Consider the following 56702-nt stretch of genomic DNA (forward strand, 5'->3'; position numbering starts at 1 on the left):
CGGGACAACTGGTCAAGGACGTCGTGAACGGCAAATTGCCCGGGCTGATCCCCGGCAGCTTTGCCGTGGTCGATGCCCGCGACGTGGCCTGGGCACTGATTGCCGCAGCCAAGCTGGGACAGCGAGGCGAGCGCTACCTAGCAGCGGGCCGGCACATGACCATGGGGCAGTTGGTGCCGGTGCTGGGCCGTATCGCGGGCGTCAAGACCCCTTCGCGGCAACTGCCGCTGCCCTTGCTATACGCCCTCGCGACGGCGCAGGAGATTTATGCGCGGCTGACCGGCAAGCCGATCCTGTTGAGCTTGGCGACGTTGCGGCTGGTGATACGCGAGGAGCATCGCACCTGTTTCGACCCTCGCAAGAGCGAGCAGGTGCTGGGGCTGCGCTTCCGGGATCTGGAAGTGACCGTTGCGGATACAGTGGCGTGGTATCGGGAGCATGGTGGGTTTGGCAAGCACAATGCTGTAAACACTGAATAACGACCGGGCCGCTCTGTGGCGAGGGGATTCATCCCCGCTGGGCTGCACCGCAGCCCCAACGCCCCCTCAGCCTAATGCCAATCAGTTAAGCCACAAACCTGTGGGAGCAAAGCTTGCTCGCGATTGCGGTAAGTCAGTCAGCAGCAATGTTGACTGGTTTGCCGTCATCGCGAGCAAGCTTTGCTCCTACAGGTTTTCTGTTTCGACCCTCGCAAGAGCGAGCAGGCGCTGGGGCTGCGCTTCCGGGATCTGGAAGTGACCGTTGCGGATACAGTGGCGTGGTATCGGGAGCATGGTGGGTTTGGAAAGCACAATGCTGTAAACACTGAATAACGACCGGGCCGCTCTGTGGCGAGGGGATTCATCCCCGCTGGGCTGCACCGCAGCCCCAACGCCCCCTCAGCCTAATGCCAATCAGTTAAGCCACAAACCTGTGGGAGCAAAGCTTGCTCGCGATTGCGGTAAGTCAGTCAGCAGCAATGTTGACTGGTTTGCCGTCATCGCGAGCAAGCTTTGCTCCTACAGGTTTTGCGTCGTTTGATCCTTAGTCTCGCTGCGAGACCGCTTCAGCGCCGGTATCTGACGCGGAGAAGGCCACGGACGATCCGCCCTCTTCAAGTCTTCGCCGCACCTGCCGCTATCGGTATAACGATTTTTACCGACCCCTCCATTGTCTTTGCGATACCTTTGCCTTTCGGCATTGACGTTGGCAAAAGCACGATAAGAGAACGTAGCGAATGGACGACGGACGAGACGAAAGGCGGACGACTGTGTCCGGGGGCGCGACGGTGTCTTGCGACGCGCTGCCGCATATCCTGCTGATCGACGATGTCCCGGAGGACCTTCGTGCCACGCTCATTCTGCTGAAGGCCCAACCCTGGCGCATTTCCCTGGCCAGCGATGCCCACCAGGGCTATCAGCGGGCCCTGGCCTTGCGCCCGGACTTGATCGTGCTGGATGTACACATGCCGCACATGGACGGTTTCAGCTTGTGCCGGCTGCTGCGCGAGGCACCGTCGACCCGGCAGACGCCCATACTCTTCTTGTCTTCGGCCAACAGCACCTTGGAGCGCCTGGAAGGGCTGACCGTGGGCGCGGTCGATTACATCCCCAAATCCTGCGCCCCCGAAGAAGTGCTGGCGCGAATCAGGATCCACCTGCAATTGACTTGGCGCGCGCCGCCGACCCATCAAGCCAGCCCGGCGGACCCGGAACCGGAGGGCGACGAGATCGTGCTGCGCGCCGCGATGCGATGGATTGAACAGCACCTCGATGACATGCCCTCCCTGATGCAACTGGCGCAAAAAGTCGGCACCCATGAAAAACGCCTTTCCCGGATATTTCGCGAGCATCTGGGGCTGACCGTGTTCGCTTACATTCGCGATGCGCGGCTGCGTCGCGGCCAGGCCTTGTTGAGTGAAAGCGCCATGAGCGTGCAAGACGTTGCCGAATTGATCGGCTTTCGCAATGCCTGCAACTTCACCACGGCCTTCCGTCAACGCATCGGCATGACGCCCAGTCAGTTTCGCCAGCAAACCCTGGGCATCGTCGATACCGAGTCGGCCGGGCGCGCCTGATGCGGGGCCTGCAATTTTTGTTGCTGGCGATGACGTTGTTGTCCGCCGGCCTGCTGCGCGCGGCGCCTGTGGATATCTGCCAGGCTGAACAGCTGGACGTGATGCCCGCGATGCGGATTGTCGAAGACCCCCAGGCCAGGTTGAGCCTGGAGGACATTGCGCAACTGCCCGACGCCCGATTCAACACTGCGACCGCGAATTGGCCGGCGCAAGGCTATAGCCGCTCGGCATTCTGGTTGAAACTGCAACTCATCAATGCAAGCGCCAGGGCCTGCTCGCGCCTGCTGGTGATTGGGGCGCCGCGGCTGGAAGACATCCGCGTCTACCAATCTGAAGACGGACACTGGCGCGGTGCCCAGGCAGGCAGCGCCCATCCCCTCGCCGAATGGCCCCAACCAGCGGCGCGCCAGCCGGCGTTCCCGGTCACGCTGGCGGCTGGGCAGAGCACCACCCTGTTCATCCGGGTGACCAGCAACTTCCAGATGCTGCTGGAGCCACAACTGTGGTCTGAACCGGCGCTGCTGCGCAGCCAGCAACAGGTTTACCTGAGCGACGGTCTGACCCTGGGCATTGTCCTGCTGGTCGTCCCGTTCGGGCTGATCGTCGGCTGGATCCTGCGCTCCCGATTGCTGAGCGTGAATGCGGGCGCGGTACTGAGCTATATCCTGCTGACCTGCATCGTGAACGGCTACCTGATCTACTGGCCCACGGCGCTTGGCTGGACCCGCGAACTGCTGGCGTGCGTCAGCGTGACCTCGTTCGTCCTGTTCCTCGCCTACATGCGCGTGTTGCTACAGGTGGCCCGGCTACCGAGGATCATTGGCTGGAGCTATTGGGTGCCACTGCTGGGCTGTGCCCTTGGCCGGGTCTGGTGGTTGAAGGTCGATCCGGTCCAAGGCGCGCAGATGGTCCAGGTGTCGCTCTTGAGTTTCTACGGCTCGCTCCTGGCTACGTTATTCATGGCGTGGCGCAGGCGGCTCACTTACAACTGGATGGCGTGGCTGGTGCCGGGGCTGCTGCTTTCGCAGTTGTTGATGCGCTATTTCTTCCCACAGGAACAGTTGCCCTGGCAATCGCCGCAAAGCAAGCACAGCCTGTCGTCGACCCTGCCTGGCGTGGCGTTGCTGGTGTGCACGTTGATCATGGAAGTCAGCCGCAGCCGGTATCGGGAAAAGCACGCCTTGTCCACCCTCGAACAACAGCGCCAGGCCGAGCACGAGCGCCTGGAAAGTACCGTGGCACTGCGCACGGCACAGCTGCGCGAATCACTGGCGGCACGCAGTGCGTTGATGGCCCGCATCAGCCACGACCTGCGTTCGCCACTGGTGCGCATCATCGATTATTCGCGCCTGTTGCACGCGGGTCCGAACCGGGAGTACCCGGCCAATATCGAGCGCAACGCCCGCCAGCAACTGGAGCTGATCGACGAGATGCTCGAGTTCTCCCAGGGGGAATTGGAACAGATGCAACTGACCCTCGCGCCGGGTTATTTGTACGGGTTCCTGAAGGAGATCGAAGAGGAGGCGGGCTTCCTCGCCGCGCGACAGGGCAACACCTTCGAAGCCGTTCTGGCGCAGGACCTGCCGGCGCTGGTAGAGGCCGATTTCAAACGGCTGCGGCGGGTCCTCATGAACCTCTTGACCAACGCGGCGAAGTTCACCCGTAACGGCCAGGTCCGTTTTGAAGTGAGCGCTGTTCCAGGGGCGACCGTTGACGCAGTGGAACTGGTCTTCAGCGTCATCGACAGCGGCATTGGCATCGATCCACAAGAATTCGAACAACTGCTGCAACCCTTCCGTCGTGGCCGCAATGCGCAACGCTACGAAGGCAGCGGGCTTGGCTTGTCCATCGTCGCGCAACTGCTGGAGCGCATGGGCAGCCGGCTGGAACCCCAGGCCAGCGAGCAGGGCGGCAGCCGCTTCAGTTTTCGCCTGCAACTGAAGTTCGCCCAGGAACACGAGCTTGAAAATGGCATCGTCGATAGCCATGCCGAACCGTTTGATGGCCAAGGTCTGCATGTCCTGCTGGTGGACGATGTCGAGCAGAACGGCGAATGGCTGTATGACCTGCTGGCCGGCTACGGGTGTGACGTGAGCCTCGCGGCGAACGGCGAAGACGCCTTGGCCTGCCTGGCCCAGCAGCCGGTCGACCTGCTGATCAGCGACCAGATGATGCCCGGCATGGACGGCTGGGCACTGCTGCGACGGGTGCGCGAGCACGGACACGATTGCCCGGTGCTGCTTTATTCGGCGGTTCCGCCCCGCAGGCCGGGGGGCTATCCCCAGGACCTGACGTTCGATGCGGTCCTGCTCAAGCCGGCCGACAGCCGTGAATTGCTGGCATGGGTCAAGGCACTCACTGATGCGGACAGGGTGCGCCCGATGGCTCGGGAGCAATAGCATGCCCGGTCGGTGTTATCGGTTGCTCTTGCTCGGCAGCCTGTCGGCACTGCCCTGGGCGTGGGCTGATGCCGAGCAAGCGCAATCGCCGACCGCGCCTGCGGTGTCGCCCGGCCCCGTAGTCCTTGAGGCAACCACGGTGACTGCGCGCCGCCGAGAGGAAGACCCGCAGCACGTGCCGATCCCGATCAACGTCCTCTACGGCGAGCAACTGGACCAAGCCGGCCTGCACACGCTGCAAGATGTCCAGCAGCGCGTGCCCGGGCTGGTGGTGTCCGGGCATGACGCCCGCTATGCCGGCTTCGGCCTGCGCGGCTTCGGCGCCACGACCTATAACGATGGCCTGGAAGGCAGCGTCGGCCCTTACGTCGATGGCGTCTACCAGGCGCGCCAGGGCATGGCCTTCACCGAGTTGATGGACATCGAGCGCATCGAAGTGCTGCGCGGGCCCCAGGGCACCCTGTTCGGCAAGAACACCACCGCGGGCGCGCTGAACATCATCACTCGCCAACCGACGTTCCAACCCGAGGCCAACCTGGAGGCCAGCTACGGGGAACACGGTCTACGTGAATATCGCGGGACGGTTTCCGGAGCGCTGCGCGACGACGTACTGGCCGGGCGGCTGAACGTCTTCGAGCGCTCGATGGACGGGCAAGTGGAAAACCTGGAAGACGGCGCCCGCCTCGGTGATGCTGACAGCCAAGGCCTGCGCGGGCAATTGCTGTGGACGCCGAGCGCGGACTTCAGTGCGCGCCTGATCGCGGACCATGCCCGGCAGAACGAGGCCGGCAACGTGCTGCTGGTCAACCACTACAGCCAGCAGACCCGCCAGCGGGCCCGGTTTGTCGGCTACCCGCTGCCTGCGTCTGACCCAGACCAACGCGAAGTTCGTATCAACGCTCCGGGGCACCCGCAAACCCTGCAGGACGGCGTCTCCCTGGAACTGAACTGGGACCTGGACGAAGCGATGCGCTTGACCAGCATCACCGCCTACCGTGACTGGGACTACCGCGCCACCCGCGACGGCGACAGTACCGCGCTGTCGGTGGCTCAGTCCGAGACCGAGCTGGGGCACCGGCAGTTCAGCCAGGAATGGCGCCTGTCCGGCACGGCCGGCTCGTCCATCGACTATGTCGCCGGGCTCTATTACCTGCGCCAGCAGCTTGACCGTGATATCGACGTCGAATTCGGCAAGGACGCCGCGCCCTGGTTCGTCGGCGACCAACTGGAGCAATTGCAGAAGCTCTACGGCATCACCATCACCGATCCGCGGCAGGTGCCGCCCCAGTTGTTGGACGGCGCCCGGCAACATTACGACGGCCAGCAGAAGGGCGACAGCCGGGCCGTATTCGCTCAGGTTTCCTGGCGCCCCGTCGACCCCCTCGAACTCACCGGCGGCCTGCGCTACAGCCAGGAGCGCAAGGACGGCTGGGTTTCCCGCGACGTCAGTCACCTGGCCTCCCTGGCCGGCCTGCCACCGACATTCCAGGCGGGCGGCCAACTGCTGAGGGACATCGCCCTAGGGGGTGGTTATTACCGCCAGGACTCGATCAAGGAGGACAACGTCTCCGGCCTCCTCAGCGCCAGCTACCGCTTCAGCGATGCCGTGATGGGCTACGTCAGTTGGTCGCGTGGCTACAAGGCCGGCGGCATCAACTTCGACGTGGTCGGCCCGTTCGCCGCGCCCACCTTCGAGCCGGAGCGCGCCACGTCGCTGGAGTTGGGCATGAAGACGCGGTTCTGGGACGAGCGGGCGCTGCTCGACCTCGCCGTCTACCAGACCGACGTCGACAACTACCAGGCGCTCACCTACAGCCCGTCGACGTCGATGTTTGCGCCACCGCTGCGGGACAACTTGATCAACGTCGGCAAGGTGCGCATGCACGGGATCGAACTGGATTCTGTCTGGCACTTGTCCCCCCGACTCACCGGGCGCCTGGGCCTGGCCTGGAGCGACGCGCGCTATCGCAGCTTCCCCAACGCGCCGTGTCCGCCGGCCTCGGGCCAGTGGACCTGCGACCTCAGCGGCGACCGGCTCTACAATGCGCCCGAGTGGAGCCTCAGCAGCGGCCTGGACCATACCCATCCGCTGCCGTACGGGCTGCAAGCCTACAGCGGCGTCGACTACAGCTTCCGGACCGGTTACTACGGCACCCTTGAAGGCGGCGAGGGCAGCTATCAGCCCAGCTACGGCCTCACCAATTTGCGCCTGGGGTTGCGCCGCCAGGACCGTGGGTGGGAAGTGGAAGGCTGGGTGCGCAACGTCTTCGACCGCCACTACATCACCGCCGTCTACTCACTGCTGGGCGCCGGTGACTACGGCGTACAGCTCGGCAGCGAAAGAACCCTCGGTACCACCCTCAGGCTTCGTTATTGAGGGAGATGAAGCGGGTCGGACAAAACGCCAGACGGTTGCCGCCGGCCTTTTTCGACAGGTACATCGCCTGGTCCGCCTTGCTGATCAGCCCATCAACCTCCTGACCGTGCTCGGGGAAAAATGCCACGCCGATACTGGCGGAAATCTCCACCGTCTGGGCGCCGATCAGGATGGGCGCGTTGGCCGCTTGCAGCATGCGCCTGAGCAACGGCTCGCTGTCTTCCACCTTCTGTAGCCCCACCAAGCCGGCCACAAATTCATCGCCGCCGAGCCGCGCCAGCGTATCGCTCTCACGCAGGGTTGCGTTGATCCGCGCCGCGACGATCTGCAACACCCGATCGCCCCAGTCATGGCCATAACCGTCGTTCAAGGCCTTGAAGCCATCGAGGTCGATAAACGCAATCGCTACCTTCTGCTGAAGGAGACGTGCCTTGCCCAATGCCTGGCGCATCCGCTCGGCCAACAGCAACCGATTCGGCAGTTGCGTGAGCGCGTCATACCGGGCGTCACGCTCCAGCAACTGCAGGCGCTGCTTGATCTGCGTCATGTCGCTGAACAGCGCCACGTAATGCTGAACATTGCCGTGCCAGTCATGCACGGCACTGATGCTGATGCGCGAGGTCATCTCCCGACCGTCCTTGTGGCTGCTCTGGATTTCCCCGGACCAATGCCCGTGGAAATCCAGCGCATTCTTCATCGGCGCATAAAACGCCGCGAGCCGCCGCACCATGCGATGGGAGTTCAAGTCCCGGCCCCTGACCTCGTCTTGCCCATAACCGGTCAGGCGTGTGAACGCCTCGTTCACACCGATGACCCGCCCGAAGGGGTCGACCAGCATCGCCCCTTCCCGCGCATGGCTGAACACGGTTGCGGCCAGCTCCGGGCAAATGGTATTGGCCTGCCTGTTCGCGGCCCCCTCATCACGAGGTACCGGCCACCGCTCGGAATCGACGCCCAACCGCGCCAGATACCCGGCCATGAAAGAAAGCGCCCGGTGCAGCCGGATCAGCGCACTCATGGCGAGCCTGGACTTGAGGCAATAACTACGGATGAAGGTGCGTAGGTTCATGGGTTTACACGGTGTTGGCGGGTAAGGGGACTGCAAGCGAAGCGGGCATTATCGAGGGGGAGGGGACGCGGCGACTTTGCTGGAGCGGATGGGAGCTTTGCGGGAGGGGATAAAGCGAAAGATTTTTGCCGGGCGGCTAAAAGAAACAGCAGGATCAAACGCTGCAAAACCTGTGGGAGCCAAGCTTGCTCGCGCTAGCGGCAGGTCGTTATTGCTGATTGACTACCGCCATCGCGAGCAAGCTTTGCTCCCACGGTTATTGCGTTTTTTGCAGATCACTCACAACCAGCTCATTAAAAAGGTCTTACCAGCTGTTACTTCTGACAGTAGTCGATGGGTATATCTGATGCTTATATCCCTTTGCGCTGTCTTATCGGCGCCTTGAGTCACAGCACTGAGGGTTCAAACATGACAACCAACAAGAAAAAAACAGATGCCCGCATGGTCGGCACGATTATCGTCAATACGCCATCTTCGGTAACTTTTACAGAGGTCAATGCGACGTTGTTCAACAGTGATGGCAACAACGCCAGCGGCGGATTTCTGCAAGGAGGGCTGAGAGCGTGGAAGCGAGGAAAAAAAGACGATGCCGCGATTTTTATCGGCTTCCCGGCCGCACAAGCGGGTAGCGACATGAAAACGTTTCAATATCCCGGTGATTTTGATGGTCCCTCTATACGGTGGGTTTTCATCGACGAAGAGGGTAAGCGTCATTCGGTCAGTACAGGGACAATCACTATAGAGTTCGGCAGATTCTTCAGCTTTTTTAAAGGTGTCTATTCTTTCGCTGATACGGAAGGCCAAGTTGTCAGAGGGTCGTTTGATGTGAGGTATGTGGAGTAATGCTGTAAACAGTTGCATCAGGAGGAAGCACTTGGCAGCTTGCTACGACCCGTTATCCAAGAACTCCGTCAATTTGTGGCGAGGGGATTTAGCGAATCATCTCACCGCCTCGCTGGGGCTGCGCAGCGGCCCCAAATCGTTTAGCCAAAGCAGGGTGGTTTTTACTGGTTACTCTCTCTCTGCGGCTACCAACTATCTCGATAATCGAAGGAAATCTGGTAGACATAGGTGGACCAATCAATTGAATGCTGGAAATAAGGTTGGAGAATTTTTATCCATTCTTGGGAAACATTGAAGCCGCCATTATTTATATTGTTTTTGATTGGAATCCCTAGGGCCTCAATGACAGCGCCATCTTCGCCCAAATCTTTCGAGTACTCTTCTCCTTCGTAGCATTCAGTTTGCTTGTCGAACCATTCCAGTCGTAGTTTGAGTCCAATTTAATCCTCACAAATACTTTTTGATATTACGGTTTTTTTGGGCGGCCTTTGTCTGCTCGCCAGTAAGATGATCGAATGCCCCTAGGTGGCTTCCATCGCTTGAGCGATAGGCTTCCAATTCGCCGTGTGAGGAATCCCATTCATAGATTGTTCTGCCCTTAGCATCAAGCCAGCGATGTCGTAGGCCTCCACCTCCCTGTACGGGTGTCTTTTTGATTCCTCACTTCAAGTCAGGAAAACCAACTATTTCTTGTGTTTTCGGGGCCGGATGATAGTCGTGGCCGGCCTCGGCCAGGCCTTTTCTACGAACACTCAGAACCGCATAAACCGGCCGAACCCCCGAATCCCAGGTCGGCGACGTAGTGATCGGCGCGAGGAACCAGTTGAACGACGTCGACCATTTCCCAATCGCGGTTCTGGCCGGTATAGAACCCATACCCGGCGGCATGTGGCATTGGGGATTCAGCAGGTGATTGAGTTGAGTGAGTTGTTGGCGAATCGGGCGCTGGACATTGTTGAAGTGAGGTAAGGGAGAGTCGCTTGCCTGAGCAACATAAAAAAGGGTCTGGCTTGGCAGACCCTTTTTTTGTGGGCGTGTCGGAAGGGACTTGGTGTCGAAGCAGGAAAGCTTTGTATCACCGACACTGGCGGTCAGACGTGCGCCGCGCGCTCAAATACCTCATCAGCCCATTGGTTCAAGCTTTTTCCAGCGGTTTGAGCGGCAATGGTAGCGGCGGCATGAACTTCAGGACGAATGCGCAGCATCACCTTCCCTGAAGCAGGTTTCTCAGGGCTGACGCCTTGCTCGGCACAGTCCGCCAGATAATCCTCAACAGCACTGGCAAACTCGGCACGCAGATGCGTCACTGAGTCGGCATGAAAGCTGATGATGTCACGCACGCCCAGAACTCGACCGACGAAGATGTCGTCACGCTCGTCAAACTCAACTCGGGCGGTATAGCCCTTATAGGTCATGCTATTCATAGCTCAACTCCTGCTCGCTGGAGAAATTCGCGAGCTTCTTCTACCTGATATTTCTTGGCTTCTTTTCCAGGGTGCGGCCGATGGCAGCGCCACTGGGCCTCTCGTAACACGAGCTTGACCCGCGAGCCTTCGCGTTCCAACACTTGGCCGCCCAGATGAATGACCAATGCCTCGATGTCAGCAAACACTATCGCTGCGCTGGTTGGCGTTCGGTAGATCGCGTCAAGGGTCTTTCGGTGTCTGTTCTTCATGTTGGGCATGCTATCAAAAGAAGATAGCACTATCCAGCCAGTCCAGCGTCATTGAAGCCTGATGAGGGGCTATGCCCAGGTTCGGGGACGGCAGCATAGGCCGACCCCAGCGGGGCGATCAGATCCTATCTCCAAAGCTGACAGCCGACATCGCCTTCGCCTTTGCCTACAACTACGCCAGAATCCGCCGGCTTGTGCGCCTTGGACCTCGCCGGTAGTTTGAGTCCTGTCGCGGCTCATCAGTGAGCGGTCGTGAGCCATTGGCCGGAGGCTTGGGTTGCAATAGTAGCGGCGGTACGCACTTCAGGACGAACCCGCAGCAACATCTTCCGGAGGAGCTGACTGATGATCAGCAAAGCGAAAATAAAAAGCGTGAAACCTGCCCCTGGCAAACATGCCTTGCAGGTGGAGTTCGTCAACGGTAAGCGCTACGACGTGGACCTGCGCGAACACGTTCGCCAATTTCCGGCGCTCAAACCCTTGGAAGACCTGTCGCTGTTCGCCACCGCCCAATTGGGCGAATGGGGTTTCGATGTGAGCTGGGGTGATGAGATTGAACTCGCCGCTGTTACCTTGCACCGGTTGGCGTTGGAACAGGCCGGTGAGGTGATGCCTAGCTAAGCGTCCAAAGGCTGGTCACCTAGTGCCAGCACAACCCGTCCAAACCTGGCGTGCTCATCCCGCGGTGTAATCGCCAATAAGTGATCCAGACGTATCTCCCGACGACCCTCCGCGGTTTCAACCTCAAGAAACTCCTCCCGCGTGCGAGCGGTACGTGTGGTGATCGCACGGGCTGTCAGGCGTTGGCCGTCAGTCAGTTCGATGTCCAGCGTGTAGCCGTACAGGCAGGTGATCTCCAGGTAGTCATGCAAGTCGCAGTTCAAGGGGCGATAGGTGTTCATCTCATTACCTCGGTGGCCATGGCGGCGCTCACCCATTAGGACGACAGCGACCGAACAGGATGGCCCACCTGTCGGTTGCAATCGCCCAGCGCGATTCAGCGCAATTGATTCAACATCGTTTGCAGTTGGCTGACACGTGCCTCGTCGAGTGGGAACACCGGCAAGCGCGGATCGCCCACTTCCAGGCCCAGGCTGCATAGACCGGCCTTGATGGTGGCCGGCAAGCCGCCCTTGAGGATGAAGTCCAGCAGCGGCAGTTGACGATAGAACAGCGCCCGGGCCCGGCTCAGGTCGTTGGCTAGCACCGCGTCATACAGGTCGAGGTTGAGCTGCGGGATCAGGTTCGGCGCTGCGGTGCACCAGCCTTTGGCGCCGGCCGCGAAGGCTTCCAGGGCCAGTGGGTTGCAACCGTTGTAGAACGGCACCTGGCCCTCGCCCAACAGCTGCAGCTGGTGCATACGCTGGATGTCGCCGGTGCTCTCCTTGACCATGGTGACGTTCGCCACCGCGTTGAAAATCCGCAGGATCAGCTCCACGGACATGTCGATGCCGCTGGTGGCCGGGTTGTTGTACAGCATGATGGGCAGGTCGATGCTGGCGCCGATGGCCTGGTAGTGCGCGAGGATTTCCGCCTCGCTCAGTTTCCAGTAAGAGGCCGGCAACACCATCACCACATCGGCGCCCTTCGCCTGGGCAAAGCGTGCGCGGCGTACCGCCTTGGCGGTGGTCAGGTCCGACACGCTGACCACCGTCGGCACCCGGCCGGCGACGCGGGCAATGCTGAACTCGCTGACCTGATCCCACTCCGCATCGCTCAGGTAAGCGCCTTCGCCGGTGCTGCCCAAAGGCGCGATGGCGTGGACGCCGCTGTCGATCAGGCGATCGATGGACTGGCCCAGTGCGTCCAGGTCCAAGCCTTGGCCGTCGGCGGAGAAGGGCGTGATGGTGTAACCGATGATGCCGTGGATATTGGGGGTAGACATGGCGTGGTTCCTAATGGGTTCAGTTCAGGCAATCGGCGTGTTGGCGCAGGTTCTGCCGGGCGTAGTAGTTGAAGGCGGCCGCATGACGCTTGGGGCGGGCGATCCAGTCATGGGCTTCGCGACCCAGGTGAGGCAGGATCGGCTTCACCTCGCCGGCGGCCATGGCCAGCAGTTGCAGCTTCGCGGCGCGTTCGATCAGTTGGGCGATGTTGCAGGCTTCCTCCACCGTGGCGCCGGTGGACAACTGGCCGTGGTGGGAAAGCAGGATGGCGCGCTTGTCGCCCAGAGCGCCGGCGATCAGTTCGCCTTCCTCATTGCCCACCGGCACACCCGGCCAGCCCTCCAGAAACGCGCAATCTTCGTAGAGCGGGCAGAGGTCCATGTGGGAAATCTGCAAAGGCACTTCCAGCATCGACAGTGCGGCGATGTGGGTCGGGTGGGTGTGGATGATGCAATTCACATCCGGCCGGGCGCGGTAGACCCAGGTGTGAAAACGGTTGGCCGGGTTGGGCATGCCGTGGCCCTCCAGCACCTCCAGGTCTTCATTGATCAGCAGCAGATTGCCGGCGGTAATTTCGTCGAAGCCCAGGCCCAATTGCTGGGTGTAGTAGGTGCCCGGCTGCGGCCCGCGCGCGGTAATCTGCCCGGCCAGGCCCGAGTCGTGACCGTTCTCGAACAGGATACGGCAGGTCAATGCCAGCTTTTGTCGTACAGTCCACGTATTATCCGGCAGTGTTTTTTGCATCTGGTTGACAGCATGCAGGACCAACTGGTCCTTGGGCGTCGCCAGTGTCTTGCTCATATCCGTTCTCCTGATTCGTTCTTTGACCGTTCTTGATCCGCGTCATGGAAGCTTTGAAAGGAAGGTGCTAATGACACAAAAAATACTATATGACACAAAGTGTCATTTGCAATCTTTGATTGTCCGTTTCCCAGGAAATTTTGGTTACCTATGTCCATTCGCTTGAAATTGCTCAGGAAAAAACTCGGCATGACACTGGACGTCCTGGCCGAAAAAACCGGGATGACCAAGAGCTACCTGTCCAAGGTGGAACGCGGGCTGAGCACGCCCTCCATCGCCACCGCGCTCAAGCTCGCCAAGGCGCTGAACGTGAACGTCGAAGCATTGTTCTCAGAGGAGAACGTCTCACTCGACAGCTACAGCCTGGTGCGCAGTGAAGACCGGCGCTCGCTGGCGTCGAGCAGCGGCAGCTCCGAATACGCGGTCCTGGCCCATCAGGTCTCCGAGCGCAGCCTGCTGCCCTTCATCCTCTATCCCGCGACCGAATTCACTGCGCACCACGCGTTCAAGGAACACACGGGGGAGGAGTTTCTATTCGTGCATGAGGGACAGGTGGAAGTGGACTTCATGAACGAGCGCGTGCTGCTGAATCGCGGCGACGCCTTGCATTTCAATGCGCAGAAGCCCCATCGGCTGCGTTCGGTGGGGGATGTTCAGGCGCAGTTGTTGGTGGTGGTGCATAGCGATGAGTCGGGGGAGAAGGGCGAGAGCGCCTAGTACGTCGCTTCGCCAAAATGGGTCGGGCTTGGGACAACCAAATCACTGGTAGGCAACGAGTGAGGGTGAAACGAGATACCGAGCCTGTTCAGCATGGCCCAAGCACCGAACCACACGCCGCGAACCTTATGCAGGCGTTTGCAGGAGCAGGATTGCCTACGAAAAAATAGTCAGTCCCATCCGGCCTATTAAAAAAACAAGCAACACTAGGAAGAAAACTCTTATAAAGCCGCTTCCATAACGCAGTGCCAAAAAGACACCGGTGAGCGAGCCGGCGATATTGCACAGAGCAACCACGCCCCCTACCGCCCATAAGACATTCCCAGACGGAACAAAAAACATAAGTGCTGCGCTAAACGTGCCAAGATTAACCAACTTTGCCGATGCTGATGCGTTTAAAAAATCGAAGCCAAAAAACTTAACAAAGATGAAAAGCAGCAGACTACCGCTACCAGGGCCAAAGACACCATCATAGAAACCGATCAAGCCGCCAAGAAGAATACCTAACGCAATCTCCTTCGTTCCGCAGTGTTTGTTGGAGCCTACCAGCCCAAGTCTTTTTTCCTTGAAGGTATAAATAGCCATGACTATCAGGATGAAAAAGACAACAAACTCCATCAGCTTTTTGGGCGCAATGGATACTACGGCGGCCCCAAGGAAAGCAAAGACAAACGCTGAACACATGGTGGGAAGCATCAGCCTCCATACGATGGTAATTCGTTTCAGATAACTGAATATGGAAGAGGTATTTCCCGCCAGAACGGCAAATTTATTAGTCCCGAAAACTGTGGCCAGGCTTTGCTGGGGGAGGGCATGTAAAAGCGCTGGTACTTGTACAAGCCCGCCACCTCCTACCGCTGCATCTATCAAACCGCCGCAAAAGGCAAAAAAGCCCAGCGCGACCATAGCTTGATCAAAATCCATATAGGAGATCCTGTAGAAACTTGAATTTCCAAGTCATGGCATTCCCTTAAGTTGAAACTGGTTTCTCTTGGAGGTCGGTTAGCCTGCGACTTGTTGCAGGGGGTAATTGAAGTTTTTCTGCGGCATAGTAAGCCTACGCATATGAGCTCAGGGCGCGGTGCATTGCCGCAAAAGCTTTTCCTACTCGTTCGTTGTAACTAAGCATGATTCCTTTTAATCGGCTTGGCTTAAAATTTATATCTACCGTTCGGCCATAGGCTTGTGCTGCGGCCAAAGCATGCAAGCCATGCTTGTTTTCCACTTCACCGGCATGACCCATTACATAACTTTTGGCGTTGCGAAAGCGCAAAGTATCCGCTCTCATGTCCGGATTAACCTCGAGTAACTTATTCTCTATGTGTTGAGCGATGAAATTATACTCCCGACCATTCCACAGCTCTGAAGAAATCGAAACCATCATGGCATCCAATATCGAGCCCTTATGCGCCGCTGAGTTGAGGGGGGATTTATATTCCGCAACTCCAATGTCATATAGAAATTGTGAAAATTCGTTGCATTCGTTTAATTTATACTGATCTTCAACCCAAGCTGTCGCTCCAAAAGCTGATGTCATATATTCGTACATGCCATCGTGACCTTGGTGTCCAAGCCCGAAATCGTCTTTCACAACTTCATGCATGTGTGCCATAACGTTGTTATAGCCAGCTCGCTTTTCAGCCGGTAAAGATATCGCGTCTGCTGATAATCGCATGATGATTTTAGCTGAAACTAAACTAGTGGTTTTGTGAGTTTCATTCCATCCATTGAAAAACATCAGAACAGTAGGGTCCGCCGTTTGCTTTCTAAGGAAGGCTCTGAATGCGCTTTCAGTATGGAAATGGGCTTCTTGTGTAATTGGATGGCGAAGCACCTCAAGCATGGCATCTTGAAGTTCGGATATTTGCACTATGTGAGCTGGCGAGGGTTCCCTGCGGTGATTTTCAAATATGGTTCGTCCGGGAATTTTTAAGTTTCGTATGTGCTTGGGCAGTGACTCAACAAAAAACTCCCCAAACTCTTGCATAGACTTGCTTTCAAATATATCGAAGCGACGTTGCTGTGATGCTGAGTTCATAGGTATCTTTCCTTGAAAATGATCGAATTATTTAATGCTCTTGGATTGTTCTGATTTACCTTCCTTGAAAATCAGCTTCTAAATATTAAGCGACTTGAGGGTGCGCAACAAGTGACTTATACTCAGCGAATAATTCACTTTCAGTGAGTAGTGGGATGGAGCTCTCTCAGCTAACTATGTTCAAGACCGTGGCCGATCAAGGTAGTATTGTTCGTGCTGCTGCACTGTTGCACTGTGTTCCGTCAAATATTACAAATAGGATTAAACTTTTAGAAAGGGAGCTTGGCGTTTCCTTGTTCATAAGGCAAGGTAGAGGGCTCGTTATCAGTCCTGCCGGTAAATTGTTTCTTGGCTACACGAATAGAATATTGTCCTTGTGTCAGGAGTCACAAAGAGCTCTCGATCCTACGGCAGCGCCCTCGGGAAGTTTGAGAATTGGCGCTATTGAATCGTCAGCTACAGGTAGATTGCCCAAGTTGTTGTCAAGGTACCATCATCTCTATCCTCTGGTGCAAATGCAGTTTGGTACTGGCGATTGGTCGCAGTTATTAATCGATGTGGTTAACCATAAACTTGATGGGGCAATCATCGCCGTCAGACCTGAACATCCAGATATTGCTGCCACTGAGATTTACAAGGAAGAGCTGGTGTTGATCGCTTCTGCGACGGCGGCGCGGATAAGTGAACCACAGGATTTAAGTGGCATGGATATATTCATGTGGCCAGAAGGATGCCCGTATAGGGGATCGCTGGAAAACTGGCTGAGGATGCATGAGGTGTCGAGCCCCATAATTGATATAGCCAGTTATGGCACCATTCTTGGCTGCGTTAGCTCCGGTGCCGGAGCCTCCTTAGTTCCTAGGGGGATGTATGAACAGTTCAAAAACATCGGAAGTATCAGTGGGTATATGTTTGATGATCTGACGCCTATACAAAATTATTTCATGTGGAACAAGAATGTTGAGGTTCATCGTGCGAAGGACAAGTTTGTCGAACTGCTGATAGAAGAGTTTAAAGTAATATGATGATATTTTATACAAAGATAGATGGGGTGCCGATAGCGAGTACCTTTCGTTCACGTTGGAGCAAATGAAGACGTTGCCTAAATCGTATAAGGTGGACGGCAAAGATTTCGCCTTTGCCGGTGGCATAGTTTGCCGGCTCTAACATGCCCAACCTCAGTGATATCTACCCGGCAGGGGCATCGGACCAGGCGCGTATCAAAGAAGTGGAGAAGAACAGGATTGTTTTGGAGCAAAGTGCCCTGGGCGAGCAGCCCCTTCATCGTGACCACCCACCGTCAGGTCGTGCCCTAGAGCTCACATCGCCTTGCGCCTTTGCCTACAACTACGCCAGAATCCGCCGGCTTGTGCGCCTGGGGTGGTGTCGGTAGTTTGGACCTGTCACTGCTCATCAGTGATCGGGTTTAGTCGCCCGTCGTAGCTAAGTCGCTCAAGCGTCCGTCAGTCAGGTATCCCCATCCCTGCACTCGATGGTGGCTGTGCGCAGGGCGCCCTCGGGCGCGCCGATTTCTTAGCTCGTCGGTCGACTAACCTGCGTACAGCTGCCTCCCAATCGTTTAGTCGCGAGCGGGTCGTAGCCTCAACCAAGAGAGCTAAGGTCATGGTCAAAATTACACCGAACCCCCCAGTAACAGACGAGCACGTCTCCCGCGCCCAGTCAGCGCGCAACAAGAAAATCGACGACGCTGCTACGCGAGCCTTGGATTTCTATCTGAATCCCAAGCCCGAGAAAGAAACGTCCGACAACCCCAACACCATTTTTTGCATCGCTTCTGATGTTGATTCTGAATGCCTGCTTGCCAGCCTCAGTGAAAACCTGGCTTCGGCCAATGCCATGATCAGTGATTTGGCATTCGACTTGGATGGATCACGGCGGCATGTGGCGTTGGGGATTCAGCAGGTGATTGAGTTAAGCGAGTTGTTGGCGAATCGGGCGTTGGATATTGTTGAGGTGAGGTAGGGCAGCAGTGCTATGTGCCGCCCGGATTAAAAAAGGTCTTGTCCAGCAAGGCCTTTTTTGTACCGAGGGAGACTGTAGTGTTCCAGTAAACACAAGCCCTTCAGAGAGGTTTGCTATCTCGGGATGTGTAGGGACACATGATCGCGTTTGCTGGCCAGTATTCGGCATCATGCAACCCCTTCGTAGCTATGTATCGCTAGGCCAGAGATCGGAGGTCCGCCTCGAACACCTCATAACTATCCCATCCCAGTAAAGTCACGACTTCAAATGCAAGATTCTGAGTTTTGTAGGGGGCAAACTGTCCGCCAGCTTCTGCAGTGAGCAGATCGAAACATACTGTAACCGCTTTGTGAGGCTTACCTTCCTCCCAATGTGTGGATTGATTTCGACCCTGCCAGATCACTTGCTTCAATACCTGGGTGCCGATTGCGTAACCGTCAGGACAAGCATCGAAGCTCGATTGAGTTATCGAAATTCCCTGTTTTGCGTATTGTAAGAGGCTGGCAGCCATTGAGGATCGTGAAAATGCTCGCGCTGCGAGCTGGTCGTGCGCTTGGGTTAGACGATCCGTTACATCGTTACGCTGTTTATCTGGGCCAAAGTACGTTTCCCAGCGAATCCCTGCCTCCGCCATTACATCGTCAGGATCTTCAGAGTCCTTCCAAGCTGCAGCTCTTCGATAGCCATCATGAACTTCAACGTTGAGCTTCTCTACTTGAGCTTGAAGCTCTTCAACCTGTCGATGTTCCTCCCAGAGAAGGCCTATAACCGAGCGAGCGGCGTGCTCAATTTCTGAAAGGTAAGAATTGATGTTCATTGGTCTCGTTCCTTTCGAGGTTCGGCTTGTCAATATCCGAGCTGCTAGCTGCTCCATGTGAGGAGGGCACAGACTACAAATCGCCAGCTCTCAAAGCCTGATCGTAGTACTTTACGGAAAGCTACGGTTTTTTTGATCAAGTGTCTATCGACTGCTTCTGCGCACGGGGTCGCTCTTCACTCGTCAGTTTGTAACGGTTTGGGCATGGCGGATACCGCTGGGGCCCCAGAGGAATTTTAACCATATGGGACGGAAACCCGCGGGGCTTTAGTAGCGGATGAGCTCTAGCTTATTGAGCTTCAACATTGAAATCGAAAGGATCTTGAAGAAAAGGGGATATCGTTACCATAGCGGTAATGATGACCTCGGATTGATCGTTTCGTAGTGTAGATGCACAGGTGGACTGGCAGTTTGCGCATTCCACACCATCCGGCCACCCAGCCCACCAACATCCGGCCACCTATTCCACGGTCATCCGGCCAGGCAGTCGGAGCGCAGCGACGCAGGTTTGCATTGTTAGTCTGAAGTCTGTGTTGCCGTCAATTTCGTTGCGCGCCTGCGCATCGATTCGCCTTTCAGTTCGATCCGATAAGCGTTGTGCACCAGTCGGTCGAGGATCGCGTCGCCCAAGGTCGGATCGCCGATCAGCGCATGCCATTTGTCCACCGGCATCTGGCTGGTGACCAGCGTCGAGCGGTTGCCGTAGCGGTCGTCCAGCAGCTCAAGCATGTCGCGCCGCTGCGCAGCGGTAAACGGTGCCAAGCCCCAGTCATCCAGGATCAGCAGGTCAGTCTTGGCATACCCTGCCATCAGTTTCGCGAAGCGGCCGTCGCCGTGGGCCAGACCCAGTTCTTCCATCAAGCGCGGCAGGCGCAGGTAGCGCACGCTGTATCCGTCGCGACAGGCCTTGTGGGCCAGCGCGCAGGCGAGCCAGGTTTTTCCTACGCCAGCGCGCAGGCGAGCCAGGTTTTTCCTACGCCAGTCGGGCCGCCGATGATCAGGTTCAGGCCGTCGCGCAGCCACTGGCCGCTGCCAAGTTGCAGGATCAACGCCTTGTCCAGGCCGCGCGGGCTGCGGTAGTCGATGTCTTCCAGGCAGGCGTTGTGGCGCAGTCGAGCGGCTTTGAGGCGAGTGGTCAGGCGAGCATCTTCACGCTCCGTCAGCTCGCGGTCGACCATCAAGCCAAGACGTTCATCGAAGCTCAGGTCGTGGATGTCGGGCGTTGAGTGTTGCTCGCTCAGCGCCTTGATCATCCCGTGCAGTCGTAGGGTTTGCAGCTTGTCCAGGGTTGGGTTGGGTAGCATTTCGAAGCTCCTTTTTCAGGTCAGTGGTAGTAGCCGGGGCCGCGCAGATTGATGTGCTCGTCGGGCAACAGCGGCAGGTTTTGCTGGGCCAGCGGCAGGCGCTCCAGACCTTGGCGCAGGATCGATTCGAGGCTTTTGTAGCTGCATGCGCCCAGTGCCAGCGCACGCTGGCAAGCGGCTTCCAGCCGCTCTTCGCCGTGCTGTTTACTCAGGCGCAGGATGCCCAGGCAGGCACGGAAGCCGTGCTGCGGGTGGATTCGGCGTTCGAGGATGTAGGCGATGACGCCAGCGGTGTTCGGGCCGGTCTGCTCTGCCCAGCGGATCAGCCGTTGTGGTGTCCATTCGGCATGTTCGCGGTGGCTCTTGGGCATGTGCTCGGTTTGGGTAGTGTGGCGGCCTTTGTGCTGCGAGCGCAGGTGGCTGGCCACACGTTGGTTGGCGTGGAAGCATTCCACCGTCTGCGCGGTCAGGCGTACTTCGAGTTGGTGCTTCACCAGTTGGTACGGCACCGAGTAGTAGTGGCCGTCGACTTCGACGTGGTAGTCGATGTGCACTCGCACCTTTTTCCATTCGGCGTAGACGTAAGGATGCTCCGGCAGCGGTTGCAGTGCGGGCTGGTCGATGGTTTCGAAGGCTGAGCGGCGTGAGCCGGGCAGCTTTTTGAAGGGCCTTTGGTTAAGACGTTCGAGCAGCACGCTGATTGCCGTGTTGAGTTCGCCGAGCGAGAAGAACTGGCGGTTGCGCAGGGCCGCGAGGATCCAGCGCTCGACCACTTGCACGCCGACTTCGACCTTGGCTTTGTCCCGAGGCTTACGAGATCTGGCAGGCAACACGGCCACGCCGTAATGCTCGGCCAGGTCGCGGTAACTGGGGTTGATATCGGGCTCGTAACGGTGCGCTTTGGTGACGCCGCTGCGCAGATTGTCCGGTACCAGGATCTGCGATGTGCCGCCGAAAAAAGCAAAACAGCGAGCATGCGAGCCCAGCCAGTCAGGCAGTTTCTGCGACCAAGTGGCTTCTGCAAAGGTGTAGCTCGACGCTCCAAGCACGGCAACGAAGATCTGCGTTTGGCGGATTTCGCCGGTTCGCCGGTCAATGACCGGCACGGTCTGGCCTGCGTAGTCGACGAACAGCTTTTCTCCGGCTCGATGCTCCTGGCGCATGACCACATCGACCTTGGCGGCCCAAAGGCGATAGTGCTCGCAGAACCAGCTGTACTGGAAGCCTTGCGGATGGCTGAGTCGATACTCTTGCCAGAGCAAGGCCAACGTCACACCGGGGCGGCGTAACTCGGTTTGAACATGAGCCCAGTCGGGCATCGGACGTTGATCGCTGGGAACGGCAGGCGGCGGCGGAAAAAGATGCCGTTGCAACTCGGCGTCAGTCAGCGCAGAAGGCCAAGTCAGGCCGCTGGCAGCAAAGCGATTGAGGTACTCACCGACGCTGGCTCGACCCACTTGCAAGCTGACAGCGATCTGGCGGGCAGATAGGCCGACCTCGAATTTGAGACGTAGCACTTCTCGAATCTTACGCATGGATAACCGCTCCACGACGACCTCTCTGCTTCGATAAAAGAGGTCGATGGTAGTGAATTAATCCTGCGTTGCTGCCTGCCTTAAGGGTGGCCGGATGAGCGTGGAACGGGTGGCCGGATCACCGTGGAATTAGTGGCCGGATGTTCATGGAATAGGTGGCCGGATGGCCGTGGAATCCGCAGGCAGTTCACAGAGGACACCTGATCACTAAGCTAGGGGGGCTCCCGCTAGCGGGTCTGGCGGGTTTCCGGCACCGCATGTTTTTCTACGTTCACTAGGTCCCCGAGCAGGAAAGGAACGCACAACCTGAACGAGCCCCATGAAAGACAGGACACCGTTTCCCCCTTACGATAAGGGATAGGCAAACGGTTATGTTTATGACTAACAGCAACGATAAGAGTGGGGAGCTTTTGGGCCAGGAGCGGCGGCGTCGCTGGAGCCCAGAGCAAAAGCTGGCCATGGTTCGCGAGAGCCTTGAACCAGGACAAAGTGTGTCAGTCGTCGCTCGGCGCAACGGCATCAATGCCAATCAGCTGTTTCTGTGGCGCAAGCTTTATCAGGACGGCAGCCTGTCGGCGGTCAGTGCCGGCGAAGCCGTGGTGCCTGCCTCCGAGTTGAGCGATGCGCTCAAGCAGATCCGTGAACTGCAACGGATGCTGGGCAAGAAAACAATGGAAGCAGAAATCCTCAAAGAGGCCGTGGAGATCGCCCGGTCGCGAAAATGGATTGCGCACTCACCCTTGTTGCCGGGGGACGACCAGTGAAGCTGGTCAGCGAATGTCTCGGTGTGGCGCGCTCGCAATTAACGGTTCGAATCAAGCAATCGGTATCGCCCAGGACACGGCGAAGCAGGCCTGTGAACGACGCTGAGTTGGTGGCCGAAATCCAGCAACAGGTCAGTGAACTGCCCAGCTATGGCTACCGTCGTGTCTGGGGATTGTTGCGTCGCGCCCGTGAAACCCAGTTGCTGCCCGCGATCAATGTGAAGCGGGTGTACCGGGTCATGCGTGATCACAACTTGTTGCTTGAGCGCCGCATCAAACAGCCCGGCGTGCCGCGTCGGCACGAAGGCCGAATTGCCGTGGAAACCAGCGATACGCGTTGGTGCTCGGACGGCTTTGAATTCCGTTGTGAGGACGGCGCCAAACTGAGCGTGACCTTCGCCCTGGACTGCTGTGACCGCGAAGCCATCGGCTGGGTCGCCAGCCCAACCGGGTACAGCGGCGATGACATCCGCGACTTGATGTTGGAAAGCGTGGAGAAGCGCTTCGGTGATCAACTGCCTGCAACGCCGGTGCAGTGGCTCAGCGATAACGGTTCGGCCTACACCGCCGAACAGACGCGCCTGTTTGCTCGTCAGATCGGCTTGCAGCCGGTGACCACCCCAGTACGCAGCCCGCAGAGCAACGGCATGGCAGAGAGCTTCGTGAAGACGATCAAGCGTGATTACGTGGCGCACATGCCCAAGCCGGATCGAGAAACGGCGCTGCGCAACCTGGCAATTGCCTTCGAACATTACAACGAGCAGCATCCGCACAGCGCCTTGAACTATCGCTCACCGAGGGAGTTCAGGCGCTTAGCAGTGGCATCAATTTAACGGGGAGTTGGTGTCCGTTTTGGTAGGGGCAAGTCCACTCGACGGAGGGTTGGTCTGTCAGATAGCAATCGTTCATAGAGCGGTAGATTGGTTCAGCTTCACGTCTGCGAACCTAGGATTTTGGTGCTTGCCTCAGTTAGCAAGACTCCTTCAGAAATCTTCGTTAGCGGGCTTTGGGTGCGAGGCCACTTACAAGGTATAGTGGAATCAGGCGACCCATATCCTTAAGAAGCTACGGATGCCGGAGTGGGTACATGCTACGACCACTGCTGGCCAGGGCTGTAGGTGCGCAAGCGTCTAATAATTAGGAAATCAAGATAACTTGTTAGTAATTAATCCCAAAAGAGTAACTGAGGAAGTAGAGGAAAAACCTTACTGGTATAACTATTATGCTGGTTACTCTCATTCGTTCGCGAAAAATATTATCGACTCCAGTGGTCTGACTGAGTCATCCATAATTCTTGATCCATGGAATGGGGCGGGAACTACCACACTAATGTCCTCCATAGGGGGATATCGTTCTGTCGGAATTGATTTGAATCCGGTAATGAAAGTTATCGCGACTGCGAAACAGGCGACTAGAAACGATGTTGAGTTTGTAGAGGCAAAACTCCGTAAGCTCTCGGGTATTAGATCGAGAGTCACACAAGAAAATGACCCTCTAAGATACTGGTTTAAGGAGTCTGGCGTACTAGCTGTTCGCAGGATTGAAAATTGGATTTTAGAGGGGGGGCGCTTTGATGGTATGGTTTCAAAAATTGAGTCATTATCACCTCAGCAATGTGTTCTGTATACGGCTCTTTATAATTGTGTTCGAGAAAATCTGAAAGGCTTTATACCTTCTAACCCAACATGGATAAAAAGACCGAAGTCTGATGCCGAGAAGGTTGAAATAGAGTGGTTGGTGTTCAAAAGACGCTATGCATACTTGGTGTCAGAAATGCTGAAAGGCTTGAGCTTGGGAACTCATGTGTGGCCCCCAGATCGTGCATCCCTAATTATCGCCTCTTCTGCAAATCTTCCATTGCCTGAAAATTGTGTAGACTTAGTGTTAAGTTCGCCACCTTACTGTACTAGAATTGATTATGGCATTGCGACTCTTCCAGAGTTGGCGATAATGTCGGACTCAAGTGCTGATAGAATGGATGATGTTAGACGGTCCTTAATGGGTACGACGACCGTGTCAAAAAAATTAGAGTATAATGAGGTGGCCCTTGGAAGTGTATGTGCAAAATTTTTAAGTGAGGTTCAAGGGCATTCATCTAAAGCGTCAGCAACTTATTATTATAAAAACATACTAAAATATTTTCTGGATCTTAGTAAGTCGCTAGTTGAAGTTTCTAGGGTTATGAAGGTTGGGGCCACTTTTGTATGTGTTGTGCAGGATTCTTTTTATAAGGATGTACATTGTGACCTGCCTTCTATTTTAGTGGATATAGCATTAATCTCTGGATTGAATCTTGATCAGAAACATGACTTTGAGAGCAGGCAGAATATGGTTAATCTGAACGCCAAAAGTAAAAGTTACAGGGATCAAAGTACAGCTTATGAAAGCGTTTTGATTTTTTCTAAATGAGGGAAGTTGTATGAATCAGGATGGATTGATACTAGCGTTAGAGTCCAAGGTTGAAAAGGTCCACACGCAAAGCCTTGACTTGTCATTTAACGAGCTTTTAGACATGTTCAAGGATGGTGAGCTAGATATCAATCCGGACTATCAGCGTCTTTTTCGTTGGAGTCAAGGGGCTCAGTCGAGATTTATTGAATCGTTGCTTTTGGAAATGCCGGTCCCTCCAATTTATGTCGTCGAAGATGAAAACGGGAAATATCAGTTAATTGACGGACTGCAAAGATTCTCTTCTTATTTGCATCTGCGTGGAGAATTGGACGCTCCCCACTTGGCGGATCCAGTTGAAAAGGGAGATTATTTGCGATTGCAGGAGTGTGACATAGTCGGTGACTTGAATGGACTTCTGTTTGATGATTTTCCCACTGCGCTAAAAATTCGATTAAAACGTGCTTTCGTTCGTGTTGAAGTGGTTCGGAAGGGAAGTGATAATAAGTTTCGGTACCATATGTTTAAAAGATTGAATACCGGTGGCGAAGCGCTAACTAGTCAGCAGCTCCGTAATTGCACTATTCGCATGCTAGATTCTAAGTTTATAGATTTTGTTATCCATCTTAGCAAGAAGCCTGATTTTGTACTGTGCACCGGAAAAATCTCAGAGCAGCAAAAGCTCGGTGCGTTTGATCAAGAATTAGTTATTCGTTTCCTAGCGTTAAAGAATTACAAACATAAGTTTGTGCATGATGTGTCGGATTTCTTGACTGAGTACACGGAAAAGGTTACTGATCCGGATGATTTGGAAGTTGTATTCGATTATCCAGGCGAAGAGTTGGCATTTGATAAAACATTCGCAATTTTAAGTAAGTGTCTTGGTGATAAAAGCTTTGGCAGATGGGGGAAGCAGGGTATTCAATCAAATTTTTCTGTGTATCATTTTGAGGCCATATCCGTAGGGTTGCAGCCATATCTAGAGAGAATAGATGCTTTAGATGCAAGTCAAGTCTCTTTTATTAAGGAAAAACTTGTTGGAATAAAGGCTGATGCAGAATTTATAGTTCACACAACAGGCGGAGGCAAAAACTCGCCAGGACCGCTTAATAGTCGTATTAGAATTGTACTGGATAAACTCGCAGAGCTTAATTTATGAGCCTAGCCATTTTTCAAGAGCAACTGGAGTTGGAACGTGAATGGCGCGAGGCTGAAATTAGGTTTTTGAATAATTTACAAGAGGGTATGAGCGATACGGATAGACCTAAGGTGCGCAGATCGATCGTGTGTCTTTTATATGCGCATATCGAAGGGTTTGTTAGGTTTTCGTTTTCATTGTATGTAGATCAGGTTAATAGTAAAGGGTTGACTTGTAAGGATGTAAATCCGGCTATTGCTGCTGCTGCCTTTGCAAAAGAGCTAAAAGCGTTAAAGGATGTTAATAGTAAGAGTTCTTTTTTTGTAAATTCCTTACCTGATGACAAACATTTACATGGGTTTGCTCGTGAAGTGAATTTTATATCTTGCATAAGTGGTTTTTATGACCATCCAGTGGTAATTGCTGAGGGTTATGTCAATACTGAAAATAATGTGGGGCGAGAGGTTTTAGAGAAGATGCTATTTCAAGTAGGCTTGGAATATTCTGATTTGAAAGAGGCTTACTCTCCCCTAAATAGGTTGCTAAATGTGCGAAATGACATTGCTCATGGCAAGCGCAAGCAAGGAATTAATGATGAAGATTATAATGTTTTCCTAAATTGTTGTCGTGGTGTGATGAATATAGTCGCGCGCAGGCTAACCAATTCCTTTGGGGCTGAGAAGTATCTTAAATAAAAACTAATGTGCGTCGCTTGCTTCAATGTTTAGCGTTTAATTTTCAGTCGTTGTATGTGTTAATGTCGACTTAAGCCTTTTTAAAAATATCTCGGTGGGATTTTTAATTGAAAATTATCTTGTTTTTTGACATTAAGGTTGAGTAGTCTGAAGGTAAGGGCTAGGTGGAGGAGTCAGTATTATATTGTCTCATAAAAACATTAAGAGTGGTGTTCCCAGCGTTTGCCCGAAATGGCTAAATTCGAGCGCTTTTAACCTTGTAGGTGAAGGTTTTCTTCAGCGGACTTCGTGCTCAGATGAGCTAAGCTTAGGAAAAACACCAAGCCGGCGGGCGCAGCAGGGGCCGCTATATATTTACTAAGTGTTAATGAAAGGGTATTCAAATGAAGGCTAACGCATCTCCTGTATCAGTTGCAGATTATTGCAGCGCAATGCAGGAAAAAAAGATAGTTGTAAATTCCGATTATCAACGTAAAGATGGGTTGTGGAACGCGCCAGCTAGATCGTTTTTTATTGAGTCAATATTATTGGAATATCCAATTCCCAAAATGTTTGTATACGCGAAGCTCGATTTGCTGACCAAGGCTGTGATTAAAGAGATCGTAGACGGACAGCAGCGAAGCCAAGCTCTAATGCTGTTTTATGAGAATAAGTTGGCGCTGTCGAAAAATATTGAGACAGAAGAGTTGCGTGGTATGAAATATAATAAGCTTTCTGACGAATGGAAGACGAAATTTCTTTCTTATCAGTTGCCAATAGATCAGTTCTCAGGAGTTCCTGAGAATGAAGTGCGAGAAGCGTTTCGACGGATGAACGCAAACAATGTACCTCTGAACGCGGAAGAACAACGGAACGCGCGGTATCAAGGCGATTTCAAGTGGTTCATTAACAGAACCGCAGAGTTGTATAAGGAAAAGCTGCTTGCTCTGAAACTTCTTTCTCGGAGAGATCTCATTCGGATGACTGATTTGCGACTTTATGCGGAAATCGCATTGACTTTAGATGAGGGGTTTATCACGGTTAAGGGGGCTCAGCTCGATAAGCTTTACAAAAAATACAACGCTGATTTTGACTCTGCTCCTCAGTTTGAAGAAAAGATTCGCTATGGAATCGATTTTTTCATCGGTAATGATGTGCTTCACGAAGATGTCTTCCTGCGTATGCACGTATTTCAGTCCATTGTAATGGCTGTGATAGCTATACGCTATGATGAAGAGTTCGACCGTAAAGCTAGAGAGGCCTATCCAGAGGTTTTGGATGTTATTGAACAACATGCCTATACACTTGAGACATTAGTATCAGCATTGCAGGAGCCGGATGATTTTCCGGCTTTGGGGCAATTCATAAAGTCGAACTCTGAAGCTACGAATACGGCTGCTGCGCGAGCTATTCGGTTTCTATACTTCAAAAAAGCCCTTACCCTACTGGTGTAATCGCCATGCGCGCATCTATGAATCTAGGACGATTGTGTGACGCGACGCAGTACCGACTTGACCGCTTACACAAACTGTATGACAACATTGGGACGCTCACACGCCCTGAGCAAGGTCTTCAGTTGGCGTATATTTCGATTGAGCTAGATAATCTTAATATTTGTGCTTTAAGGGAATTTACAATAAGTACGGTCAGAGGAGCAAGGACAACTACAGGTAAGAAAATAAACGTAAATAATATGCTTGAGGTTGAGGAGGAAATTGGGGCTTATATTCTTTCTATAGTAAATAGCGTTAGATATAGCAAGTTGAAAAGCCCAAGCAGAATAAAACGTACTGATGAGCCTACAATGCGCGACCCAAAGGAGATAGAAAAGATATTGACGGCACTTGGGGCAAGTAATCTTGGGTCGCTTCAAAATGCACTAGCTTTGAATTCTAATATTTTTAGAGATCTCAAGTTTATAAGGCATTTTTATGCACATAGGTGTAAAGATACGTTTTTGAAGGTAACTAAAAATGCTATCGCGATGGGGGTGCAAAATCCCAATCATCCAGATGATATTTTGCGGCATGTTGTACCAGGAAGAGGGCATACAGTAATCGAACAATGGCTGATGGAGGCAAAACTGTTTTATCAACTATTGATGGAGTGATAAAGGAAATTCTCTGGGATGAAAGGAGCGGATGGATCTATTTTTTGGTCGAAAATAAATTTGCTCCAGCTTGCTCATCCCATTTATTATTTGTCATTTGGTTTCGATATTCGGTTTTTCATATCGTGCACGCTTTTTGATGTTGGACTTTCGGTCACTCGTGTGCGTGACTGCTTTGAATTGACTTCCCACGTCCAAAGCTTTTGCGATACCTGGGTTTAATAACAGGTCTGCGCCAAATTTTACTGCGAGAGCAGAAAAAGGGATGGATTTATTTTCTTTTGCTAGCAATATAAAGACATCTTCCCCCTTACTTTATCCCGAAACGATAGCCGTTACGGACCCTATAACCGCAGGTATCCAACCCCGTCCGCACTCCATCATGCTTACCATCCCACCACCTCGTATCGCCGCAGCTGCTAACCCGGTACTCACGAGGAAACAACCATGGGCAGAACCCGCAACTGGAGATGTGCGCAATCTCGCAAGCACAATCGGCGCGAAGCAATTAACCCGCAGGACTCCAAGCCAGAAAAGAACTGAAAGCTGATCTACACCCGTGCCGACAAGCTGCACCGGGCGCGTCAGCTCGGTATGAGCTATCCCATCCGCACCACCCGCCAACTGTTGGATCGAGAGTGACTAATCTCCTGTTCGTTTGCAGTCGTAATCAATGGCGCAGCCCTACCGGGGAGACGATCTGGCGTCGACGTCCTGGCTTCAGCGCTCGTTCGGCTGGCACCAGCCCGAACGCACGCAAACCTATCGGCCCAGCGGATATCCGTTGGGCCGATGTCATCTTTGTGATGGAGCGCAAGCACGAGCATCGGCTACGGGCAGAGTATGCTCGGCTGCTTGAGCACAAACGACTTCATGTTCTGGATATTCCCGATGACTATCGCTACATGGACCCTGAGCTAGTGGACGTGCTTGAGCGAGAGGTAACTTCGTACCTGGGCATTTGAGCATTTAGGGCAATCTTCACGAGCAGCTCCTTTCCTCAATGGCTAGGCGAAATGATCACCGGTAGAAGGTTGATCCCGTCGTGCTATCCCCGTTTAAGCAGCTTGGATACGCGGGTCGCAGCGAACCATGCAAATTGGCCGAAACCAACCAGCAGACGCTTCAGTAAACGGAGGCACTGACCCAGGCGATGCCGTGCTGCCCTAAGAACGCGACGCCTATCAGTCGCAGGCCGCGTATCCATCAAACACAGCTTGGTAGTCGCCAGGGCCACTTTCGCTCCGACCGCTACGGCGACAGCAAGGAAGTACAGCCATCGGTGATTCTTGGCTTTGTCATGTTGGCTGACTAGCGCTGACAACTGCTTCAAGGAAGGCTTGGCACCGGCGAGCCAGGGAATGATGCATTCGCTGGCCAAGGCTACGGTGTGGCTGCTGATGTTTTTGTCTACAAGTCCCGGCGGACCGTCAGGATTGACCGAGCAATAACCACGGGGGACGTATTCGCAGGTGCTGGAGAGGGGCGATGAGCGCGACATGCCATTGGAAAAGTATTTCACGGGGCACAACCGTTGGTTGTAGTCGTTGATTTCTTTGCGGATGGCGATCACGTCCTCGTCGCTTATGGTTCTTCTTGTCGCGGCGTAAAACCCTTTGGACTCGTTTGGTGCGAAATCTATGAAGTAGCTGGCTTCACCTTCCTTGATGTAGGTAAAGGTCCACTGTGAAACGCTGCTCCACCGGCATGACTTCAGGCTATCCAGGCCATTAGCTCTGCAGTAATCATCGTAGCGCTTGATCTGGCTCAGCAGGAACGCTCTGGCGTCCTGGATGCTCGCTGTCGCCTCCTTCAGCAACGCAGCGTCTTCATTGGCGCCGTTGTCCGCCACGAAAAACACTGCTGCGACCAATGCCAGCGGAAACCAGAAGTGATCATATATTTGGCGGAAGCGTTCGGTGAGGTTGAGGTTGTCATAAATAAGAACCATGACACCCCATCCGGCGAGGGCGCAAAGCATCAACAGGGGAATCAGCCCGACTTCGCTGCCCAGTTTCCCGACGCCATTAATGCTGTAACGGATGGGCAAGTAATTGATGTTTGGGAAAAGGCCCAGGCAGTTCAACGCACCCGGTAGGAGCAAGAGTGCGAAGAAGATGAGCACGCCTCGCTTCTTGCCCACTGTATAGGTCGCTGCTGCCAGCAAGGGAATCAGCAGCAGTGACCGCATCACCAGGTAGCCGAGCGTGAACATTAGTACTGCTTCATCGGGCGACCAGTAAGTTCCGGTGATTTGCCCGACGTCGTTACGCCCGGTGAAAGTCGACGATACGACGCCGAGGCCTTCCAGGATCTGGTGCAGATTGTAGGCCGCGCCGTGGAGAAATTTTACGTAAGGGTAGAGGAACCCCTCTATCGAAAACGACATCAATTTGAGTCCTTCAATTCTTCAGATCTTCCTTGGAAAGATCCGCTCGATTTCGATTTGTAGATCCACGTGTGTCCTTGGCAGCTCTTCAACCGTTTCCATGGTTTGGGTGATGCGATGTTACGACGCCTCGGATAGTGGATCGATAACCTTGAGGGTCGCACCGCTAGCCGTCGAAGCGTTCTTGCGTTCAGTCGAACTCCACATTTGGCGCGAGCGATGGATGCTCAAGGCTCAAGTCTTCAAGGCACCGTTGCATAAGCTCAGCATCTTTCGGCAAGCGCCTGCACAACGCATCCCACCCGGAAATTCTCAAGTGCACGGGCATTTCCACCAATCCTGTAATTGCGTCCCAGAAGGCATCCCAGTTGCAGCCGTACCAGCCGGGAAATCCGAGCGCATCGCTCAAAGTGGAATGCAGTTCCTTGGCATTCATCACTCCGTTTAGGTCTATCTGCACGAGCTGTGGGCGGGTCATCGTCCGAACCTAAATGGCGTTGTTAAATCTGCAACGCGGAGCGTCGCGGGATGCGTTACCACGCGGAGCGTGGGAACGATCGGTGTCGTTCAGCTTCGGCATCTCGTTCACTGAATGTCTTTCAGATAACCCGTAAGCGCCATCAGCGGAGCATCAAACTGTTCCATCGTCGGCGCAGCACTAAAATCCGCCGCCAGCCGATTCAGCTCCCGCCCCAGCACCGTATCACCACCGCCAAGCGCTTGCAGGGCCAGCTCCAGGCAATGTTCCACCTTTTCCCGAATCCCTTCGACATCTCCCTTGCGCACCATCAACCCAAATACCTCCCGCTCATAATCCGCCATCAACGGATCATCCCGCAGAATCGGGCTATGGTCCTCTGCTTCATAAACCAGCTTGAGGCAATAAAGGGCGACGGTTTCCAGCAGCAATTCCATGGGGTGAAATCCTTTGTAGCCGGGAGTGAGGGTGGAGTTAACGGTTTAGGTGCCGAGAGCTGCGACGGGGTCGATCTTTGGGCGCCGCAATGACATTTTTGTGAGCGCTTCGCGCTCAAGCGGGAGCAAGCTCCCTCGCCACAGGTTCCTACTAGCCACAGACTCTTCGTTGCCACAGGCTTGGTGGTTGGGGCCGCTTTGCGGCCCAGCGGGGATGAATCCCCTCGCCACAAGGGATTGGATGATGAGTTGGATCACGGCAAGCCACTTTCCTGCAGACGAAAAAAAAGACCTTGAATTTCAAGGTCTTTCTTTAAGATGGTGCCCCGAGGGAGACTCGAACTCCCACTCCTTTCGAAAACGGATTTTGAATCCGCCGCGTCTACCAATTCCGCCATCAGGGCTCAATGGCGGCGAAGTATAGAGAGGTGCCTACCGTTGGTCAATCACGTTTCATGGTCAATTTTCGATATTTCCGCTAGACTTTCCGGCCCTGCTAGACGAACCCCATCATGCGTGTTGCTGACTTTACCTTCGAACTCCCGGATTCGCTGATCGCTCGCCACCCTCTGGCTGAGCGTCGCGCCAGTCGACTGTTGACCCTGGACGGGGTCAGCGGCGCCATGGCTCACCGTCAATTCACTGATTTGCTTGAGCATTTGCGCCCGGGCGATTTGATGGTGTTCAACAATACTCGCGTCATTCCCGCGCGGTTGTTTGGCCAGAAGGCCTCCGGCGGCAAGCTGGAGATTCTGGTGGAGCGGGTGCTGGACAGTCATCGTGTGCTGGCCCATGTGCGCTCCAGCAAGTCGCCCAAGCCGGGCTCGTCGATCTTGATCGACGGTGGCGGCGAGGCGGTGATGGTGGCGCGGCATGATGCATTGTTCGAGCTGGCGTTTGCCGAAGAGGTGTTGCCGCTGCTCGACCGTGTCGGGCACATGCCGTTGCCTCCTTATATAGACCGCCCGGACGAAGGTTCGGATCGCGAGCGCTATCAGACCGTGTACGCCGAGCGCCTGGGGGCGGTGGCGGCGCCGACGGCGGGGCTGCATTTCGATCAGCCGTTGCTGGAGGCGATTGCCGCCAAGGGCGTCGAGACCACGTTCGTGACGCTGCACGTCGGCGCCGGTACGTTCCAGCCGGTGCGGGTGGAGCGTATCGAAGACCACCACATGCACAGCGAATGGCTGGAAGTGAGCCAGGACGTGGTCGATGCCGTGGCGGCCTGTCGCGCTCGCGGTGGGCGGGTGGTGGCGGTGGGGACCACCAGCGTGCGGTCCCTGGAAAGCGCTGCCCGCGATGGCGTGCTCAAGCCGTTCAGTGGCGACACCGATATCTTCATCTACCCGGGCCGGCCGTTTCATGTGGTCGATGCCCTGGTCACCAATTTCCATTTGCCCGAATCCACGCTGTTGATGCTGGTTTCGGCGTTCGCCGGTTATCCCGAAGCCATGGCCGCCTACAAGGCCGCCGTCGAGCATGGTTACCGCTTTTTCAGCTACGGTGATGCGATGTTCATCACCCGTAACCCCGCGCCACGCGGGCCCGAGGAAACAGTATGAGTCGCACCTGTCGCATGTCCTTCGAGTTGCTGGCCACCGATGGCAAGGCACGTCGCGGTCGCCTGACGTTCCCCCGCGGTACGGTGGAAACCCCGGCGTTCATGCCGGTGGGCACCTACGGCACGGTCAAGGGCATGCTGCCTCGGGACATCGAGGCCATCGGCGCGGAGATCATCCTGGGCAACACCTTCCACCTGTGGCTGCGCCCGGGCATGGAAGTGATCAAGGCCCACGGCGACCTGCACGATTTCATGCAGTGGAAAGGCCCGATCCTGACCGACTCCGGCGGTTTCCAGGTGTTCAGCCTGGGCGCCATGCGCAAGATCAAGGAGGAGGGCGTGACCTTCGCCTCGCCGGTGGATGGCGCCAAGGTGTTCATGGGCCCGGAAGAGTCGATGCAGGTCCAGCGCGACCTGGGCTCGGACATCGTGATGATTTTCGACGAATGCACCCCGTACCCGGCCGATGAGGACGTCGCACGGGTGTCCATGGAGCTGTCGTTGCGCTGGGCCCAGCGCTCCAAGAACGCCCATGGCGACAACACGGCGGCGCTGTTCGGTATCGTCCAGGGCGGCATGCACCAGGACCTGCGCATGCGCTCCCTCGAAGGCCTGGACAAGATCGGCTTCGACGGCCTGGCCATTGGCGGCCTGTCGGTGGGTGAGCCCAAGCACGAGATGATCAAGGTGCTGGATTATCTGCCGGGTCAGATGCCCGCTGACAAACCTCGTTACCTTATGGGCGTTGGCAAACCGGAAGATCTGGTTGAGGGTGTGCGCCGCGGGGTGGACATGTTCGATTGCGTGATGCCAACCCGTAATGCCCGCAATGGGCATCTGTTCATCGACACGGGCGTGCTGAAGATCCGTAACGCGTTCCATCGCCATGATAGTTCGCCGCTGGATCCGACCTGCGACTGCTACACGTGCAAGAACTTCTCCCGCGCTTATCTGCATCATTTGGACAAGTGCGGCGAAATGCTCGGTAGCATGCTGAATACGATCCACAATTTGCGCCATTACCAGGTGCTTATGGCTGGTTTGCGCGAGGCTATTCAACAGGGTACATTGGCCGCCTTCGTCGAGGCCTTCTATGCCAAGCGCGGGTTGCCTGTTCCGCCTTTGGACTGAGTTTTCCGATCCCTAGATTCAATACTTGCAACTGGAGTGCTAAATGAGCTTTTTTATCTCTAACGCCATGGCTGATGCCGCTGCTCCCGCAGCCGCGCCTATGGGTGGCGGTTTCGAGTGGATTTTCCTGGTCGGCTTCCTGGTCATCTTCTACCTGATGATCTGGCGTCCACAGGCCAAACGCGCCAAAGAGCAGAAGAACCTGCTCGGCAGCCTGCAGAAGGGCGACGAAGTGGTGACCACTGGCGGTATCGCCGGCAAGATCACCAAAGTGGCCGACGATTTCGTGGTGCTGGAAGTGTCCGACACCGTTGAAATGAAGTTCCAGAAGGGCGCTATCGCGGCCACGCTGCCAAAAGGCACGCTGAAAGCGATCTAAGGTTTCAAACATCTCTTCAATCGACGGGGCGCGCAAGGCGCCCCGCGTCATAAGCGGGCGGCGTGATGCTGAACAAATACCCTCTGTGGAAATATGTACTGATCCTGGCGGTGCTGGCGATCGGTCTGATTTATTCCGCTCCCAACCTCTACCCGGATGACCCGGCCATTCAGGTCAGTGGCGCAAGCACTGCCTTGCAGGTCACCCAGGCGGATCTGGACCGTGCGAGCGCAGCGCTCAAGACCTCCGGTATCGAAGTCAAGGCTGCGTCTGTTGCCGATAACGGCAAGGGCGGCCTGTTGCGCCTGGCCAAGGCTGAAGACCAGCTGCCGGCCAAGGACGTGGTGCGCAAGGCGTTGGGTGACGATTACGTCGTAGCCCTGAACCTGGCCCAGACCACCCCGCAATGGCTGCGCAAATTCGGCGCGCATCCGATGAAGCTGGGTCTGGACTTGTCCGGCGGTGTGCACTTCCTGCTGGAAGTGGACATGGACAAAGCCCTCGACGCGCGGATGAAAGTCTACGAAGGCGACGTCAAGAGCCTGTTGCGTAAAGAGCGCGTGCGCTATCGCAGCCTGCCGGCCTTCAACGGTGCCATTCAGCTGGGCTTCAGCGATGAAGATACCCGCGAACAGGCCCGTGCGCTGGTCCGCAAGACCTTCAACGATTTCGACATTGTGCCGGCCGACCTCAATGGCCAACCGGTGCTGCGTCTGGCGATGACCCCGGCCAAGCTGGCGGAAATCCGCGAATACTCCATCAAGCAGAACTTGACCACCGTGCGTAACCGGGTCAACGAGCTGGGTGTGGCCGAACCGATCGTGCAGCGCCAGGGCGCCAACCGCATCGTGGTCGAGCTGCCGGGTGTGCAGGACACCGCCGAAGCCAAGCGTATCCTCGGCAAGACCGCCAACCTGGAGTTCCGCCTCGCGGCCGAGCCGGGTGCGTCCAAGGCCACTTCCGAGAGCTTCGAGTTCCGTGAGGGCAACCGCCCGGCGGCGCAGATCGAGCGCGGCCTGATCATCACCGGTGACCAGGTCACCGACGCCAAGGCGAGCTTCGACGAGCACGGTCGTCCACAGGTGAACATCCACCTCGACGGCCACGGCGGCGAACTGATGAGCCGCGCCACGCGCAGCAACGTCGGTCGCAGCATGGCAGTGATCTTCATCGAGCAGAAGCCGGTCACCACCTACACCAGGCAGGTGGTCAACGGCGTCGAGAAAGACGTTGCGGTGCAGACGTTCAAGGAAGAGAAAAAGATCATCAGCCTGGCGACCATCCAGTCGCCACTGGGCAGCCAGTTCCGCATCACCGGTCTGAACGGCCAGGGTGAATCCTCCGAGCTGGCCCTTCTGCTGCGCGCCGGTGGCCTGGCCGCACCGATGTACTTCGCTGAAGAGCGCACCATCGGCCCGAGCCTGGGTGCGGACAACATCACCAAGGGTATCGATGCGTCGCTGTGGGGCATGCTGTTCGTGTCGCTGTTCATCATCGCCATCTATCGCTTCTTCGGCATCATCGCCACCGTCGCGCTGGCGGTGAACATGGTGATGCTGCTGGCCCTGATGTCGCTGCTGGGTGCCACGCTGACCCTGCCGGGTATCGCCGGTATCGTGTTGACCATGGGTATGGCGGTGGACGCCAACGTGCTGATCTTCTCGCGGATACGTGAAGAGATCGCCGCGGGCATGTCGATCCAGCGTGCAATCAACGAAGGCTTCGGCCGGGCATTCACCGCGATCCTCGACGCCAACCTGACCACGTTGCTGGTAGGCGGGATTCTCTTCGCCATGGGCACCGGCCCGGTCAAGGGCTTCGCAGTGACCATGTCCCTCGGGATCTTTACCTCGATGTTCACAGCCATCATGGTGACCCGCGCGATGGTCAACCTGATCTTTGGCGGTCGTGACTTCAAGAAGTTGTGGATTTAAGGGGCTGCCATGTTACGTACAATCAACTTCATGGGCGTTCGCAACGTTGCGTTCGGCGTCACATTGTTCCTCACTGTGCTGGCATTGTTCAGTTGGGCCACCAAGGGCCTGAACTACGGCCTGGACTTCACCGGCGGTACGCTCATCGAGCTGACCTACGAGCATCCGGCCGACGTGACCAAGGTGCGTGAGCAGTTGGCGAGCTCGGGCTACAGCGAGGCCATCGTGCAGAGCTTCGGTGCAACCACCGACCTGCTGGTGCGCATGCCGGGTGAAGACCCGCAACTGGGCCACCAGGTCGCCGAAGCCTTGCAGAAGGCCGGCGGCGACAACCCGGCGCAGGTCAAGCGCGTCGAGTTCGTGGGCCCGCAAGTGGGTGAAGAACTGCGCGACCAGGGCGGCCTCGGCATGCTGATGGCGCTGGGCGGGATCCTGATCTACCTGGCCTTCCGCTTTCAGTGGAAGTTTGCGGTGGGCGCCATTGTCTCGCTGATCCACGACGTGGTCGTGACCCTGGGTATCCTGTCGTTCTTCCAGGTCACCTTCGACCTGACGGTGCTGGCGGCGGTGCTGGCGATCATCGGTTACTCGCTCAACGACACCATCGTGGTGTTCGACCGGGTGCGTGAGAACTTCCGCGTACTGCGCAAGGCCTCGCTGATCGAGAACATCAACATCTCGACCACTCAGACCCTGCTGCGGACCATGGCGACGTCGATCTCCACCTTGCTGGCGATTGCCGCGTTGCTGTTCTTCGGTGGCGACAACTTGTTCGGTTTCTCCATTGCGCTGTTTATCGGTGTGCTGGCGGGTACCTACTCGTCGATCTACATCGCCAACGTGGTGCTGATCTGGCTGAACCTGAGCACTGAGGACCTGATTCCTCCGGCGGCCAGCGACACTGAAGTGGACGACCGTCCGTAAGGCTCGTCGCTCCGCCCGTCACCGCTGAAAAGGCGCGAGTTGAACTCGCGCCTTTTTTTATGCTCCAAGGCTGGGAGAAGAGCGGATTATTCCGCTGGTGATGGCCAGGAGGTTCAAGTGAACAAATCGATGCTGGTTGGTGCGGTATTGGGTGCTGTCGGTGTCACTGCCGGTGGTGCGGTCGCCACCTACAGCTTGGTGAAAAGTGGTCCTGAGTATGCGCAAGTGCTGGCGGTGGAGCCAGTCAAGACCCAGATCAAAACCCCGCGTGAAGTCTGCAAGGACGTCACCGTGACCCGGCAGCGGCCGGTCCAGGATCAACATCAGATCGCCGGTACTGTGTTGGGCGCCGTGGCGGGTGGCCTGTTGGGTAACCAGATCGGCGGCGGCACCGGCAAGAAAATCGCCACCGTGGCCGGTGCAGCCGGTGGTGGTTATGCCGGTAACAAGATTCAGGAAGGCATGCAGGAACGCGACACGTACACCACCACCCAAACTCGCTGCAACACTGTCAATGACATCAGCGATAAGGTGGTTGGCTACGACGTGCGCTACATGCTCGACGGCAAGGAAGGCAAGGTCCGCATGGACCGCGACCCGGGCAACCAGATCCCGGTGAACAAGGAAGGCCAACTGATCCTGGGCCAGAACCAACCGGCGCAGTGATCCAGCCGCTATGAAAAAAGCACCCTTCGAGGTGCTTTTTTTGCGCCTGAATTCTGGGCTGTAGATCGTTCCCACGCTCCGCGTGGGAATGCATCCCGTGACGCTCTGCGTCACCTTCGAGAAGCGGAACGCGGAGCGTCCCTGGCGACATTCCCACGCGGCGCGTGGGAACGATCAATTACCGAAAATCAGGCATAAAAAAACACCCCGAAGGGTGCTTTTTCTGTAGCCGAGTTGCTTAACGCTTCAACGAAGTCGGCAGATGCGGCTGGATTGCGGTAAGCACAGCCTTGAAGCACTTGGTGTTGCCGGCAACGATATGACCTTTTTCAAGGAAGTCGTGACCGCCGGTAAAGTCGCTCACCAGGCCGCCCGCTTCCTGGATCAGCAGGGCGCCCGCTGCCATGTCCCATTCGGACAGGCCCGATTCCCAGAATGCATCAAAACGGCCTGCCGCCACATAAGCCAGGTCCAGGCTTGCGGCGCCGGCGCGGCGGATGCCGGCGGTCTGGCCGACCAGGGCGCGGAACATGCCCAGGTAGTTGTCCAGATTGTCCATCTGGTCATCGCGGAACGGGAAGCCGGTACCCAGCAGGGCGCCGTCCAGGCTGGTGCGACCGCTCACCCGCAGGCGGCGACCGTTCAGTTGGGCGCCACGGCCACGGCTGGCAGTGAATTCTTCCTGGCGAACCGGATCCAGCACAACAGCGTGTTCCAGGCGGCCACGGTATTTGCAGGCGATGCTGACGGCGAAGTGAGGAATGCCGCGCAGGAAGTTGGTGGTGCCGTCCAGTGGATCGATGATCCACAGGTACTCTTCGCCCTCGATGCCGGTGCCGGCGTGCATGCCGGTCTCTTCACCCATGATCGAGTGGTTCGGGTAAGCCTTGCGCAGGGCATCGACGATTTTCTGTTCGGCGGCACGATCAACCTCGGACACGTAGTCCTTGGCGTCTTTTTCATCGACCTTGATGGTATCCAGGCGCTCGATGGAGCGGAAGATCAGTTCACTGGCGCTGCGGGCGGCGCGCAGCGCGATATTCAGCATGGGCTGCATGGATGTGTCACCTAAGGTTGTTAAAGAAAGCCGGGCATTCTATCAGAAAGTTTTCCGAGGAGAAGGTTGGCGTTCGCTTTCATAGCTTAACGGTAGGTGCTTAGGTAAGATTTGCTCCCTTTATCGTGTTCGAGAGCGCCTCCCTTGTTGCAGAACATTCGTGTCGTCCTGGTCAATACCAGCCATCCGGGCAATATCGGCGGAGCTGCGCGGGCCATGAAGAACATGGGCCTGTCGCGGCTGGTGCTGGTCGAGCCTCGCTTGTTTCCTCATCACGAAGCCGACGCCCGGGCTTCCGGTGCCGGTGACATCCTGGCCGGTGCCCAGGTCGTCGCCACCCTGGAAGACGCCCTGGTGGGTTGCAATCTGGTGCTCGGCACCAGTGCCCGCGACCGCCGCATCCCCTGGCCATTGCTCGATCCCCGCGAATGCGGGACGAAAGTGGTCGAGGAGGCCGCGCAGGGTATCGAAATCGCACTGGTGTTCGGCCGTGAAGACTCCGGCCTGACCAGCGACGAGCTGCATCGATGTCACTTTCACGTGCATATCCCTTCCGACCCCGGATTCAGTTCCCTGAACCTCGGGGCGGCGGTGCAGGTGTTGAGCTATGAGGTGCGTATGGCCTGGCTGGCAGCCGAAGGCAGGCCAAGCAAGGTCGAAAAATATGAGGCGACGTCGCCGCGCAGTGAGACACTGGCGACCATGGACGAACTGGAGCGATTCTATGAACACCTGGAACAGACCCTGGTGGACATCGAGTTCCTCGACCCGGACAAGCCTCGGCACTTGATGGCGCGCCTGCGTCGGTTGTACGGACGAAGCTCGGTCAGCCGGGCGGAGATGAATATATTGCGCGGCATCCTCACGGAAACCCAAAAAGCGGCCCGTGGCGAGCTGATTAAGCGGAAGGATTAAAATGTTCGATCGTTTGCGTGAAGATATCCAAAGCGTTTTCCATCGTGACCCGGCGGCGCGCAACGCCTTTGAAGTGCTGACCTGCTACCCGGGAATGCACGCGATCTGGCTCCATCGCCTGTCCGGCGCCTTGTGGAATATGGGCTGGAAGTGGCTGGCACGGCTGGTTTCCAACTTCGGCCGCTGGCTGACCGGGATCGAGATCCATCCGGGCGCCAAGGTCGGTCGCCGGTTCTTCATCGACCACGGCATGGGCATCGTCATCGGCGAAACTGCCGAGATCGGCGATGACGTGACCCTGTATCAGGGGGTGACCCTGGGCGGTACCAGTTGGAACAAGGGCAAGCGCCACCCGACCCTGGGTGACGGTGTGGTGGTCGGCGCGGGCGCCAAGGTACTCGGTCCGTTCACCGTGGGTGCGGGGGCGAAGGTCGGCTCCAACGCCGTGGTTACCAAGGCCGTGCCGCCTGGCGCGACCGTGGTGGGTATTCCGGGGCGGATCATCATCAAGTCCGATGACGAGCAGGACGCCCGGCGTAAGGCCATGGCTGAGAAAATCGGCTTCGATGCCTACGGTGTCGGCGAAGACATGCCCGACCCGGTTGCCCGCGCCATCAACCAACTGCTCGATCACCTGCAGGCCGTCGACGGCCGCCTGGAGGGGATGTGCGGCGCCCTGAAGGACCTGGGCAGTAATTACTGTGCCAAGGACCTGCCTGAACTGCGCGAGGAAGATTTCGCGTGTGTGAAGGACAAGGATCAGAGCCAGGTCGGCTGATCGAGGCGTCTGCATCGCGGGCAAGCCTTGCTCCCACAGAGGTCTCCACTGGGTCTGTGGGAGCAAGGCTTGCCCGCGATGAACGATAACGCGGTATCGCTGGTCCCCGGCAATCAGCCTTTGCTATCATGCGCGCGCTCTTTCGCGGGTAAACCCGAGTGCTACACTAGGTCTTATAGTTGACTTAATTACTCGGGAATTGCATACTCGCCCCATTCCGAACTCCGTGGTAATTGTCCATGCGACTGACTACAAAAGGCCGATACGCCGTGACCGCAATGCTGGATCTGGCATTGCATGCGCAGCACGGGCCGGTGTCCCTGGCCGATATCTCCGAGCGCCAGGGCATTTCCCTGTCTTACCTTGAACAACTGTTCGCCAAGCTGCGTCGCAGCAACTTGGTGTCCAGTGTGCGTGGTCCCGGTGGCGGCTATCAGCTGTCGCGGGACATGCAAGGCATCCAGGTCGCCCAGGTGATCGATGCGGTGAACGAATCGGTCGATGCGACCAAATGTCAGGGGTTGGGCGACTGCCATGGCGGCGATACTTGCCTGACCCATCATCTGTGGTGCGACTTGAGCCTGCAGATCCACGAGTTTCTGAGCGGTATCAGCTTGGCTGACCTTGTCACTCGCCGTGAGGTGCAAGAAGTAGCCCAGCGTCAGGACCAGCGCCGTTGCAATGGCAAGGCGCCGCACCTGGACAAGATTGAAGCGTCCGCCGTCGAATGACTGCCGCAGAGCAAGCGGAACGCCAGCCAGCCTGATTTAGGAGAGAGTCCATGAAATTGCCGATTTACCTTGATTACTCTGCGACCACCCCGGTTGACCCACGTGTCGCGCAGAAGATGAGTGAATGCCTGCTGGTCGACGGAAACTTCGGTAACCCGGCCTCCCGCTCCCACGTGTTCGGCTGGAAAGCCGAGGAGTCGGTCGAGAACGCCCGTCGCCAGGTCGCTGACCTGGTCAACGCGGACCCGCGTGAAATCGTCTGGACCTCCGGTGCCACCGAGTCCGACAACCTGGCAATCAAGGGTGTCGCGCACTTCTATCACACCAAGGGCAAGCACCTGATCACCTCCAAGATCGAGCACAAGGCTGTCCTGGACACCACGCGCCAACTGGAGCGTGAAGGTTTCGAAGTCACCTACATCGAGCCTGGCGAAGACGGCCTGATCACCCCGGCCATGGTTGAAGCCGCACTGCGCGACGACACCATCCTGGTTTCGATCATGCACGTGAACAACGAAATCGGCACCATCAACGACATCGAAGCCATCGGCGAGCTGACCCGTTCCCGGGGCGTCCTGTTCCACGTCGACGCGGCCCAGTCCACCGGCAAGGTCGACATCGATCTGTCGAAGCTCAAAGTCGACCTGATGTCGTTCTCCGCCCACAAGACCTACGGCCCTAAAGGCATCGGCGCGCTGTACGTGAGCCGCAAGCCGCGTGTTCGCCTCGAAGCGACCATGCACGGCGGCGGTCACGAGCGTGGCATGCGTTCCGGCACCCTGGCGACCCACCAGATCGTCGGCATGGGCGAAGCCTTCCGTGTGGCCAAGGAAGACATGGCCGCCGAGAACGTACGCATCAAGGCCCTGAGCGACCGTTTCTTCAAGCAGGTCGAGCACCTGGAAGAGCTCTACGTCAACGGCAGCATGACCGCCCGCGTACCGCACAATCTGAACCTGAGCTTCAACTACGTTGAAGGCGAGTCGCTGATCATGGCGCTCAAGGATCTGGCCGTGTCGTCCGGTTCGGCGTGCACCTCGGCGTCCCTCGAGCCTTCGTATGTACTGCGCGCCCTGGGCCGCAACGACGAACTGGCCCACAGTTCGATCCGCTTCACCTTCGGCCGCTTCACCACCGAAGAAGAAATCGATTACGCCGCGCAGAAAGTCTGCGAGGCGGTCACCAAGCTGCGCGCACTGTCGCCGCTGTGGGACATGTACAAAGACGGCGTCGACATTTCGAAAATCGAATGGGCGGCGCACTGAGAAGTCGCCACCAGAGCGGCTCCACTGATGAGGATTGAAGCAAATGGCATATAGCGAAAAGGTCATCGACCACTACGAGAACCCGCGCAACGTCGGCAAGATGGACGCGCAGGATCCTGATGTCGGCACTGGCATGGTCGGCGCCCCGGCGTGTGGCGACGTGATGCGTCTGCAGATCAAGGTCAACGAGCAAGGCATCATCGAAGATGCCAAGTTCAAGACCTACGGCTGTGGTTCGGCCATTGCGTCCAGCTCCCTGGCTACCGAGTGGATGAAGGGCAAGACTCTTGATGAAGCCGAAACCATCAAGAACACCCAGCTGGCCGAAGAACTGGCCCTGCCGCCAGTGAAAATCCACTGCTCGGTACTCGCTGAAGACGCCATCAAGGCCGCCGTTCGCGACTACAAGCAGAAGAAAGGCTTGATCTGAACCGCGACAGGTAAGGAGTTTTCATGGCTATCCAGATGACAGAAGCAGCCGCCAGGCACATACAGCGCTCCCTCGCGGGGCGCGGCAAGGGCGAGGGCATCCGCCTGGGTGTTCGCACCACGGGTTGTTCCGGCCTTGCCTATGTACTGGAGTTCGTCGATGAAGTCGGCGAAGACGATCAGGTGTTCGAAAGTCATGGTCAGAAAGTGATCATCGACCCGAAGAGCCTGACGTACCTGGACGGCACCGAGCTGGATTTCGTCAAGGAAGGGTTGAACGAAGGCTTCAAGTTCAACAACCCCAACGTGCGCGGTGAATGTGGCTGCGGCGAAAGCTTCAACATCTGAGGCGGCTCGTGGGTACTCCTTGTCATTTTGCCTTGTTCCAGATGCAGCCGGGTTTCAGCCTGGATCTCGATGAACTGTCGGCGCGTTATCTCGAGCTGGCCCGAGGTGTCCATCCGGACCGCTTCGCGGACGCCTCCGAGGCCGAGCAGCGGCGGGCGCTCGAGCAGTCCGCGAACCTCAACGAGGCCTACCAGACGCTCAAGAGCCCGGCCAAGCGTGCGCGATACCTGCTTGCCATCAGCGGTCATGAACTGCCCCTGGAAGTCACGGTGCACGATCCCGAGTTTCTTCTGCAGCAGATGCAGTGGCGCGAAGAGCTCGAAGACCTGCAGGACAGTGCCGACCTGGCGGGTGTCGCCACGTTCAAGCGCCGCTTGAGGGACGCCCAGCAAACCCTGAATGAAAGCTTCGCAGCCTGCTGGAACGATGCCGCGCAACGCGAACAGGCCGAACGCCTGATGCGGCGCATGCAGTTCCTCGACAAGCTCACCTACGAAGTGCGCCAACTAGAAGAGCGCCTCGACGATTAACCCAGTGCCGCTCCGGTCGCACGCCTGATTACAGATAAGTCCTGATTACGATGGCCCTACTGCAGATCGCCGAACCCGGCCAAAGTCCACAACCGCACCAGCGTCGCCTGGCTGTGGGGATCGACTTGGGTACCACCAATTCCCTGGTCGCTGCGTTGCGCAGCGGCCTTTCCGAGCCGCTGGCCGACGAGCAGGGACGGGTGATTCTGCCGTCCGCCGTCCGCTACCACGCCGATCGCGTCGAAGTGGGCGATTCGGCCAAGCTGGCCGCCGCGACCGATCCGCTGAACACCATCGTGTCGGTCAAGCGCCTGATGGGACGTGGCCTGTCCGACGTCAAGCAATTGGGCGATCAACTGCCGTACCGCTTCGTCGGCGGCGAGTCCCACATGCCGTTCATCGACACCGTGCAGGGCCCGAAAAGCCCGGTGGAAGTGTCGGCCGACATCCTCAAGGTCCTGCGTCAACGCGCCGAAGCCGCGTTGGGCGGTGAACTGGTAGGTGCGGTCATCACCGTCCCGGCCTACTTCGACGACGCCCAGCGCCAAGCCACCAAGGATGCGGCCAAACTGGCCGGCCTGAACGTGCTGCGCCTGCTCAACGAGCCGACCGCCGCTGCGGTGGCGTATGGTCTGGACCAGCATGCCGAAGGCCTGGTCGCCATCTACGACCTGGGCGGCGGTACCTTTGATATCTCGATTCTGCGCCTGACCGGCGGTGTTTTCGAAGTCCTGGCCACCGGCGGCGACAGCGCCCTGGGCGGCGATGACTTCGACCACGCCATCGCCGGCTGGATCATCGAGCAGGCGGGCCTGTCCGCCGACCTTGATCCGGGTGCGCAACGTCACCTGCTGCAAACCGCCTGCGCCGCCAAGGAAGCCCTGACCGACGCGATGAGTGTCGAGGTCGCCTATGGTGACTGGAAAGCCTCCTTGAGCCGCGAAGCCTTCAATGCGCTGATCGAACCGATGGTCGCCCGCAGTCTCAAGGCCTGCCGCCGCGCTGTGCGCGATTCCGGCGTCGAGGTCGAAGACGTCAAGGCTGTGGTCATGGTCGGCGGCTCGACTCGCGTGCCGCGGGTTCGCGAAGCCGTTGCCGAGGCCTTTGGCCGTCAACCACTGACTGAAATCGACCCGGACCAGGTGGTCGCCATCGGCGCCGCGATCCAGGCCGATACCCTGGCGGGCAACAAGCGCGACGGCGGCGAACTGCTGTTGCTCGACGTGATCCCGCTGTCCCTGGGCCTGGAAACCATGGGCGGCCTGATGGAGAAGGTGATTCCGCGCAACACCACCATCCCCGTCGCTCGCGCCCAGGATTTCACCACCTATAAAGACGGCCAGTCGGCCATGATGATCCACGTGCTGCAAGGCGAGCGTGAACTCATCAGCGACTGCCGTTCCCTGGCGCGCTTCGAATTGCGCGGCATCCCGGCCATGGTCGCCGGCGCGGCGAAGATCCGCGTGACCTTCCAGGTCGACGCCGATGGCTTGCTCAATGTCTCTGCCCGCGAGCTGGGTTCGGGCGTCGAAGCCAGCATTCAGGTCAAGCCCTCCTACGGCCTGACCGACGGCGAAATTGCCCGGATGCTCAAGGATTCCTTCCAGTACGCCGGTGACGACAAGGTGGCCCGCGTGCTGCGCGAGCAGCAGGTAGACGCTCAGCGCCTGATCGAAGCCGTGCAAGGTGCCCTTGAGGCCGACGGTGAGCGTCTGCTGGACGCCGAAGAACGCATGGTCATCGAATTGCAGATGCAGGAATTGTCCGAATTGATCAAAGGCACCGATGGCTATGCCATCGAGCAGCAGACCAAGCGTCTGTCGCACGTCACCGATGCCTTTGCCGCCCGCCGCCTGGATTCGACGGTCAAAGCCGCCCTGGCGGGGCGTAACCTGAATGAAATCGAGGAGTAATAGATGCCGCAGGTGATTTTTTTACCCCACGAGAAGTTCTGCCCCGAGGGCATGGTTGTGGAGGCTGAACCTGGGATTTCCATTCTCGAGCTCGCCCATGAACACCATATCGAGATGGAAAGTGCCTGCGGCGGTGTCTGTGCCTGCACCACTTGTCATTGCATCATCCGTGAAGGGTTCGATTCGCTGGAAGAAGCGGACGAACTGGAAGAAGATTTCCTCGACCGGGCCTGGGGCCTGGAAGCGCAATCGCGCCTGGGTTGCCAAGCCATCGTCGGTACGGAAGACCTGACCGTCGAGATCCCGAAATATTCGCTTAACCATGCGGCTGAAGCCCCGCACTGATGGTGAGACTGTCATGAGCTATGGTTGGAATGATGTACGACGCATCGCTGAAGAGTTGGCCGAAGCCAAGCCGGATGTAGACCCGATGACGGTCAACTTCGTCGATCTGCAGCACTGGATCATGGAGCTTGACGACTTCGACAGTACCTCTGGCCGTTGTGGCGAGAAGGTGTTGGAGGCGGTCCAGGCGCTCTGGATCGAAGAAATCGACTGATCGGCCTGGCAGGTTAGGCAATACCCATGAACCCGCGTATAATTCGCGGGTTTAATTTTTCGCACATTACCGTTTCTGGAGTTACACCCATGGCTGTTCAACGTACTTTCTCCATCATCAAGCCTGACGCCGTTGCTAAAAACGTAATCGGCAAGATCGTGACCCGCTTCGAAGACGCAGGCCTGCGCGTCATCGCTTCGAAAATGAAGCAACTGTCCAAGGCCGAAGCCGAAGGCTTCTACGCTGAGCACAGCGAGCGCGGTTTCTTCGGTGAACTGGTTGCGTTCATGACTTCCGGCCCGGTTGTCGTTCAGGTTCTGGAAGGCGAAAACGCCATTGCTCGCAACCGTGAGCTGATGGGCGCTACCAACCCTAAAGAAGCCGCCGCCGGTACCATCCGCGCAGACTTCGCCGAGTCCATCGACGCCAACGCCGTCCACGGTTCGGACTCCGAAGCCGCTGCTGCTCGCGAAATCGCCTACTTTTTCGCCGCTACTGAAGTAACCGCTCGCTAAGTAAAGCTTGTGAGTGAGGGTGAGACCATGACTGCATCGATCGGCAAGATTAACCTGTTGGGCTTGACCCAGCCGGAAATGGAGAAATTCTTCGACTCAATCGGGGAGAAGCGTTTCCGTGCCGGTCAGGTAATGAAATGGATTCACCACTTTGGCGTCGACGATTTCGACGCCATGACGAATGTCGGCAAGGCCTTGCGTGAAAAACTCAAGGCCGTTGCCGAGATTCGCGGCCCCGAAGTGGTCAGCCAGGACATTTCCAGCGACGGCACCCGCAAGTGGGTGGTGCGCGTGGCGTCCGGCAGCTGCGTCGAGACCGTCTACATTCCCCAGGGCAAGCGCGGCACCTTGTGCGTTTCGTCCCAGGCAGGCTGTGCCCTGGACTGCAGTTTCTGCTCCACCGGCAAGCAAGGCTTCAACAGCAACCTCACCGCCGCCGAAGTGATCGGCCAGGTGTGGATTGCCAACAAATCCTTTGGCAGCGTCCCGGCGACCGTCGACCGTGCCATCACCAACGTGGTGATGATGGGCATGGGTGAGCCGCTGCTGAACTTCGACAACGTCGTATCCGCCATGCACTTGATGATGGACGACCTGGGCTATGGCATTTCCAAGCGCCGCGTGACCCTGTCCACCTCCGGCGTGGTGCCGATGATCGATGAGCTGGCCAAGCACATCGACGTCTCCCTGGCGTTGTCATTGCACGCACCCAATGACGCATTGCGTAACCAATTGGTACCGATCAACAAGAAGTATCCGCTTAAGATGCTGCTGGACTCATGCCAGCGCTACATGTCGGCCCTGGGCGAAAAGCGCGTGCTGACCATCGAGTACACCCTGCTCAAGGATGTGAACGACAAGGTCGAACATGCGGTCGAGATGATCGAGCTGCTCAAGAACATCCCGTGCAAGATCAACCTGATCCCGTTCAACCCGTTCCCGCATTCCGGTTACGAGCGTCCGAGCAACAACGCGATCCGTCGCTTCCAGGATCAGCTTCATCACGCGGGCTTCAACGTCACCGTGCGCACCACCCGCGGCGAAGACATCGATGCGGCGTGTGGTCAACTGGTCGGGCAGGTGCTGGATCGTACCCGTCGCAGCGAACGCTACATTGCCGTGCGCGAGTTGAATGCCGCCGACGATGTACAGAACGCTGCGAACGGTCACTAAGAGAGGAACTCTATGTCACTGCGCTTCGCGCTGCTGTTGCTGTTCACCGGTCTGTGCGCCGGTTGTGTTCTGTCGGGTGACTACAATCCGATGAAAACCAGCAAGGGGCGTGACGAAGCGCGTGCGGCCTATGTGCAACTGGGCATCGGCTATCTGCAGCAGGGCATGACCGAACGGGCCAAAGTGCCGCTCAAGAAGGCCCTGGAGCTGGACAGCTCCGACGCCGATGCCAACGCGGCCCTGGCCCTGGTGTTCCAGGCCGAACTGGAACCGGAGCTGGCCGACGAGCATTTCCGCAAGGCACTGTCCAGCCGGCCGCAGGATGCGCGGATCCTGAACAACTACGGCAGCTTCCTCTACGAGCAACAACGTTACAAGGAGGCCTACGAACGCTTCGAACAGGCCGCCGCCGATACCCTTTATCCTGAGCGTTCGCGGGTTTTCGAAAACCTTGGCATGACCGCCGCGAAACTCGGCCAGCGAGATCTGACCCGCCAGCAGCTGGAAAAGGCGTTGCGGCTCAACCGCCAGCAACCGCGAGCCTTGCTGGAAATGGCTGAGTTGTCTTACGAAGACAGGCAATATGTGCCCGCGCGGGACTATTACGAACGTTTTAGTCTACTGAGCGAGCAAAATGCACGTAGTCTATTGCTCGGCGTTCGGCTGGCGCATGTATTCGAAGATCGTGACAAGGCCGCCAGTTATGGCCTGCAACTAAAAAGACTCTATCCCGGTACGCCGGAATATCAGCAATACCTGTCGGAGCAATGATGAAAGCGGCGCATCCTGAAGTGGTAGCAGCGACTCGCGTGAACCCCGGTGAGACCCTGCGTCAAGCCCGCGAAAGCAATGGCTGGTCGCTCGCCCAAGTGGCCCTCAAGCTCAATCTCACTGTGGCTTCCCTGAGCAACCTGGAAGCGGGCGCGTTCGATAAATTGCCAGGGCATACCTTTGCCCGGGGCTACATCCGCGCCTACGCCAAACTGCTCGACATGGATCAGACCGTGCTGGTCCAGCAATTCGATCAATACACCGGTTCCGACGCCCAGGGCAGCAATGTGCACAGTCTGGGTCGCATCGAGGAACCGGTGCGTGTTTCCCACACTATTTTGCGAATCGTCAGCCTGTTGCTGCTGATCGCGGTGATTGGGGGCGGTTTCGTCTGGTGGCAGGATCAAGCTTCTCTGCGCAGCAAGGAATCGGTCTCCATGGCGCCGGAGCACGTGGAAGTGGAGGGTGCCGACGGCACTACGCGTATCCACCCGCTGGACGAGCCGGAAGACCAGGCCGTGCTTGAAGGCCAGGCGCAAGGTGAAACCAGCCTGGCGCTGCCACAGAGCCAGGAGAGTGCTGACGCCGAAGCCGGTGCCGAACCGGGTACGCCTGTCGCCCCGGCTGTTGCGCCTGCCGTTCCAGGCACGCCTGCGCCAGCCACCAGCGCACCAGTTGCCCCGAGCACACCTGCACCGACCGTGGCGGCTCCAGCTCCAGCTCCAGCTCCAGCTCCCGCTCCGGCTTCTCCGGCTGCGGCGCCGGCCGCAGGTGAAGGCCAGCTGCAGATTCAATTCACCGCCGATTGCTGGACCCAGGTTACCGACGGCAACGGCAAGGTGCTGTTCAGTGGCCTCAAGCGCAAGGGCGATACCACGTCCATCAACGGCAAGCCGCCGTTTGCCGTACGCCTGGGCTATGCCCGGGGCGCGCAGGTCAGCTACAACGGCCAGCCGGTCGATGTGGCCCCGTTCACCAGTGGCGAGACTGCTCGCCTGAAGTTGGGTCAATAAGTCATGCACGGCGAATCTCCAATCAAACGTCGCGAATCCCGCAAGATATGGGTCGGTAACGTGCCCGTGGGCGGCGATGCGCCTATCGCTGTGCAGAGCATGACCAACAGCGACACCAACGACGTGGCTGCCACCGTTGCGCAGATCAACCGCCTGGAAGCCGCCGGTGTCGACATCGTTCGCGTATCCGTGCCGGACATGGACGCCGCCGAGGCGTTTGGCAAGATCAAGCAGCTGGTCAAGGTGCCGCTGGTGGCCGACATTCACTTCGACTACCGCATTGCCCTGCGCGTGGCCGAGCTGGGTGTCGACTGCCTGCGTATCAACCCGGGCAACATTGGGCGCGAAGACCGTGTGCGCGCTGTGGTGGACGCTGCCCGCGACCGTGGCATTCCGATCCGCATCGGTGTGAACGCCGGTTCCCTGGAAAAAGACCTGCAAAAGAAATACGGCGAACCTACGCCGGCGGCTCTCGTGGAGTCGGCGCTGCGTCATGTCGAGCACCTCGAGCGCCTGAATTTCCAGGATTTCAAGGTCAGCGTGAAGGCCTCCGACGTGTTCATGGCCGTCGAAGCCTATCGCCTGCTGGCCAAGGAAATCGTCCAGCCGCTGCACCTGGGCATCACTGAAGCCGGTGGGTTGCGTTCGGGCACGGTGAAATCCGCCGTCGGCCTCGGTATGCTGCTCGCCGAGGGGATTGGCGATACCATCCGCATCTCGTTGGCGGCTGATCCGGTCGAGGAAGTGAAAGTCGGCTACGACATTCTCAAATCCCTGCACCTTCGTTCCCGTGGCATCAACTTCATCGCCTGCCCGAGCTGCTCGCGGCAGAACTTCGATGTGGTCAAGACCATGAACGAGCTGGAAGGGCGACTCGAAGATCTGCTGGTGCCGCTGGATGTCGCGGTGATCGGCTGTGTGGTCAACGGGCCGGGCGAAGCCAAGGAGGCCCATATCGGCCTCACCGGCGGTACGCCGAACCTGATTTACATCGACGGCAAGCCGTCGCAGAAGTTGACGAATGACAATCTGGTGGATGAGCTGGAACGGCTGATCCGCGAGAAAGCGGCCGAAAAGGTCGAAGCCGACGCAGCGGTCATCGCACGCGGCTGAGCAACCGAATTTTTAAGGATTTATTGTGAGCAAGTCTCTGCAAGCCATCCGTGGCATGAACGACATCCTGCCCGAACAGACGCCCCTGTGGCGCTATTTCGAGGGCACCGTCGCACGTTTGCTGGATAACTATGGCTATCGGCAGATCCGCATGCCGATCGTCGAGTTCACCGAGCTGTTCAAGCGCTCCATCGGCGAAGTGACCGACATCGTCGAAAAAGAGATGTACACCTTCGAGGATCGCAACGGCGATTCCCTGACCCTGCGCCCGGAAGGCACGGCTGCCTGCGTGCGTGCGGTGCTCGAACATGGCATCACCGGCGGCGGGCAGGTGCAGAAACTCTGGTACATCGGCCCGATGTTCCGTCACGAGCGTCCGCAGAAAGGTCGCTATCGCCAGTTCCACCAGATCGGCCTGGAGGTGTTCAACCTCGACGGCCCGGACATCGACGCCGAGCTGATCGTCATGACCTGGCGTCTGTGGGGCGAGCTGGGCCTTCGTGACGCGGTCAAGCTCGAGCTCAACAGCCTGGGGACCAGCGAGTCCCGTGGCCGCTACCGTGAAGCGTTGGTGGAGTTTCTTTCCGCGCACCTGGACAAGCTCGACGAGGACAGCCAGCGCCGTCTGACCACCAATCCGCTGCGCGTGCTCGATACCAAGAACGCCGATACCCAGGCCATCCTGGCTGACGCGCCGAAGATGGCCGACTACCTCGATGGCGAATCCCGCGCGCACTTCGAAGGGTTGAGGGCGCGCCTGGACGCCGTGGGCATTCCTTACGTGATCAACCCCAAGTTGGTCCGCGGCCTGGATTACTACAGCAAGACCGTTTTCGAATGGGTCACCGACAAGCTTGGCGCCCAGGGCACCGTGTGTGCCGGCGGCCGTTACGACGGTCTGGTGGAGCAGATGGGCGGCAAGCCGACGCCAGGCGTGGGCTTTGCCATGGGCATCGAGCGCCTGGTGCTGATGCTCGAGGCATTGGACAAGGTGCCGGAAGAGCTTTCCCGTCAGGTCGACGTCTACCTGTGTGCCTTCGGTGAAGCAGCCGAACTGGCGGCCCTGACCCTGAGCGAACGGGTCCGCGACCAGTTGCCTGGTCTGCGCCTGCAGATCAACGCCGGCGGCGGCAGCTTCAAGAGCCAGTTCAAGAAGGCCGACAAGAGCGGTGCGCTGCATGCACTGATCCTGGGTGACGACGAACTGGCCCAACAAGTGGTAGGTTTCAAACCCCTGCGTGGCCAGGGCGAACAACAAAGCATTGCCTGGGATGCGCTTGCTGCACACCTGGCCACCTGCGTCGTGCAGGGTTGAAGCTGTCAAAACAGCCGATTTAGCGATTAAGGAGTATTGGGGTGTCGAGTACCGAAGATGAACAGCTGGCGGATTTGAAGGACTGGTGGAGCCGCAACGGCAAGCCGCTGGTCACTGGCGGCCTGTTGGCGCTGGTCATCGTATTCGGCTGGCAGGCGTTCCAGAAATACCAGAGCAACCAGGCGCAAGGCGCCTCGATGCTTTATCAGCAATTGCTGGAAACCACCCTGACCCCGGACGGCAAGCCTGATGCTGCCCGCGTGGCGGACCTGGCCGGCAAGCTCAACAGTGAGTACGGCGGCACCGCCTACGCGCAGTACGGCCGCCTGTTCGTAGCCAAGGTTGCCGTAGACAGCGGCAAGCTGGACGACGCGGTCATCGAGCTCAAAGGTATTGTCGACAAGCCCGCCAACTCGACCCTGGGCGAAGTGGCGCGTCAGCGTCTGGCGCAGGTGCTGGCGGCGCAGAACAAGACCGAAGAGGCGTTGAAGCTGCTCGACGGCGATGCCGACAAGGCGTTCCTGGCGACCCGCGAAGAACTCAAGGGCGACCTGCTGGTACAACTGGGTCGTGCTGATGAGGCCCATGCGGCCTACCAAAAAGCCAAGGCTGCGCTGTCGGACGAAGCCGCAGTCGGTGGCCTGCAAATCAAGCTGGACGACCTGGCCAAAGGGGATGCGTGACGTGATCCGTTGGAAACATGCAGCATTGCTGGCTCTGGCCATTCTGGCCGCGGGTTGCAGCAGTAACAGCAAGAAAGAACTGCCGCCGGCCGAACTGACCGACTTCAAAGAAGAAGTCGTGCTGCAGAAGCAATGGAGCCGCTCCATCGGCGACGGCCAGGGCGAAACCTACAACATGCTGGTGCCGGCCATCGATGGCGACACCATCTATGCCGGTGACGTCACGGGCGTGGTGATGGCGATGGATCGCCTGAACGGCGACGTCAAATGGGAAAAAGATCTCGAACTGCCGGTATCCGGCGCCGTTGGCGTGGGTTACGGGCTGGTCATGATCGGTACGCTCAAGGGCGAGGTCGTTGCCCTGGATGCCAGTAACGGTGAGGAGAAGTGGCGCGCCCGCGTGTCCAGCGAAGTACTCGCACCGCCTGCCTCCAACGGTGATGTGGTCGTGGTCCAGACCCAGGATGACCGTCTGATCGGCCTGGATGCTGCAACCGGCAACCAGCGCTGGTTGTACGACAGTACTCCTGCGGTCCTGACCCTGCGTGGCACCAGCGCACCGATCGTCACCAACCGCCTCGCGGTGGCCGGGCTGTCGACCGGTAAAGTGGTTGCCCTGGACATTTCCAACGGCGTGCCGGTGTGGGAGCAACGTGTTGCCGTTCCACAAGGTCGTTCGGAGCTGGAGCGCGTGGTCGACATCGATGGCGGCCTGCTGCTGTCCGGCGGCACGATCTACGTCGCCAGCTACCAGGGTCGCGTTGCGGCGCTGGACCTGGAAAGCGGTCGTCCGTTGTGGCAGCGCGATGCGTCCAGCTACGCCGGTGTCGCCCAGGGTTTCGGCAGCGTCTACGTAAGCCTGTCCTCGGGCACGGTTGAAGGCGTCGACGAGCGCTCCACCACCGCACTGTGGAGCAACGATTCCCTGGCCCGTCGTCAACTGTCGGCCCCGGAAGTGTTCTCCAGCTACGTTGCAGTCGGTGACCTGGAAGGTTACCTGCACCTGCTGAGCCAGGTGGACGGTCGTTTCGTCGGCCGCGAGCGCATCGACAGCGACGGCCTGCGTGCCCGTCCGCTGGTGGCAGGCAACATGATTTATGTGTATGGCAACAGCGGCAAACTGGAAGCCCTGACCATCAAGTAAGACTATGCTTGGGGCTAGATCTCAAGCGGCCTGTCCTTTGTGGGAGCGGGCTTGCGCGCGAATACGGTGTATCACAAGAGAATTTGTTGACTGACGCACCGCATTCGCGAGCAGGCCCGCTCTCACAGGACTGCCTCCGAGCACCAGCCGCTGCCTCGCAGCGGCTTTTGTATTTTCTGAAATAACGAAGTGGAGAGCCGCATGGTTCCCGTAATCGCCCTGGTGGGCCGACCGAACGTCGGCAAGTCCACCTTGTTCAATCGCCTGACCAGGACTCGCGACGCCATCGTCGGCGACTTGTCCGGTCTGACCCGTGATCGCCAATACGGTGAGGCCAAGTGGCAAGGGCGTACCTACATTCTGATCGACACCGGCGGCATCTCCGGCGACGAACATGGCATGGACGAAAAAATGGCCGAGCAGTCGCTGCTCGCCATCGAAGAAGCGGATGTGGTGCTGTTCCTGGTAGACGCCAAGGCCGGTTTCACCGCCGCCGACCAGATGATCGCCGAGCATTTGCGCAAGCGTAACAAACGCTCCCATGTGGTCGCCAACAAGGTCGACAACATCGATCCGGACATGGCTCGCGCCGAGTTCGCGCCGTTGGGCATGGGCCAGGCGATCCCGATTGCCGGTGCCCACGGTCGCGGCATCAGCCAGTTGCTGGAAGTCGCCCTGGCTGACTTCCCGAAAGATGACGATGAGCCCGAAGAAGGCGAAGAAGAAATCGTCGCCGAAGGCGAGGAGGCCAAGCGCATTCCGGGCCCGAGTGAAAAAGACGGGATCAAGATCGCGATCATCGGCCGTCCGAACGTGGGCAAGTCGACGCTGGTCAACCGCATGCTCGGCGAAGACCGGGTCATCGTGTACGACCAGCCCGGCACCACCCGCGACAGTATCTACATCCCGTTCGAGCGCAACGAAGAGAAGTACACGCTGATTGACACCGCCGGTGTGCGCAAGCGCGGCAAGATCCACGAGGAGGTCGAGAAGTTCTCCGTGGTCAAGACCCTGCAGGCCATCAAGGACGCCAACGTGGTGATCTTTGTGATGGATGCACGGGAAGGCGTAGTCGATCACGACCTGAACCTGCTGGGCTTTGCCCTCGAAGCCGGTCGTGCGCTGGTCATCGCGATCAACAAGTGGGATGGCATGACGCCGAGCGAGCGTGATTACGTGAAGGTCGAATTGCAGCGTCGGCTGTTCTTCGTCGACTTCGCTGACATCCACTTCATCTCGGCGCTGCACGGTACGGGCGTGGGTAACCTCTACGCGTCGGTGCAGAATTCGTTCAAGTCGGCGGTGACCCGCTGGCCAACCAACCGCCTGACCCAGATCCTGGAAGATGCCGTTGGCGAGCACGCGCCACCGATGGTCAACAACCGCCGGATCAAGCTGCGCTACGCTCACCTGGGCGGCGCCAACCCGCCGATCATCGTGATCCACGGCAACCAGATCGAGAAGGTGCCCAAGTCGTACGTCCGTTACCTGGAAAACACCTATCGCCGTGTCCTGAAGCTGGTCGGTACGCCGATCCGCATCGAGTTCAAGGGCGGCGAGAACCCGTACGAAGGCAACAAGAACACGCTCACCGACCGCCAGGTCAACAAGAAGCGCCGCTTGATGTCGCACCACAAGAAGGCCGACAAGAAGCGTCGCGACAAGCGCTGAGCGAAAGTCAGCGCCGATCACCTGTGGGAGCGTGCCTGCTCGCGAAGCGTCGGGACAGCAACCTTGATGCAAGCTGATCCACCGCTATCGCGAGCAGGCTCGCTCCCACAGGGGGAAGTCGTCAGCATGAAAAAGGGTGCCCACCGCGGCACTCTTTTTCATGCCCGGCGATTGGGCTATTCTCGACCTCTCCCGCGCCGTGCCAGAGCCGGGCGCAGACGCAGAGAACCCCTGATGATCACCAGCAAGCTGCCGAATGTCGGCATCACCATTTTCACCCAGATGTCCCAGCTCGCCGCGCAGACC

General features: G+C 57.5%; 57 protein-coding genes, 1 tRNA gene and 3 pseudogenes (2 of these 61 cut by a window edge). 43 read left to right on the forward strand and 18 right to left on the reverse strand.

The window, feature by feature from the left end:
- From AD665_RS14785 to AD665_RS14800, 4 genes are all read left to right on the forward strand, one after another.
- Positions 1–479, forward strand: the 3' end of a protein-coding gene (locus tag AD665_RS14785; protein ID WP_053192585.1) for an SDR family oxidoreductase. 559 nt of this gene lie to the left of the window's left edge; the window shows 479 of its 1038 coding nt (coding positions 560–1038); its start codon lies off the left edge, out of view; the stop codon is at positions 477–479.
- A 770-nt stretch (positions 480–1249) separates the two neighbouring features.
- Positions 1250–2056 carry a helix-turn-helix domain-containing protein gene (locus AD665_RS14790; RefSeq protein ID WP_392396986.1) on the forward strand — a complete coding sequence of 269 codons (807 nt, stop codon included), beginning with the start codon at positions 1250–1252 and terminating at the stop codon, positions 2054–2056.
- On the forward strand, positions 2056–4455 hold the full coding sequence (locus AD665_RS14795) for a hybrid sensor histidine kinase/response regulator (protein ID WP_053192587.1): 2400 nt from the start codon (positions 2056–2058) through the stop codon (positions 4453–4455). Before AD665_RS14790 ends, AD665_RS14795 begins: the two co-directional genes overlap by 1 nt.
- 1 nt (position 4456) lies before the next feature.
- Positions 4457–6832 (forward strand): TonB-dependent receptor, encoded by a 2376-nt coding sequence (locus AD665_RS14800; RefSeq protein WP_053192589.1) that lies wholly within the window; start codon positions 4457–4459, stop codon positions 6830–6832.
- Here the strand turns inward: AD665_RS14800 and AD665_RS14805 are convergent.
- Positions 6816–7901 carry a sensor domain-containing diguanylate cyclase gene (locus tag AD665_RS14805; protein WP_024777020.1) on the reverse strand — a complete coding sequence of 362 codons (1086 nt, stop codon included), beginning with the start codon at positions 7899–7901 and terminating at the stop codon, positions 6816–6818. The two genes, AD665_RS14800 and AD665_RS14805, sit on opposite strands and share 17 nt — an antisense overlap.
- 408 nt (positions 7902–8309) lie before the next feature.
- Between AD665_RS14805 and AD665_RS14810 the strand changes: the two genes are divergently transcribed.
- Entirely contained in the window at positions 8310–8744 is a 435-nt protein-coding gene (locus AD665_RS14810) for a hypothetical protein (protein ID WP_024777021.1), read from the forward strand.
- Positions 8745–8929: 185 nt separating this feature from the next.
- Here the strand turns inward: AD665_RS14810 and AD665_RS26920 are convergent, their stop codons facing one another.
- Positions 8930–9184, reverse strand: coding sequence for a colicin E3-like toxin immunity protein (locus AD665_RS26920; protein WP_080996590.1), 255 nt, complete (start codon positions 9182–9184; stop codon positions 8930–8932).
- 7 nt (positions 9185–9191) lie between these two features.
- Positions 9192–9624: pseudogene (locus AD665_RS26925) on the reverse strand (colicin E3/pyocin S6 family cytotoxin); the annotation flags it as partial.
- On the opposite strand from AD665_RS26925, the pseudogene AD665_RS28175 reads away from it, so the two are divergent.
- Positions 9621–9713: pseudogene (locus AD665_RS28175) on the forward strand (DUF6124 family protein); the annotation flags it as partial. The pseudogenes AD665_RS26925 and AD665_RS28175 overlap by 4 nt on opposite strands.
- 122 nt (positions 9714–9835) lie before the next feature.
- Here AD665_RS28175 and AD665_RS14815 read toward each other — a convergent pair.
- Both AD665_RS14815 and AD665_RS14820 read right to left on the reverse strand, forming a co-directional pair.
- Positions 9836–10168: a type II toxin-antitoxin system HicB family antitoxin gene (locus AD665_RS14815; protein ID WP_024777022.1), complete on the reverse strand. Its 333-nt coding sequence runs from the start codon at positions 10166–10168 to the stop codon at positions 9836–9838.
- Complete coding sequence (locus AD665_RS14820; protein WP_053192865.1) at positions 10165–10419, reverse strand: type II toxin-antitoxin system HicA family toxin; 255 nt, start codon at positions 10417–10419, stop codon at positions 10165–10167. Before AD665_RS14820 ends, AD665_RS14815 begins: the two co-directional genes overlap by 4 nt.
- A gap of 345 nt (positions 10420–10764) precedes the next feature.
- Here AD665_RS14820 and AD665_RS14825 point away from each other — a divergent pair, with 345 nt between their 5' ends.
- A complete protein-coding gene (locus tag AD665_RS14825; RefSeq protein ID WP_053192592.1) occupies positions 10765–11040 on the forward strand; it encodes a DUF2442 domain-containing protein in 276 nt (91 codons plus the stop codon).
- On the opposite strand, the gene AD665_RS14830 is transcribed toward AD665_RS14825, so the two are convergent.
- The 3 genes from AD665_RS14830 to AD665_RS14840 all read right to left on the reverse strand — a co-directional run bounded on the left by AD665_RS14830 (position 11037) and on the right by AD665_RS14840 (position 13106).
- Positions 11037–11321, reverse strand: a complete 285-nt coding sequence (locus AD665_RS14830) for a Rho-binding antiterminator (RefSeq protein WP_053192593.1) — start codon at positions 11319–11321, stop codon at positions 11037–11039. The genes AD665_RS14825 and AD665_RS14830 overlap by 4 nt on opposite strands.
- A 95-nt stretch (positions 11322–11416) precedes the next feature.
- Entirely contained in the window at positions 11417–12304 is an 888-nt protein-coding gene (locus AD665_RS14835; RefSeq protein WP_053192595.1) for a dihydrodipicolinate synthase family protein, read from the reverse strand.
- A 19-nt stretch (positions 12305–12323) separates the two neighbouring features.
- On the reverse strand, positions 12324–13106 hold the full coding sequence (locus tag AD665_RS14840) for an aldolase (protein ID WP_053192597.1): 783 nt from the start codon (positions 13104–13106) through the stop codon (positions 12324–12326).
- A gap of 150 nt (positions 13107–13256) precedes the next feature.
- On the opposite strand from AD665_RS14840, the gene AD665_RS14845 reads away from it, so the two are divergent.
- A complete protein-coding gene (locus AD665_RS14845; RefSeq protein ID WP_053192599.1) occupies positions 13257–13823 on the forward strand; it encodes a helix-turn-helix domain-containing protein in 567 nt (188 codons plus the stop codon).
- A 156-nt stretch (positions 13824–13979) separates the two neighbouring features.
- Here the strand turns inward: AD665_RS14845 and AD665_RS14850 are convergent, their stop codons facing one another.
- The gene (locus tag AD665_RS14850) at positions 13980–14747 is read right to left on the reverse strand and encodes a sulfite exporter TauE/SafE family protein (RefSeq protein WP_053192601.1); all 768 of its coding nucleotides are present in this window, start codon (positions 14745–14747) and stop codon (positions 13980–13982) included.
- Positions 14748–14880: 133 nt separating this feature from the next.
- Positions 14881–15861, reverse strand: a complete 981-nt coding sequence (locus tag AD665_RS14855; protein WP_053192603.1) for a hypothetical protein — start codon at positions 15859–15861, stop codon at positions 14881–14883.
- Positions 15862–16016: 155 nt separating this feature from the next.
- On the opposite strand from AD665_RS14855, the gene AD665_RS14860 reads away from it, so the two are divergent.
- The gene (locus tag AD665_RS14860) at positions 16017–16886 is read left to right on the forward strand and encodes a LysR family transcriptional regulator (RefSeq protein WP_053192605.1); all 870 of its coding nucleotides are present in this window, start codon (positions 16017–16019) and stop codon (positions 16884–16886) included.
- A gap of 598 nt (positions 16887–17484) precedes the next feature.
- On the forward strand, positions 17485–17844 hold the full coding sequence (locus tag AD665_RS14865; protein ID WP_053192607.1) for a DUF6124 family protein: 360 nt from the start codon (positions 17485–17487) through the stop codon (positions 17842–17844).
- A 196-nt stretch (positions 17845–18040) separates the two neighbouring features.
- Here the strand turns inward: AD665_RS14865 and AD665_RS14870 are convergent, their stop codons facing one another.
- The 3 genes and pseudogenes from AD665_RS14870 to istA all read right to left on the reverse strand — a co-directional run bounded on the left by AD665_RS14870 (position 18041) and on the right by istA (position 21500).
- Complete coding sequence (locus tag AD665_RS14870) at positions 18041–18661, reverse strand: hypothetical protein (RefSeq protein ID WP_053192608.1); 621 nt, start codon at positions 18659–18661, stop codon at positions 18041–18043.
- Positions 18662–19177: 516 nt separating this feature from the next.
- A pseudogene (locus AD665_RS14875) lies at positions 19178–19965 on the reverse strand (ATP-binding protein).
- Between the two features lie 20 nt (positions 19966–19985).
- On the reverse strand, positions 19986–21500 hold the full coding sequence (gene istA, locus AD665_RS14880) for an IS21 family transposase (protein WP_053192610.1): 1515 nt from the start codon (positions 21498–21500) through the stop codon (positions 19986–19988).
- A 377-nt stretch (positions 21501–21877) separates the two neighbouring features.
- On the opposite strand from istA, the gene AD665_RS26935 reads away from it, so the two are divergent.
- From AD665_RS26935 to AD665_RS26950, 7 genes are all read left to right on the forward strand, one after another.
- Positions 21878–23097, forward strand: a protein-coding gene (locus AD665_RS26935) for an IS3 family transposase (RefSeq protein WP_414860472.1) whose coding sequence is annotated in 2 segments (ribosomal slippage) — positions 21878–22223 and positions 22223–23097 — 1221 coding nt in all. Because the reading frame shifts where the segments join, the coding sequence is not laid out codon by codon here.
- A 322-nt stretch (positions 23098–23419) separates the two neighbouring features.
- A complete protein-coding gene (locus AD665_RS27395; protein WP_147460428.1) occupies positions 23420–24673 on the forward strand; it encodes a TRM11 family methyltransferase in 1254 nt (417 codons plus the stop codon).
- A gap of 10 nt (positions 24674–24683) precedes the next feature.
- Positions 24684–25811: a DUF262 domain-containing protein gene (locus tag AD665_RS14895; protein WP_053192614.1), complete on the forward strand. Its 1128-nt coding sequence runs from the start codon at positions 24684–24686 to the stop codon at positions 25809–25811.
- Positions 25808–26485, forward strand: a complete 678-nt coding sequence (locus tag AD665_RS26940; RefSeq protein WP_057431170.1) for an MAE_28990/MAE_18760 family HEPN-like nuclease — start codon at positions 25808–25810, stop codon at positions 26483–26485. The genes AD665_RS14895 and AD665_RS26940 overlap by 4 nt, the downstream gene beginning before the upstream one ends.
- A gap of 383 nt (positions 26486–26868) precedes the next feature.
- Positions 26869–27918 carry a DUF262 domain-containing protein gene (locus AD665_RS14900; protein WP_053192616.1) on the forward strand — a complete coding sequence of 350 codons (1050 nt, stop codon included), beginning with the start codon at positions 26869–26871 and terminating at the stop codon, positions 27916–27918.
- 5 nt (positions 27919–27923) lie between these two features.
- Positions 27924–28574 carry a hypothetical protein gene (locus AD665_RS27400; RefSeq protein ID WP_147460429.1) on the forward strand — a complete coding sequence of 217 codons (651 nt, stop codon included), beginning with the start codon at positions 27924–27926 and terminating at the stop codon, positions 28572–28574.
- Between the two features lie 638 nt (positions 28575–29212).
- Positions 29213–29539: a low molecular weight protein tyrosine phosphatase family protein gene (locus AD665_RS26950; RefSeq protein WP_080996591.1), complete on the forward strand. Its 327-nt coding sequence runs from the start codon at positions 29213–29215 to the stop codon at positions 29537–29539.
- Between the two features lie 83 nt (positions 29540–29622).
- Here the strand turns inward: AD665_RS26950 and AD665_RS14905 are convergent, their stop codons facing one another.
- The 4 genes from AD665_RS14905 to AD665_RS14925 all read right to left on the reverse strand — a co-directional run bounded on the left by AD665_RS14905 (position 29623) and on the right by AD665_RS14925 (position 32282).
- Entirely contained in the window at positions 29623–30963 is a 1341-nt protein-coding gene (locus AD665_RS14905; RefSeq protein WP_053192618.1) for a hypothetical protein, read from the reverse strand.
- Positions 30964–31153: 190 nt separating this feature from the next.
- The gene (locus tag AD665_RS14910; protein WP_053192620.1) at positions 31154–31441 is read right to left on the reverse strand and encodes a barstar family protein; all 288 of its coding nucleotides are present in this window, start codon (positions 31439–31441) and stop codon (positions 31154–31156) included.
- Positions 31442–31548: 107 nt separating this feature from the next.
- A complete protein-coding gene (locus AD665_RS14915; RefSeq protein ID WP_053192622.1) occupies positions 31549–31878 on the reverse strand; it encodes a hypothetical protein in 330 nt (109 codons plus the stop codon).
- Between the two features lie 319 nt (positions 31879–32197).
- A tRNA-Leu gene (locus AD665_RS14925) sits at positions 32198–32282 on the reverse strand.
- Between the two features lie 108 nt (positions 32283–32390).
- Here AD665_RS14925 and queA point away from each other — a divergent pair.
- From queA to AD665_RS14955, 6 genes are all read left to right on the forward strand, one after another.
- Entirely contained in the window at positions 32391–33440 is a 1050-nt protein-coding gene (gene queA / locus AD665_RS14930) for a tRNA preQ1(34) S-adenosylmethionine ribosyltransferase-isomerase QueA (RefSeq protein WP_053192626.1), read from the forward strand.
- A 14-nt stretch (positions 33441–33454) separates the two neighbouring features.
- On the forward strand, positions 33455–34570 hold the full coding sequence (tgt, locus tag AD665_RS14935; protein ID WP_162232179.1) for a tRNA guanosine(34) transglycosylase Tgt: 1116 nt from the start codon (positions 33455–33457) through the stop codon (positions 34568–34570).
- Between the two features lie 43 nt (positions 34571–34613).
- Complete coding sequence (gene yajC, locus AD665_RS14940; RefSeq protein ID WP_024777037.1) at positions 34614–34949, forward strand: preprotein translocase subunit YajC; 336 nt, start codon at positions 34614–34616, stop codon at positions 34947–34949.
- A 65-nt stretch (positions 34950–35014) separates the two neighbouring features.
- The gene (gene secD, locus AD665_RS14945) at positions 35015–36883 is read left to right on the forward strand and encodes a protein translocase subunit SecD (RefSeq protein ID WP_053192630.1); all 1869 of its coding nucleotides are present in this window, start codon (positions 35015–35017) and stop codon (positions 36881–36883) included.
- 9 nt (positions 36884–36892) lie between these two features.
- On the forward strand, positions 36893–37807 hold the full coding sequence (secF, locus tag AD665_RS14950) for a protein translocase subunit SecF (RefSeq protein ID WP_024777039.1): 915 nt from the start codon (positions 36893–36895) through the stop codon (positions 37805–37807).
- A gap of 117 nt (positions 37808–37924) precedes the next feature.
- Complete coding sequence (locus AD665_RS14955; protein WP_047702176.1) at positions 37925–38473, forward strand: glycine zipper 2TM domain-containing protein; 549 nt, start codon at positions 37925–37927, stop codon at positions 38471–38473.
- A gap of 238 nt (positions 38474–38711) precedes the next feature.
- Here AD665_RS14955 and suhB read toward each other — a convergent pair whose 3' ends face one another.
- Entirely contained in the window at positions 38712–39530 is an 819-nt protein-coding gene (gene suhB, locus AD665_RS14960; protein ID WP_024777041.1) for a type III secretion system regulator SuhB, read from the reverse strand.
- Between the two features lie 144 nt (positions 39531–39674).
- Between suhB and trmJ the strand changes: the two genes are divergently transcribed.
- The 20 genes from trmJ to AD665_RS15060 form a co-directional block, all read left to right on the forward strand.
- Positions 39675–40445: a tRNA (cytosine(32)/uridine(32)-2'-O)-methyltransferase TrmJ gene (gene trmJ, locus AD665_RS14965; RefSeq protein WP_053192632.1), complete on the forward strand. Its 771-nt coding sequence runs from the start codon at positions 39675–39677 to the stop codon at positions 40443–40445.
- A 1-nt stretch (position 40446) separates the two neighbouring features.
- Positions 40447–41223, forward strand: a complete 777-nt coding sequence (gene cysE / locus AD665_RS14970; RefSeq protein ID WP_024777043.1) for a serine O-acetyltransferase — start codon at positions 40447–40449, stop codon at positions 41221–41223.
- Positions 41224–41462: 239 nt separating this feature from the next.
- Complete coding sequence (gene iscR / locus AD665_RS14975; protein ID WP_024777044.1) at positions 41463–41954, forward strand: Fe-S cluster assembly transcriptional regulator IscR; 492 nt, start codon at positions 41463–41465, stop codon at positions 41952–41954.
- Positions 41955–42004: 50 nt separating this feature from the next.
- Complete coding sequence (locus tag AD665_RS14980; protein ID WP_053192634.1) at positions 42005–43219, forward strand: IscS subfamily cysteine desulfurase; 1215 nt, start codon at positions 42005–42007, stop codon at positions 43217–43219.
- A gap of 43 nt (positions 43220–43262) precedes the next feature.
- The gene (iscU, locus tag AD665_RS14985) at positions 43263–43649 is read left to right on the forward strand and encodes a Fe-S cluster assembly scaffold IscU (protein WP_003185157.1); all 387 of its coding nucleotides are present in this window, start codon (positions 43263–43265) and stop codon (positions 43647–43649) included.
- A 23-nt stretch (positions 43650–43672) separates the two neighbouring features.
- Positions 43673–43996, forward strand: coding sequence for an iron-sulfur cluster assembly protein IscA (gene iscA / locus AD665_RS14990; protein WP_024777046.1), 324 nt, complete (start codon positions 43673–43675; stop codon positions 43994–43996).
- Positions 43997–44004: 8 nt separating this feature from the next.
- The gene (gene hscB, locus AD665_RS14995) at positions 44005–44526 is read left to right on the forward strand and encodes a co-chaperone HscB (RefSeq protein WP_024777047.1); all 522 of its coding nucleotides are present in this window, start codon (positions 44005–44007) and stop codon (positions 44524–44526) included.
- Positions 44527–44576: 50 nt separating this feature from the next.
- Positions 44577–46439 carry a Fe-S protein assembly chaperone HscA gene (gene hscA, locus AD665_RS15000; protein ID WP_053192636.1) on the forward strand — a complete coding sequence of 621 codons (1863 nt, stop codon included), beginning with the start codon at positions 44577–44579 and terminating at the stop codon, positions 46437–46439.
- A gap of 3 nt (positions 46440–46442) precedes the next feature.
- Complete coding sequence (fdx, locus tag AD665_RS15005; protein ID WP_008014719.1) at positions 46443–46784, forward strand: ISC system 2Fe-2S type ferredoxin; 342 nt, start codon at positions 46443–46445, stop codon at positions 46782–46784.
- 13 nt (positions 46785–46797) lie between these two features.
- Positions 46798–46998 carry a Fe-S cluster assembly protein IscX gene (gene iscX / locus AD665_RS15010; RefSeq protein WP_024777049.1) on the forward strand — a complete coding sequence of 67 codons (201 nt, stop codon included), beginning with the start codon at positions 46798–46800 and terminating at the stop codon, positions 46996–46998.
- An 89-nt stretch (positions 46999–47087) separates the two neighbouring features.
- Positions 47088–47513: a nucleoside-diphosphate kinase gene (gene ndk, locus AD665_RS15015; RefSeq protein WP_053192638.1), complete on the forward strand. Its 426-nt coding sequence runs from the start codon at positions 47088–47090 to the stop codon at positions 47511–47513.
- 27 nt (positions 47514–47540) lie between these two features.
- Positions 47541–48686, forward strand: coding sequence for a dual-specificity RNA methyltransferase RlmN (gene rlmN / locus AD665_RS15020; RefSeq protein WP_053192639.1), 1146 nt, complete (start codon positions 47541–47543; stop codon positions 48684–48686).
- Positions 48687–48698: 12 nt separating this feature from the next.
- On the forward strand, positions 48699–49457 hold the full coding sequence (gene pilW, locus AD665_RS15025; protein ID WP_024777051.1) for a type IV pilus biogenesis/stability protein PilW: 759 nt from the start codon (positions 48699–48701) through the stop codon (positions 49455–49457).
- Positions 49457–50470: a RodZ domain-containing protein gene (locus AD665_RS15030; RefSeq protein ID WP_053192642.1), complete on the forward strand. Its 1014-nt coding sequence runs from the start codon at positions 49457–49459 to the stop codon at positions 50468–50470. The genes pilW and AD665_RS15030 overlap by 1 nt, the downstream gene beginning before the upstream one ends.
- Before the next feature lie 3 nt (positions 50471–50473).
- Entirely contained in the window at positions 50474–51583 is a 1110-nt protein-coding gene (ispG, locus tag AD665_RS15035) for a flavodoxin-dependent (E)-4-hydroxy-3-methylbut-2-enyl-diphosphate synthase (protein ID WP_020795607.1), read from the forward strand.
- Between the two features lie 25 nt (positions 51584–51608).
- On the forward strand, positions 51609–52898 hold the full coding sequence (gene hisS / locus AD665_RS15040; RefSeq protein ID WP_053192644.1) for a histidine--tRNA ligase: 1290 nt from the start codon (positions 51609–51611) through the stop codon (positions 52896–52898).
- 41 nt (positions 52899–52939) lie between these two features.
- On the forward strand, positions 52940–53581 hold the full coding sequence (locus tag AD665_RS15045; RefSeq protein ID WP_024777054.1) for a YfgM family protein: 642 nt from the start codon (positions 52940–52942) through the stop codon (positions 53579–53581).
- Positions 53574–54725 carry an outer membrane protein assembly factor BamB gene (gene bamB / locus AD665_RS15050; protein WP_024777055.1) on the forward strand — a complete coding sequence of 384 codons (1152 nt, stop codon included), beginning with the start codon at positions 53574–53576 and terminating at the stop codon, positions 54723–54725. The genes AD665_RS15045 and bamB overlap by 8 nt, the downstream gene beginning before the upstream one ends.
- Positions 54726–54926: 201 nt before the next feature.
- Positions 54927–56396: a ribosome biogenesis GTPase Der gene (gene der / locus AD665_RS15055; RefSeq protein ID WP_024777056.1), complete on the forward strand. Its 1470-nt coding sequence runs from the start codon at positions 54927–54929 to the stop codon at positions 56394–56396.
- A gap of 234 nt (positions 56397–56630) precedes the next feature.
- Positions 56631–56702: the 5' end (the start) of a pyridoxal phosphate-dependent aminotransferase gene (locus tag AD665_RS15060; protein WP_024777072.1), read on the forward strand. The gene runs 1077 nt beyond the window's last position; 72 of the gene's 1149 nt are visible here — the first part of the coding sequence; the start codon lies at positions 56631–56633; its stop codon lies off the right edge, out of view.

The organism is Pseudomonas corrugata (genome assembly GCF_001269905.1).
GTDB lineage: Bacteria > Pseudomonadota > Gammaproteobacteria > Pseudomonadales > Pseudomonadaceae > Aquipseudomonas > Aquipseudomonas corrugata.

What these genes read in the sequence shown, in the direction of transcription:
- AD665_RS14795 (WP_053192587.1), top strand. Translation starts at nt 2,056, where the DNA reads ATGCGGGGCCTGCAATTTTTGTTGCTGGCGATGACGTTGTTGTCCGCC.
- AD665_RS14800 (WP_053192589.1), top strand. Translation starts at nt 4,457, where the DNA reads ATGCCCGGTCGGTGTTATCGGTTGCTCTTGCTCGGCAGCCTGTCGGCA.
- AD665_RS14805 (WP_024777020.1), bottom strand. Translation starts at nt 7,901, where the DNA reads ATGAACCTACGCACCTTCATCCGTAGTTATTGCCTCAAGTCCAGGCTC.
- AD665_RS14810 (WP_024777021.1), top strand. Translation starts at nt 8,310, where the DNA reads ATGACAACCAACAAGAAAAAAACAGATGCCCGCATGGTCGGCACGATT.
- AD665_RS14815 (WP_024777022.1), bottom strand. Translation starts at nt 10,168, where the DNA reads ATGAATAGCATGACCTATAAGGGCTATACCGCCCGAGTTGAGTTTGAC.
- AD665_RS14820 (WP_053192865.1), bottom strand. Translation starts at nt 10,419, where the DNA reads ATGAAGAACAGACACCGAAAGACCCTTGACGCGATCTACCGAACGCCA.
- AD665_RS14825 (WP_053192592.1), top strand. Translation starts at nt 10,765, where the DNA reads ATGATCAGCAAAGCGAAAATAAAAAGCGTGAAACCTGCCCCTGGCAAA.
- AD665_RS14830 (WP_053192593.1), bottom strand. Translation starts at nt 11,321, where the DNA reads ATGAACACCTATCGCCCCTTGAACTGCGACTTGCATGACTACCTGGAG.
- AD665_RS14835 (WP_053192595.1), bottom strand. Translation starts at nt 12,304, where the DNA reads ATGTCTACCCCCAATATCCACGGCATCATCGGTTACACCATCACGCCC.
- AD665_RS14840 (WP_053192597.1), bottom strand. Translation starts at nt 13,106, where the DNA reads ATGAGCAAGACACTGGCGACGCCCAAGGACCAGTTGGTCCTGCATGCT.
- AD665_RS14845 (WP_053192599.1), top strand. Translation starts at nt 13,257, where the DNA reads ATGTCCATTCGCTTGAAATTGCTCAGGAAAAAACTCGGCATGACACTG.
- AD665_RS14850 (WP_053192601.1), bottom strand. Translation starts at nt 14,747, where the DNA reads ATGGATTTTGATCAAGCTATGGTCGCGCTGGGCTTTTTTGCCTTTTGC.
- AD665_RS14855 (WP_053192603.1), bottom strand. Translation starts at nt 15,861, where the DNA reads ATGAACTCAGCATCACAGCAACGTCGCTTCGATATATTTGAAAGCAAG.
- AD665_RS14860 (WP_053192605.1), top strand. Translation starts at nt 16,017, where the DNA reads ATGGAGCTCTCTCAGCTAACTATGTTCAAGACCGTGGCCGATCAAGGT.
- AD665_RS14865 (WP_053192607.1), top strand. Translation starts at nt 17,485, where the DNA reads ATGGTCAAAATTACACCGAACCCCCCAGTAACAGACGAGCACGTCTCC.
- AD665_RS14870 (WP_053192608.1), bottom strand. Translation starts at nt 18,661, where the DNA reads ATGAACATCAATTCTTACCTTTCAGAAATTGAGCACGCCGCTCGCTCG.
- istA (WP_053192610.1), bottom strand. Translation starts at nt 21,500, where the DNA reads ATGCGTAAGATTCGAGAAGTGCTACGTCTCAAATTCGAGGTCGGCCTA.
- AD665_RS14895 (WP_053192614.1), top strand. Translation starts at nt 24,684, where the DNA reads ATGAATCAGGATGGATTGATACTAGCGTTAGAGTCCAAGGTTGAAAAG.
- AD665_RS26940 (WP_057431170.1), top strand. Translation starts at nt 25,808, where the DNA reads ATGAGCCTAGCCATTTTTCAAGAGCAACTGGAGTTGGAACGTGAATGG.
- AD665_RS14900 (WP_053192616.1), top strand. Translation starts at nt 26,869, where the DNA reads ATGAAGGCTAACGCATCTCCTGTATCAGTTGCAGATTATTGCAGCGCA.
- AD665_RS27400 (WP_147460429.1), top strand. Translation starts at nt 27,924, where the DNA reads ATGCGCGCATCTATGAATCTAGGACGATTGTGTGACGCGACGCAGTAC.
- AD665_RS14905 (WP_053192618.1), bottom strand. Translation starts at nt 30,963, where the DNA reads ATGTCGTTTTCGATAGAGGGGTTCCTCTACCCTTACGTAAAATTTCTC.
- AD665_RS14910 (WP_053192620.1), bottom strand. Translation starts at nt 31,441, where the DNA reads ATGACCCGCCCACAGCTCGTGCAGATAGACCTAAACGGAGTGATGAAT.
- AD665_RS14915 (WP_053192622.1), bottom strand. Translation starts at nt 31,878, where the DNA reads ATGGAATTGCTGCTGGAAACCGTCGCCCTTTATTGCCTCAAGCTGGTT.
- queA (WP_053192626.1), top strand. Translation starts at nt 32,391, where the DNA reads ATGCGTGTTGCTGACTTTACCTTCGAACTCCCGGATTCGCTGATCGCT.
- tgt (WP_162232179.1), top strand. Translation starts at nt 33,455, where the DNA reads ATGTCCTTCGAGTTGCTGGCCACCGATGGCAAGGCACGTCGCGGTCGC.
- yajC (WP_024777037.1), top strand. Translation starts at nt 34,614, where the DNA reads ATGAGCTTTTTTATCTCTAACGCCATGGCTGATGCCGCTGCTCCCGCA.
- secD (WP_053192630.1), top strand. Translation starts at nt 35,015, where the DNA reads ATGCTGAACAAATACCCTCTGTGGAAATATGTACTGATCCTGGCGGTG.
- secF (WP_024777039.1), top strand. Translation starts at nt 36,893, where the DNA reads ATGTTACGTACAATCAACTTCATGGGCGTTCGCAACGTTGCGTTCGGC.
- suhB (WP_024777041.1), bottom strand. Translation starts at nt 39,530, where the DNA reads ATGCAGCCCATGCTGAATATCGCGCTGCGCGCCGCCCGCAGCGCCAGT.
- cysE (WP_024777043.1), top strand. Translation starts at nt 40,447, where the DNA reads ATGTTCGATCGTTTGCGTGAAGATATCCAAAGCGTTTTCCATCGTGAC.
- iscR (WP_024777044.1), top strand. Translation starts at nt 41,463, where the DNA reads ATGCGACTGACTACAAAAGGCCGATACGCCGTGACCGCAATGCTGGAT.
- AD665_RS14980 (WP_053192634.1), top strand. Translation starts at nt 42,005, where the DNA reads ATGAAATTGCCGATTTACCTTGATTACTCTGCGACCACCCCGGTTGAC.
- iscU (WP_003185157.1), top strand. Translation starts at nt 43,263, where the DNA reads ATGGCATATAGCGAAAAGGTCATCGACCACTACGAGAACCCGCGCAAC.
- iscA (WP_024777046.1), top strand. Translation starts at nt 43,673, where the DNA reads ATGGCTATCCAGATGACAGAAGCAGCCGCCAGGCACATACAGCGCTCC.
- hscA (WP_053192636.1), top strand. Translation starts at nt 44,577, where the DNA reads ATGGCCCTACTGCAGATCGCCGAACCCGGCCAAAGTCCACAACCGCAC.
- fdx (WP_008014719.1), top strand. Translation starts at nt 46,443, where the DNA reads ATGCCGCAGGTGATTTTTTTACCCCACGAGAAGTTCTGCCCCGAGGGC.
- iscX (WP_024777049.1), top strand. Translation starts at nt 46,798, where the DNA reads ATGAGCTATGGTTGGAATGATGTACGACGCATCGCTGAAGAGTTGGCC.
- ndk (WP_053192638.1), top strand. Translation starts at nt 47,088, where the DNA reads ATGGCTGTTCAACGTACTTTCTCCATCATCAAGCCTGACGCCGTTGCT.
- rlmN (WP_053192639.1), top strand. Translation starts at nt 47,541, where the DNA reads ATGACTGCATCGATCGGCAAGATTAACCTGTTGGGCTTGACCCAGCCG.
- pilW (WP_024777051.1), top strand. Translation starts at nt 48,699, where the DNA reads ATGTCACTGCGCTTCGCGCTGCTGTTGCTGTTCACCGGTCTGTGCGCC.
- AD665_RS15030 (WP_053192642.1), top strand. Translation starts at nt 49,457, where the DNA reads ATGAAAGCGGCGCATCCTGAAGTGGTAGCAGCGACTCGCGTGAACCCC.
- ispG (WP_020795607.1), top strand. Translation starts at nt 50,474, where the DNA reads ATGCACGGCGAATCTCCAATCAAACGTCGCGAATCCCGCAAGATATGG.
- bamB (WP_024777055.1), top strand. Translation starts at nt 53,574, where the DNA reads ATGCGTGACGTGATCCGTTGGAAACATGCAGCATTGCTGGCTCTGGCC.
- der (WP_024777056.1), top strand. Translation starts at nt 54,927, where the DNA reads ATGGTTCCCGTAATCGCCCTGGTGGGCCGACCGAACGTCGGCAAGTCC.